Genomic DNA, 57,671 nt, shown 5'->3' on the forward strand with positions numbered 1-57,671 from the left:
GCCTCACTTGGTTTATACAGTGTGGCTTCCCAAGTCGCTTCCCTTGCAACTTCTGGCAAGTCAACTGCCTTTGCAGCTTCATTTGCTGGGACAACTGCTTTAGGTAAGTTAGATGCTGCTATCAAGAAAGTTTCTGACCAACGTGCTCAATTAGGTGCTGCTCAAAACGGTTTATCTCATACGGTAAACAGCTTGGAAGCAACAACTACTAACTTATCAGCCGCTAACTCACGGATTAAAGACGTTGACATGGCACAAGAAATGACTAGCTACACAAGTTCAAACATCTTGTTGCAAGCTGCAACATCAATGCTTTCACAAGCAAACTCAATGCCACAATCAGTATTGACATTGTTACAAAACATCGGCTAATTATTAGCTTAAAACTTATCGAGAGGCTTAACTCAAAACGGTTAAGCCTTTTTTAATAATAGTGGAAAATTTGTTTTTGTCGTGCTTTGTTTCACTAGGAAACTGGACTATTTAAAAATCTCAAAAATAATTAAAAAAAGGGCTTTAAGATTTTTCTTTTCAACCGATATATATACATGTAAGGAGTTAAGACTTCTAGCTAACAACAAACAAACTCATTAGGAGGCAATTATTATGCGGATTAACACAAATACTGCTGCAATGAATACTTACACAAAGTACTCAGCAGCCGCTAATGCCAAGGCAAGCGCCTTAGAAAAATTATCATCTGGTTCACGGATTAACACAGCTGCAGACGATGCTGCTGGTTTAGCAATCTCAAACAAGATGACTGCTCAAATCAGTGGGATGAAGCAAGCACGCTCAAACGCTCAAGATGGGATTTCCCTTCTTCAAACAGCAGAAGGTGCGCTTGAAGAAACTCAAAAGATGTTAAACCGGATGCGTGACCTTTCCCTTCAAGCATCAAACGGAACATTACAATCAGAAGACCGTCAAGAAATCGCTTTGGAAATGAATACCTTAGCTTCTAACATTGACGCTATTAGCAAGAACACTAAGTTCAACGGCTTAGGTCTCTTTGGAAAAGATGGTGCAGCTTCAGGTACAGCTGCTACAACTACTAGTTTCCAATTCCAAGTAGGGGCTAACTCAGGTGAAACAACTTCAGTTACAATCCAATCAATGGATTCAACCTCACTTGGTCTTGCTACTTTAGTAAAACAAGTTGGTTCATTGGCTAAGGGTACTCAAGCTTCATTCGCAGCTTCATTTGCTGGGACAACTGCACTTGGTGACTTAGATAAAGCTATCAAGGCTGTTTCAGACCAACGCGCTCAATTAGGTGCTGCTCAAAACGGTTTATCCCATACAGTTAACAGCTTGGAAGCAACAACTACTAACTTGTCAGCCGCTAACTCACGGATTAAAGACGTTGACATGGCGCAAGAAATGACTAGCTACACAAGTTCAAACATCTTGTTACAAGCTGCAACATCAATGCTTTCACAAGCAAACTCAATGCCACAATCAGTATTGACATTGTTACAAAACATCGGCTAATTAAAAGGCTAACTTGTCCTTTGGGGCATAATGACTTGTTAATTACAACTAGGGACAGGGAATTTTTCCTGTCCCTTTTTATATCAAAGTTTAATGAAAGGAACAGAGTTCATGGAAACAGACTTACTGGCGGTATCGGCTTGTATCATTACTAGAAACGAGGCGGAAAAGTTGAGGCGCTGTTTAGCTTGTCTAAGCAAGTTGGTGGCTGATATTGTTGTGATAGACACGGGCTCGCAAGATGAAACGGCAGCCGTGGTGGCTGGAGTTGAAGTCGCCCGCTATTTTTATTATGAATGGCCGGATGATTTTTCCCTGGCGCGAAATTACGCCCTAAAGCAGGCTAAGTATGATCAAATCCTAGTGATTGATAGCGATGAGTGGTTTGCGAGCGCTAAGCTTGAACAAGTTAGGACTCAAATTGCGGATTTCTTTGCCAAGGCAGATTTGAGGACGGCGGTGGGCTCCTTTGTCCGGCTTAATCAGACCGAAAGTGGTTGGCAAGCTAGCCAATACTTGGTGACCCGGCTTTTTTCTAAAAAGTACTTCCGCTACCAAGGTAAGCTGCATGAACGACCAATGCCTTTGGCAGGAGAAAAGAAGCGTAAGGAAGTTAAGCTTGAACTGGAGCTCTTGCACGATGGTTACCTTAAGCCAGAAGTGTTTGAGCAAAAGGCTAAAAGAAACTTGCTTCTCTTGTTAAAAGAGCAGGGCTTACCGGCTGAAGCGGCTAAAAATCCTTACGTCTTATACCAGGTGGCTCAAACTTACCGCCAAACCGGGCGTAAGCAGATGGCCTTAGTCTATTTTCGCTGGTGGCTGTTGGCGGAAACTAACGTCGGCCAAAGCTATTTTCAAGCCGGCTTGGCAACTTACTTGGAGTTACTTTTAGAGTGCGAACAAGTTGAGTTTGCTTCCCAGTTACTGACGGCCTTTGGCGATTTGCAACTGGACGCCGATAATTCCTACTTGGCCGGGGTAATTTATAGTCAGGTGCATGACTTTGACAAAGCGGTTGCCCACTACCGACAAGCGCTGGCCTTAGGTAATGCTAAGCAAGCGGACCGCTCCGGGCAACTAGGCCAGTTGATGTTGGCTAACGCCTTGGAGTTAAGTGGTAAACCTAACGAGGCGGTGGTGCATTACTTTGCGGCCAGGTTAAACGGCCTAAGTGACCTCAAGCGCCTAAAGGAACGGCAGTTTGTGGCCGACTACTACTTGGCTTTGGATTTAGGGCAAAGTCACCTTAAGTTGGGCTTGTTTGATGAGGAAGGAAACTTAGTTGCTTCTCGAATCGAAGCGGTACAACTTAAAAATTACCAGCAAGTTGAAGCCACCGTAATGACCATCATTGCTAATTACCAGTTTCTTATCAGCGGAGTTGGCATTGCCCTGTTTGGCCGGGTTAATACGCAAAAAGGCACGATTGGCTTGGTAACGCCACTAGGCTATGAACAGCCCTTAGTTGAGCGTTTAGAAGCTAAATTTAACTTACCAGTAGTGGTAATTAATGATGCCAAGGCCGCGTTGTTAGCCGAGCAGACTATGGGGAGCCTAAAAGCAGTCTCTGATGGGGCCTTAGTTACCTTAGGGACTAGTATTGGGGGCGGAGTTATTTTGGCTAACCGCATCCACGAAGGCCGCCACCAGCTAGCCGGAGAGTTTTCCTACCTGGTACAAAATAAGCGCTTCTTATCCGAGTCCGCTTCGGCTGTCAAATTAATGACCGCTTTGCGGGATTTGCTAGGGGCAGCTAAGGAGATGACGGACCACCAGGTCTTTTTGGCCGCCCTAGAAAATCCCCTGGCTAAGGAACTGATTCAGACTTATAGTTATAACTTAGCCACCGTCTTGGTCAACCTGCAGGTCAGCTTTGACTTAGAACGGATTGCCATCGGGGGTGGCTTAGGCCAGGAAGAAAAGTTAATCACACTACTTAACCAGTCCTTCCTGGAAATTATGGGCAGCTTGCCAAACAATCCACTTTACCGGCCTGAATTAGTAGCTGCTAAGCTGGGTAATCAGGCTGGTTTGTATGGGGCTTATCAACTACTAACAGAGAGGATGAAACGATGAGGGTATCAGTTTGTGTTATTACTAAGGATGAAAGTAAAAAATTAGCTCGGTGTTTAGAGTCCCTTAAAAGCTTGCAGGGGCTTGTGGCAGAAGTCTTGGTCTTAGATACCGGCTCTAGCGATGACAGCATTCAGGTAGCAGAAAGGTTCGGGGCGAAGGTCTACCAACAGGCGTGGCGAGGCGACTTTGCCTGGGCGAGAAATTACCTGGCCAGCCAGGCTAAGTGCGACCTGGTCTTATTTTTGGATACCGATGAGTGGGTGGCCGGGGTAGACATTCCCGCTTTAGAAGCGCTCTTGGGCCAGGTCGATTTGCGGCAAACGGTCGGGCGAATCGTGCGCCTAAATCTAAATCAGACCAGTCAGACCCAGTCGTTAGAACCTAGGTTATACTTAAAAAGTTACTTTAACTTTGAAAGGAAAATCCACGAACAAGTCAACAGGCAGGATGGGGGTCCTGTCTACTACCAAGATATTCCCTTGGTTATCAAGCACGATGGTTATGCCAGCCAGGAGTTGTTGTTAGCTAAGGCCCAACGGAATTTAGACTTACTCTTAACGGAATTGGCCAAGCATCCCCAGGATTCCTACCTGCTTTTCCAGATAGGTAAGTCCTACTACAGCCAAAAGAATTTGGAGCTAGCCCAAAAGTATTTTGAAGCTAGTTTAAAGTTAAAACCAGCTTATAGTTTAGGTTATGTTTTTAACTGTTTAGAATGTTTGGTTTTAATCTTACTAGCCACTGAGCAGGTAAGTGCAGCGCAGCGGTGGCTGGCTACTTACCCAGAATACGAACATGACGGCGATTACATTTATTTACAGGCCCTAAGTTTTTTTGTAGAAAAAAACTATGATTTTGCTAAGAAATACTTTAATTTAGCCCTTAAACAGCCGATAGTAAAAGTAGCGGGTCGAAATAATTTTTTAGCTCACTATTACCTAGGGTTGGTTTACAAAGAGGAAGGCGCCCTGGGGTTAGCTAAGCAGCATTTAAGCTTAGCTGCAGATAAATTTTCACCTGCAAAAGAGGAATTGTTGCAATTATTGCAATAGGAGGAATTATTGTGGCACACAAAGGATATCGGTATACGCTTGATGAAAAGCTCCGTTATATTAAGTTGGTCAAAAAGGGTGCCACTACCATTGCAGTTGAAAAAGAATATGGAGTTGACCACCATAATCTTAACCGGTGGTTAGAGCGCTATGACGAACACGGAGTGGATGGGCTCTTACCCCGGCCTGTAAAGAGGTATTCGACTGAGTTTAAAATGTTAGTGGTAAAAAAACATCTGGAGGGCGCTTCGCTAGGCCAACTCCGCCAAGATTATGATATTTCCAATGAAGGGGTAATCCAGCGGTGGGTTAACCTTTATTCGGACGGTAAGCGCTTAAAAAACAAGGGGAATAAGAAGGCCAAGGGCAAGCAATCGCGTAAGACGACTTTAGCCGAACGCTTAGAGATTGTTAACTGGACGATTGATAACCATTATAACTATAATTTGGCGGTGGAGCACTTTAACGTTTCTTACACCCAGGTTTACTCTTGGGTCCGGAAGTTTAGCGACGGGGGCAAGACCGCCTTGGTTGATCGGCGTGGTAAGCGTAAGAATGGCTAGCCAAACTAAAAGAAAAAAAGATGTCAGTGTGATAGCTGGCATCTTTTTTAGTTAAGGAAAGAGGCTGGGAGAAGTCTAAAATTTAAAAACCGTTAGAAATCACATTACTAAAATGTTAATTTCTAGCGGCTTTTAATTTATTTAGGGGCGTAATAGGTTTGGTTATTAGCCTTAATGGTCTTGACGCTAGCTGGCTTAGTCCACTGCTTATTAACCTGACCTTGGGCAAGGTAGGTCATAATATCTTGGTAGAACTTTTGGGCAATCTTGCTGTCAGCTTCTGAAAGGTAGTGACCTGATTCGTAAGGCTTATCATAACCGGTCCACACTGAGATGGAGTAGTTTCTGCTATAACCATTGAACCAGGAATCCATTAAAGCATTATCGGGGAAGCTGGCTGGTTTTAAGTCGCTAGGGTAAGCGTTAGTCCCGGTTTTACCAGCTTGGTATAAACCATAGACGGCCGCATCATGGCCAGTTCCGCTTGGAGAGCTAATGACCTGTTCGAGCATCTTGGTTACAATATAAGCAGTAGAAGCTTTCATAACCCGCTTAGGCTTAGTCTTAAAGCTCTTAGTTTGGCCATTAGGTAATTCGATGCTGGTGATGTAGCTTGGTTGGTAGTAATAACCACCGTTAGCAAAGCAAGCGTAGGCAGCGGCATTTTGGAGGCTAGAAGATGGCAGGCCAATTCCGTTTTGCAATTCGAGCTTGTGCTTGTAAGTAAAGCCTAACTGCTCAATAAAGCTTTGGGCCCGCTTCATACCTACCGCCTGCAAGGCCCGGATGGCAGGGACGTTTCGGGATTGGACCAGGGCTTCTTGCATGGTCATCTTCCCGAGGTAAGTACCGTCAAAGTCGTGAAGAACCTTATTGGTGTCTGGGTAGACGAACTTGCTGTCGTCTAGTTCGTGCTGGCTAGACCAACCTAAGTATTCGATGGCAGGTGCGTAATCTAACAGGGGTTTGGCGGTGGAAGCGTTAGACCTGGTGGCTTGAACGGCCCGGTTCAAGCCAAAGGTTAGCTCGCCTTGCTTTCTGCCCCCAATCATGGCCACAACCGCCCCGGATTTAGGGTTGATGACGCTAGCCGCTACTTGCATTTGGTCGTTAGGATATTTTAGCTGGTCGGAGTTAGCTAGCTGGTAGAGCCGGTGTTGGGCAGCGGTGTCGAGGTTGGTGTAGACCTTTAAAGCCTTTTCGTAAGGATCATAGCCCTTAGCCCGTAAGTCGGCCACGACCTCTTTGAGGTAGGCATCTGCCCACAGGGCGTGTTTATGACTAGTTTGGTTTCTTTGGCTGTCATAAGCTAATAAGCCGGCAGTGATTGGCGTTGCCACCGCTTTTTGGTAGGCACTGTTAGAAATCTTGTTAGTTTGTAACATGGCCTTTAAGACCTGATTTCTTCTTTGGGTCGCTAAGGTTTGGTTAGCGTACGGGTTATAAGAAGAAGGGGCATTAGGAATTCCGGCTAACAGGGCGGTCTGAGCCAGGCTCAAGTCCTTGAGTGGCTTGCCATAGTAATACTTAGCCGCCGTTTGCATCCCATAAATTCCATTACCCATGAAGACCTTGTTGGCATAGAGGGCGAGGATTTCTTTTTTAGAGTAAATCCGGTCTAACTCAACTGCTAGCCAAGCTTCTTGAATTTTTCGTTCCAAAGTCTGGTCGGATTTCTTGGTTGAAAAATAGGAAAGCTTGATTAACTGCTGGTCTAAAGTACTACCACCTTGGAGGCTATTATCGCTTGCTTTAAAGTTAGCTAGGGCCGCGCCCAAAATTCTGATAACATCGAGGCCATGGTGGTTGTAAAAGCGGCGGTCCTCAATTGAGGTAATCGCCGCACTAGTTTGACTTGGTAGCTGGTTAGGCTTGATGACTTCGCGGTCGTCTACCCCTAAGGAGAGGAGCTTTTTACCTTGACTATCATAAATGGTAGAAGATGCGGTGCTGGTAACGTAAGCGCTGGTCAGTTTCGGTGCCTTTAAAATATAGTAACCACATAAACTTATCCCGCAGATAAGCAGTAGTAAGCAGATGACTGCCAGGCTATACCCAACTTTTTTTAAAAGTGAGGTCGGTGTGTGTTCTTTTGTCATAACTTTACCCCTTTGAAACAACTTTTTCAGTTATTACTTTAGCATAAGATGGAGATTTAGGGAAATTGCTATTTAAGGCTTAACACGGTATAATTATAACTTAAGAATAATTTAAAAAAGGGGCATTGCTATGCCGATTTATATTTGTTTAAGTCTAGCCGTGGTCCTCTTAGATCAGTTGATTAAGTATTTTGTCGCCACGACTTTACCACTAAATACTAGCCAACCAGTGATTTCTGGTTTGGTCTCGATTGCCCACATTAGAAATTATGGGGCGGCCTGGAGCATGCTAATCGGGCAACGGTGGTTTTTCATCATCATTTCACTGGTGGCTGTGGCGGTAATTGGTTACTACCTAAAGAAAAAGTGGACTAAATGGGGGTATGGCTTAGGGCTAGCCCTCTTATTAGGAGGAACTTTAGGTAACTTTATCGATCGCCTGCGTTTGGGTTACGTTGTCGATATGATTCAGCTAGACTTCATAAACTTTCCAATTTTTAACGTCGCTGACTGTGCCTTGACTTTAGGGGTAATAGTCTTAATTTTGACGATGATAAAGGATGAACAACTCAATGATTGAAGCAGTAGTAGAAAACGAAAGCGGGCGCTTAGATAAGGTGGCCAGCCAGCTTTTTGGCAACTTTTCTCGCTCGCAGCTTAAGGAACTCTTGGCAAGTGGTAACTTGTTGGTTAACGGCCAGCAAAAAAAGCCTAAGTATCAGGTTAAGCCAGGAGATAAGCTAACCTTAGTGGAACCCGAGGTTAAGCAGTTAGATTTAGTAGCTGAAAAGATGGATTTGGACATTGTTTACGAAGACGATGATGTCTTGGTGGTTAACAAGCCCCAGGGGATGGTAGTTCACCCTTCGCCGGGCCATGAAAGCCACACTTTAGTGAACGCCTTATTGTACCACTGCCCACTTTCGACCATTAACGGTACCTTTAGGCCGGGGATTGTCCACCGAATTGATAAGGATACCTCTGGCTTATTGATGGTCGCAAAAAACGACTTGGCTCACCAGTCACTGGCAGCCCAGCTAAAAAATAAGACCAACACCCGGGAGTACTTGGCCTTGGTTCACGGTAACATCAAGGAAGCTGAGGGCACGATTGATGCGCCACTAGGTCGTTCGCCTAAAGACCGTAAAAAACAGGCCGTAGTCGCGGATGGCCGCCCGGCAATTACCCACTTTAAGGTTTTAGACCGCTTTGGTGATTACACCCTAGTGGCCTGTCGGCTTGAAACAGGACGCACCCACCAGATTCGGGTGCACATGAAATATATTGGCCACCCCTTGGCAGGTGATCCGCTCTATGGACCTAAAAAGACCTTGCCAGGAGCCGGGCAGTATTTACACGCAGCCAAGTTAGGCTTCAAGCACCCGGTTACGGGAGAAGAGCTCTTATTTGAAGCGCCGCTACCGCCTTATTTTGCAGAAATGCTAAAAAAACTTGACAAGCGCCGTAAAATAAATTAACATGAGTACAACAAAAGAAGTAATCCTTTAAAATTAGTCCCGTGAGGCTAAGAAGGCAGAGTCTTATATGAGTACGGAAATACAAGGCATACGTCTAGGCACCTTAGTCACACACTGATATTGTTGGCTAAGGTGCTTTTTTTAAGGATTGAGGTCTAAAGGAGGAAACATAATGGCTAAGGAAATCTATGATTCAATGGCAATGAAACGGGCGTTAACCCGGATGACCTATGAAATCATTGAAAAAAATAAGGGGATTGATAACCTCGTTTTGGTGGGGATTAAGACCCGGGGAATTTACTTGGCAAAAAGAATTGCTGCCCGCCTAAAACAACTTGAAGGGGCAGACGTTGCAGTGGGTGAACTTGATATTTCTTTATACCGTGATGATCGCCACGTCGCTACTACTGACCAACCAGTTGTTAAAGACGCTAAGTTAGCAGTTGATATTACCGACAAGCATGTCATTTTGGTCGATGACGTTTTATTTACTGGCCGGACCATTCGTGCGGCTTTAGATGCCTTGATGGACAAGGGTCGTCCTAAGAAGATTAACCTAGCCGTGTTGGTTGACCGGGGCCACCGGGAATTACCAATTCGGGCTGACTTCGTTGGTAAGAACATCCCCACTTCCTTAAATGAACAAGTTGCCGTATACGTTGAAGAAGTCGATGGTAAAGATGGCATTGATTTAAAAGATTTAACTGAATAACTAACCGTTTAATTGACTCCAGAGAGAGCAAAAGGGTTACTACCTTAACTACGTTAGGGTAATTTTGTGCAAACCTGGGTCAAAAGTAATTGATCTAGGTTTTTTTATTAAGCAAATGAAGGGAAGAATTAGTTTTTATGACCAAGAATAATACAGAATTTAGAAACGACGAGGCAATCTTGGATGTGCAAGATAAGCCGAGCTTCCAACACTGGTTGGTTTTATCCATCCAACACTTATTTACCATGTTCGGGTCAACCGTTTTGGTGCCCTTACTAATCGGTTTAAATCCAAGCATCGCCTTATTTAGTTCAGGTTGCGGGACCTTAGTTTATATCCTTTGTACCAAGGCCAAGATTCCAGCTTACCTAGGTTCAAGCTTTGCCTTTATCGCCACCATGCAATTATTAATGAAAGATTATGGCTACCCAGCCGTTGGTCAAGGGGCAATCGCAGCCGGTTTGGTTTACGTAATCGTCGCCTTAGTTATCTCAAAGTTTGGCTCAAATTGGGTTGATAAGATTCTCCCCCCAGTGGTAGTCGGGCCGATCGTAATTGTGATTGGTTTGTCACTTGCTACTACAGCCGCTAACGACGCCATGCTTCACAACTCCAACTATGATTTGAAGTACTTCGCGGTGGCCCTCTTTACCTTGGCGGTCACCATCATCTTCAACATGTTCTTGGGTGGGTTCGCTAGCATGATTCCGGTCCTTTTAGGGATTATCTGCGGCTACATCCTAGCCGTCCTAGTCGGCATTGTCGATTTTTCAAGCGTCGCGCAAGCTAAGTGGTTCTCACTTCCAGCCTTTGACGTGCTCGGGGTTAACTACCACTTCAAATGGTACCCAGCCGCCATCATTACCATGGCGCCCATCGCCTTCGTGACCATGACCGAGCACATGGGACACGTGATGGTTTTAAACAAATTGACTAAGCGGAACTTCTTTAAGAAACCAGGTTTACACAGAACCTTGCTAGGGGACGGGCTTTCCAGCGTCTTGGCCGGGTTTGTCGGGGGTCCGCCAACTACATCTTACGGTGAAAACATCGGGGTGTTAGCCATGACCAAGGTTCACTCAGTTTGGGTCTTAGGTGGGGCAGCCTTGTTTGCAATCATCTTCAGTTTTGTCGGCAAGATTTCCGCCTTGATTCAATCAATCCCAACCCCAGTTATCGGGGGAATCTCCTTCCTTTTATTTGGGATGATTGCTTCTAACGGGATGCGCATCTTAGTTGATAATAAGGTTAACTTCGAATTAAAGCGCAACTTAGTTATCACCTCAGTGATCTTAGTTGTCGGAATTGGTGGAACTTACCTCAAGTTAGGCGATTTCCAATTAACCAGCATTGCTTTATCAACCTTATTTGGAATCATCTTAAACTTAGTCTTACCACAACAAGCAGTTAGTGAACGCAAAAATTAAGGAGCGATAATCGTGGTCAGTTTAAAACATTTTGTTAGTGTTGAAAACCTAGGCGAAACGGAGGTAATGGCTCTCCTAAAGCGGGCGCAGGAATTTAAAGCCGGCAAGCAACTTGAGTTAAGTCAGCCGGTCTATGCGGTCAACATGTTTTTTGAAAATTCAACCCGGACCCACACTAGCTTTGAAATGGCAGAAAGTAAGCTAGGACTTAAGGAGTTGGCCTTTAACCCGGCCCAATCCTCAGTCAATAAGGGGGAAAGTTTATACGATACCCTCTTAACGATGGATGCTTTGGGGGTGGATTTAGCAGTAATCAGGCACTCAAAGGATAATTACTACCAGGAACTAATCGACCTTAAGGCAGACCAATACTTAAATCTCGGTATAATTAACGCTGGGGATGGCAGTGGCCAACACCCCTCCCAAAGCTTACTCGATATGCTGACGATTTACGAAGAATTTGGACACTTTGCTGGCCTAAAGGTAGCCATCATCGGCGACATTACTAATTCGCGGGTGGCTAAGAGCAACATGCAACTTTTGACCAGGTTAGGGGCAAAAGTGTACTTCTCGGGGCCGAAGTATTGGTATAGCCATGAATTTGATAGCTACGGCCAGTATCTAGATGTTGACGAACTTTTACCCCGTATGGATGTCGTGATGTTGTTGCGGGTCCAACACGAACGCCACGCTGGTGATCAAAATGAAGCCGGCTTTTCCGCGGCTGCTTACCACGAAAAATACGGACTTAACCAAGCGCGCTACGCCAAGTTGAAACCACAGGCAATTATCATGCACCCCGGTCCGATTAACCGGGACGTTGAGTGGGCCAGCGAACTGGTCGAAGCGGACAAATCTCGCTTTTACCAGCAGATGCAAAACGGGGTCTTTATCCGGATGGCAATGATTGAAGCGGTAATGCGCGGCAGAAAGTTAGGGGGGCTTAACTAATGAAGACTTTATTACAAAACGGCTTAGTTTACCATGACGGCCAACTTACTAACCAAGATGTATTAATTGAAGGAGATAAGATAGTAGCTTTGGGCCAAAATTTAGGTCAACTAGCACCCGACGCCAAGGTGCTTGACGTCAGTGGCAAGTTGGTGAGCCCGGGCTTAGTCGATGTGCACGTCCACTACCGGGAACCGGGCTTTACCCACAAGGAAACGATTAAAACCGGTTCGGCTGCGGCAGCTCACGGAGGCTACACAACAGTTTGTGCGATGCCAAACCTAAATCCGGTCCCTGATCAACCTGAGTTACTAAGCCAGTTAGTTGAAAAGAACCAAGCTGACGGCAAGGTGCATATTAACCAATACAGTGCCATTACCAAGGGTTTGAAAAGCGAAGAGTTAGTCGACTTTAAGGCGATGAAAGAAGCCGGGGCATTTGCCTTTAGTAACGACGGGTGCGGGGTACAAACCGCTGGCGTGATGTACCAAGCGATGAAGCAAGCGGCTGCATTAGACATGGCAATTGTTGCCCACGTTGAAGATAACTCCCTCCTTTTCGGTGGGGTAATGCACGCCGGCAAGCGGGCCGAAGAATTAGGCTTACCAGGTATCTTAGGCATCAGCGAGTCATCACAAATTGCCCGTGACTTGCTGCTAGCCAAGGAAACAGGAGTCCATTACCATGTTTGCCACGTTTCTACCAAGGAAAGCGTAGAGTTAGTTCGCTTGGCTAAGGCGCACGGAATTAACGTGACCTGTGAAGTAGCTCCCCACCACTTACTATTAGCCGACGAAGATATTCCTGCCAACGACGGTTACTACAAGATGAATCCCCCATTGCGGGCTAAGGAAGACCAGGCGGCGTTAGTGGCCGGCCTATTAGACGGGACGATTGACATGATTGCTACTGACCATGCCCCTCACAGCATTAACGAAAAGACCGGTGACATGAAGCAAGCGGCCTTTGGAATTACCGGTAGCGAAACAGCCTTTGCCTTACTTTACACCAAGTTTGTCAAGCCAGGCATCTTCAAGCTCGAACAACTATTAGATTGGATGAGCCTAAAGCCTGCGCAAGCCTTTAAGCTAGCAGCCGGCAGCCTACTACCAGGGAGCTTGGCTGACATCGCCGTGTTTCAATTAGACCAGGCATCAGAAATTAAGGAAAGTGATTACCTCTCAATGGGGGTTAACACTCCGTTTACAGGTCAAACAGTTTATGCCAACACTTATTTAACCTTAGTGGCAGGGCAAGTTGCTTATCAAAGGGAGGCTAGATAAAAATGGAACGTTATTTAATTTTAGACGACGGGACGGTCTTTAAGGGCGAAGGCTTTGGTGCCAAGAATACTACCACCGGGGAAGTAGTTTTTACTACCGGGATGACCGGTTACCAAGAAGCGGTCACGGATCAATCTTACGCCAACCAAATTTTAGTATTTACTAACCCCTTGATTGGTAACTACGGGGTTAACCTAGATGACTATGAATCCTTAGAACCTGACTGTAAGGGGGTTATTTGTCGCGAGGTGGCGCGGGTTTCGACTAACTGGCGCAAGCAAGACAGTTTCCCCCATTTCTTAGAGCAAATGAACATCCCCGGCATCAGTGGGATTGATACGCGGGCCTTAACTAAGAAGTTACGCGAACACGGGACCATGAAGGGCAGCATCATTGATGCGACCGATAACTTAGAACATGCCTTTGACCAACTGCATGCGACCGTTTTATCTGACCGCCTAGTTGCCCAGGTTTCAACCACTAAGCCTTACCCTAATCCAGGCAATAAGCACAACATCGTGCTCGTGGACTACGGCAGCAAGCACAGTATCTTACGCGAATTAGCGGCCCGGGATTGCAACACCATCGTGCTGCCATATACAGCCACGGCCGAAGATATTTTGCGCTTAAAGCCAGACGGCGTGTTACTTTCAAACGGCCCGGGGGACCCAGAGGTTATGAAGGACGCCGTTGAAATGATTAAGGAAGTCGAAAAGCACCTGCCAGTCTTTGGGATTTGCTTAGGGCACCAATTATTAGCCCTAGCTAACGGGGCCAAGACCTTTAAGATGAAGTTTGGTCACCGGGGCTTTAACCACCCGGTAAGAGAAATTGCCACCGGCCGGATTACCTTTACCTCCCAAAACCATGGCTACGCGGTCGATCCTGCCTCAATTGACAATACCCAATTGATTGTGACCCACAAAGAAATCAACGACGGGACGGTGGAAGGAATTAGACACAAGTATTACCCTGCCTTTTCCGTTCAATTCCACCCAGACGCAGCACCAGGCCCATCCGATGCGGTTGATATTTTCGATGACTTTATGCACATGATTGACATTAAGAAAGGGGAAAAGACGAATGCCTAAGCGGACAGATATTCATAAGATTATGGTGATTGGCTCAGGTCCAATCATTATCGGCCAAGCGGCTGAATTTGATTATTCAGGAACGCAAGCTTGTATGGCCTTACGTGAAGAAGGCTATGAAGTAGTCTTGGTTAACTCTAACCCCGCTACCATCATGACCGATACCGAAATTGCAGACCGGGTTTACATTGAACCACTAACAGTCGAATCAGTTTCTAGAATCATGCGCCAAGAATTTCCGGACGCACTCTTACCAACCTTAGGGGGCCAGATTGGTTTAAACCTCGCGATTGCCCTTGCTAAGACCGGGATTTTAGACGAGTTAGGCATTCAGTTACTAGGAACGAAGCTTGCTGCTATTGATCAAGCCGAAGACCGGGAAAAGTTCAAGCAACTGATGCAAGACTTAAACGAACCAGTTCCTCCTTCTAAAACGGTGGGCACGGTGGCTGAAGCCCTTGAGTTCGCTAAGGAATGCGGCTACCCCGTAATCGTGCGGCCTGCCTTTACCATGGGGGGCACCGGTGGTGGTTTGTGCGACAACGAAGCCCAGTTAAAAGAAATTGTGGCTAACGGTTTAGACCTATCCCCAGCTACCCAATGTTTGATTGAAAAATCAATTGCTGGTTTCAAAGAAATCGAATACGAAGTAATGCGGGATAGCGCCAACAACGCGATGGTTGTTTGTTCGATGGAAAACTTCGACCCAGTTGGGATTCACACCGGGGATTCAATCGTGTTGGCTCCGACCCAAACCTTATCAGACCGGGAATACCAAATGTTGCGCGACTGTTCGCTAAAATTAATCCGGGCCCTAAAGATTGAAGGGGGCTGTAACGTTCAGCTAGCCTTAGACCCTAATAGTTTTGACTACTATGTCATCGAAGTTAACCCCCGGGTTTCCCGTTCGTCTGCCTTAGCTTCCAAGGCAACTGGTTATCCCATCGCCAAGATGGCGGCTAAGATTGCGGTGGGCTTGACGCTAGATGAAATCATCAACCCGGTTACAGGTACAACTTACGCCGAATTTGAACCAGCCTTAGACTACGTGGTGGCTAAGATTCCACGCTGGCCATTCGATAAGTTTGCCAAGGCTAACCGGAGATTAGGGACCCAAATGAAGGCGACCGGTGAAGTCATGGCTATCGGGCGTAACGCCGAAGAAGCCATCCAAAAGGCCGTCCGCTCCCTAGAAATCGACGAAAAGGACCTCTTAGCCGACTACGTTCGCGCTGCCAGCGATGACACTTTGGAAGAAAAGATTGTGCACGCTCAAGACGACCGAATCTTTTACCTAACCGAAGCCTTTAGACGGGGCTACTCCTTGGAGGAAATTCATGAGTTAACTAAGATTAACCTTTACTTCCTAGATATCTTGAAGCACATTACCGAACTAGAAGTTGAGATTTGCAAGCACCCTCATGATGCCCGGACCCTCAAGCAAGCTAAGCGTTACGGCTTTAGCGACTACACCATCGCTAAGTTGTGGAATGTTAGCCCAGCAGAAGTCCGGGCCTTCAGAAAGGCTAAGCAAATTCTGCCAGTTTACAAGATGGTTGATACTTGTGCGGCTGAGTTTGAATCCCACACCCCTTACTTCTACAGTTCCTATGACCAGGAAAATGAAAGCCAAGTCAGCGACCGTAAATCGGTGATCGTAATCGGTTCTGGCCCAATCAGAATTGGTCAGGGGGTCGAATTTGACTACGCTACCGTGCACAGTGTTAAGGCCCTCCAAAAATTAGGCTACGAAGCAATCGTTATTAACTCTAACCCAGAAACGGTCTCAACCGACTTCTCTGTTTCAGACAAGCTCTACTTTGAACCCCTTACCTTAGAAGATGTCCTAAACGTTATCGACTTAGAACAGCCTGAAGGGGTAATCGTTCAATTTGGGGGGCAAACGGCCATCAATTTGGCTGAAGGCTTAGAGCAAAATGGGGTCAAAGTCTTAGGGACAACCGTTGAGGACTTAGACCGGGCCGAAGACCGCGAGTTGTTTGACCAAGTAATCAATGAACTTGGTTTGAAGCAACCAATTGGTAAGACCGCAACGACTCACGAAGACGTTTTGAAGTCCGCCCAAGAAATTGGTTACCCAGTCTTAGTGCGGCCAAGTTATGTTTTAGGTGGCCGGGCAATGGAAATCGTCTATAACGAAACCGAGTTAGAAGAATACTTGGCCCAAAATGCTCCGGCTGAAATTGAACACCCAATCTTGGTCGACGCTTACCTGGAAGGACTAGAAGGCGAAGTGGATGCCATCTGCGATGGTAAGGACGTCTTGTTACCAGGGATTATGGAACACATTGAACACGCCGGGGTTCACTCCGGGGATTCGATGGCGGTTTACCCACCACAAAGCTTTAGCCAGGCGGTTAAAGATCAAATCGTAGACGCAACTAAGAAGTTAGCGGTGGCCTTGAAGTGTGTCGGGATTATGAACATCCAATTTATCATCCACAAGGGCGAAGCTTACGTCTTAGAAGTTAACCCACGTGCTAGTCGAACCGTACCATTTTTAAGTAAGATTACTGGGGTGGAGATGGCGCAAGTTGCAACCCGGGTCATTTTAGGTCAAAGCTTGCAGGAACAAGGCTTTGAAAGCGGACTTTACCCTGAAAGCGACACAATTCACGTCAAAGCCCCTGTCTTCTCCTTTAGCAAGTTAGCCGACGTTGACAGCTTCTTAGGCCCTGAAATGAAGTCGACTGGGGAAGTAATGGGTAGTGATCACACCTTTGAAAAGGCCCTTTACAAAGCCTTTAGTGGGGCGAAGATGACCTTGCCAGATAACGGGACCATCCTACTTACAATCGAAGACCAAGATAAAGATGAAGTCTTGCCACTAGCCAAGCGCTTTAGTAAGATTGGCTACCGGATCTTGGCAACCAGCGGGACCGCAAGCTTCTTGCGCGAAAAGGGCTTGCACGTCCTAACCGTAAGCAAGATTGACCAAGCAGATGCAGACCACGAAGGTATTTTAGAAGTACTGATGGCCGGCAAAGTCGATTTAGTAATCAACACCATGGGCCATGACCAAGAAGTTGCTTCCGACGGCTTTGTCATTAGACAGACTGCTATCGAACACAACGTGCCGTTAGTAACATCGCTTAACACGGCCGATGCCTTGCTTAAGGCCTTAGAAAACCGTTCATTTGCAACAGATGCACTTTAAGGAGGAAATATCATGCGTTTAGCCGTAAACTTACCAGGATTAAATTTGAAAAACCCAATTATGCCAGCTAGCGGGACCTTCGGGTTTGGGGACATCCCTAGTGCCAAGAAGTTTGACCTCAACCAACTAGGGGCCTTGGTAATCAAAACCGCCACGGTTGAACCCCGGGTCGGTAACCCTGACCCTAAGATTGCCGTAATCGATAACGGGGTCCTAAATGCGGTGGGCTTGCAAAATCCTGGGATTAAAGCGGTGGTCAATGAAAAATTACCTGCTTTAAAAGCTAAGTACCCGGACTTGCCAATCATTGGTAGTATTGGGGGCTCCACTGTTGCCGACTACGTACAAGTAGCTAAGGAATTGTCGGACTCACAGATGGTATCCGCCTTGGAACTAAACATCTCTTGTCCTAACGTTCACGAAGGGGGGATGGCCTTTGGAACCAGTCCAGAGGTGGCCCGGGAGTTGACGGAAAAGGTTAAGGCCGTAGCGACCGTGCCGGTTTATGTTAAACTTTCTCCAAACGTGACAGATATTGTGGCAATCGCCAAGGCCGTTGAAGCCGGTGGGGCCGATGGGTTGAGCATGATTAACACGGTCTTAGGGATGCACATCGACGTTAAGACTAGAAAGCCGGTCTTAGGCAACGTAATGGGTGGTTTTTCGGGTCACTCAATTAAACCAATCGCTATTCGGATGATTTACCAAGTGGCTCAAGCCGTCGATATTCCTATTATTGGGATGGGGGGCGTCCGTTCCTGTGACGACATCATCGAAATGTACTTGGCCGGAGCGTCAGCCGTTGAAATCGGGACGGCCCACTTCTACGATCCGCTAATTTGTCCACACCTAATTGAAAAATTACCTGCTAAGTTAGACGAACTTGGCATTAGTAGTTTAGAGGAATTACGGGCCCAAGTAAGAAAGGAACTGAAAAATGAAAATTAAGCGACCATTAATTGCCTTAGATTTTCCAGATGGCCAGGCAGCCTTGACTTTCTTAAAGCAATTTCCTAAAGACGAACAGCTCTTTGTTAAGGTTGGGATGGAACTGTTTTACAGTGCCGGTAGTGACTTGGTGTTACAACTTAAGGATTTAGGCCACGATGTCTTTTTGGATTTGAAGTGCCACGACATTCCCCATACGGTTGAAAGTGCGATGCGGGTTTTAGGTAAGCTGCATGTCGACTTGACTGACGTTCACGCTGCCGGTGGCTTGCAGATGATGCGGGCAGCCAAGGAAGGGCTATTAGATGGGGCCGCTGGCTACAAGGTGCCTAAGTTAATTGCAATTACCCAGCTAACTTCTAGTGACGAAACCCTAGTGAAAAATGAACAGCTCTCAGCGGTTAGTTTGAACGAAAGCGTCCTAAACTACGCCCGGTTAACTAAGAAGGCCGGCTTAGACGGGGTAGTTTGTTCGGCCCACGAGGCAGCCGCCATCAAAGCGGCTACTAGTCCCGATTTCTTACGGGTAACCCCGGGAATTAGACTGGCGGATAATAGTAAGGACGATCAAAAGCGGGTCATGACCCCTGACCAAGCCGCTAATAACGACGCTAGCGCAATCGTGGTTGGGCGCGCCATTACTAAGGCCGCCGACCCCGTAGCTGCTTATGACTTGGTTAAGAAATTATGGGAAGGTGAACAATAGTGGAGACAATTGCAAAGGATTTACTAGACATTAAGGCGGTTAAACTCTCTCCGCAAGCTCCGTTTACTTGGGCTAGTGGCATCAAGAGTCCCATTTATTGTGATAACCGCTTAACCATCAGCTATCCAGCCATCAGAAAGGCGATTGCTAAAGGGATTGCGGCCTTGATTAAGGAAAAGTGGCCGCAAGCAGAAGTGATTGCGGGGACGGCGACCGCTGGCATTCCCCACGCTGCTTGGATTGCAGCCGAGTTAGACCTACCTATGGTTTACGTCCGCTCTAAGCCTAAGGACCATGGGCGCGGCAAGCAAATTGAAGGGGTCTTACCTGCGGGCGCTAAGACCATTTTGATTGACGATTTAATCTCAACTGGTGGCAGCGTCTTAAAGGCGGTAGCGGCAGCCCGCAACGAAGGTGCCGATGTAATCGGGGTTGCAGGTATCTTTAGTTACCAATTGGCAGCAGTCACAGAAAACTTTGCCAAGGAAAAATTAGAATTTGTAACCTTAACCAATTACGGTGAACTATTAGACGCAGCCATTAAGGCCGACTATGTTTCAGCTGATCAACGTAGCGTCTTAGAACAATGGCGGCAAGATCCAGCTCACTGGACCGGTGCCTAAGTAGCAAAAAAGAGCTCAAAAATGAGCTCTTTTTTAGTTTGCCTAAGTTAAAGTAAAGCTGGTAACCAGCTAAGAGTGACTAGATTAGCCAAGACTCGGATAAATTCATGCTCTAATTTTGGCTGTGGTTTAGTAATCACGCATAGCAAGTAAAAACTGGGCACGAACATCCTTCGTACCCAGTGAGTCTAGTAAGGTTAAACTTGTTGATTGTCACCGATGGCGTCGATTTTATTTTGAGCTAGACTCTCAATGATTAGCGTCGCTGTTTCCTCAATCGACTTGTGGGCAACGTTAATCTGTAAGCAGCCCAACTTGCGGTATAAGTCGGTAGCAAAGTCTAATTCAGCCTTGATGTTATCGACGCTTGAGTAGGCGGTATCGGGATTCAATCCGTATGAAATCATCCGGGCCCGGCGGATGTCATTTAAGACCTCCACGTCGTTGGTGAGTCCAAAGATGCGGTTCTTATCCACTTGATAGATTTCGTCTGGAATCTTGGTCTTAGGCACCAAAGGTAAGTTGGCTACCTTATAACCCCGGTTGGCTAAATAAAGGGACAGGGGAGTCTTAGAGGTTCTAGAAATTCCCAGTAAGACGATGTCAGCCTTGGTGAAGCCACTAGGATCCTTACCGTCATCGTAGTTAACCGCAAATTCAATCGCTTCAATGCGGTTAAAGTATTCTGTATCGGTATTATGATTGATACCCGCTTTATGAAGAGGTTCTAGTCCGGTTAAATTCGCCATGGTATTTACCAAGCCGGAAATAGCGTCGATGCAAGCCAGGTTATTTTCCTTACAAAAATCGTTGGCTAAAGCGGACAGCTCTGGTTCTACAAAGGTATGAACAATAAAGGCTTGGTTGCGCTTAGCCTTGTTCAAAATCCCTTGCAAAATTGAGCTGGTTCTGATTAGGGGGAACTTTTCTACTTGGAACTTAGCGTCAGGAAATTGGACTAAAGCCGCTTGGGCTAGGTTAAAGGCAGTCTCCCCTAAGGAATCGGAAATGATATAAAGATTTACTTCTTTTTGGGTCATGAAATCACTCTTTCTTTCTGTAATAAAGCGCTTTTACAATAATAATTATACAATAGGAGTAAATAAAAGCATAGTAAGAAACGAAAAATCTAGGTTAGCGAGCAGAAAAATGATTGTAAGTCTATGCGTAAAATTTTTCTCGGTGAATAAAATACCTGCTAATGATTGAATAGCTGCTGCAACCAATACGCCGGCCAACAATTCAGAAACGGTATCAACTAAGCGGGTTGATAAGTCAGCTGTAACGTTGACTACTACTGATGAAACAGGGATTACTAGTAGTTCGATAACTAATGACAAAATTCAAACTTTGAGGCGAGTTTCATAATGAACTTAGCCACTAGTTGTTAAATTAGAGTTTTTTATTTGAAATCTTTTTCAATCTATTATTGACGTTAAAACTATGTTTAGATATAATAGAAAAGAACTGTTGAAGTTTGTGTACTTATACAATTTAAGACGGTTACATTTAAGCTCGGAGGGAGGGAAACAACCATGTCAAAAACAGTCGTTCGTAAAAACGAATCTCTTGATGACGCTCTTCGTCGCTTCAAACGTTCCGTTTCAAAAACAGGTACTTTGCAAGAATATCGGAAACGTGAATTTTACGAGAAGCCAAGTGTAAAACGTAAGAAAAAGTCCGAAGCAGCTCGGAAGCGTAAAAACAAGCGTCGTTTCTAGTTTCTAGAGGAGGCAGAAGTGATGAGTCTATTAGAGTCATTACAAAAGGATATGGTCGCTGCTATGAAGGCTAAGGACAAGGCTAAGTTAAGCACTGTCCGGATGCTTAAGGCAGCGGTAACTAACGAACAAATTAACGTTGGCCATGATTTAACTTCTGATGAAGAAGTTAGCGTCTTATCTCGTGAGTTGAAGCAACGTAAGGATTCTCTTGAAGAATTCAAGGCTGCCGGACGTGACCAAGCAGTTGCTGATTTAGAAGCAGAAATTGCGGTCGTTGAAAGTTATTTGCCAGAACAATTGAGCGTTGATGAAGTAAAGGCCGTTGTTGAAGAAACGATTAAGGCGGTTGGAGCAACATCGAAAGCTGATTTTGGTAAAGTAATGGGCGTCTTGATGCCTAAGCTCAAAGGTAAAGCTGACGGTAAGTTAGTTAATGCTACTGTCAAAGAATTATTGCAATAATTTGACACGGGAGGTTGGAAGAAATTCCAGCCTTTTTCTTTTGCTTTTGTCACCCTTATTAATGTGTTAAAATAAGCCTATAAGTACGGTTTTTAAAGAGGAGACGTTTTTTTGACAGTAGAGAAACTAACGGAAAAAGAATTTCAACTAGCTAATCCTAACTTGCAACTAGGCTTGTTTGGGATTAATGATAGTAACCTCAGGCTTTTAGAAGAGGGAAACGACGTCTTAATTAAGCCTTTCGGTGATCGCATCAAGATTGAGGGTAAGGCCGATGACGTTGCCACTGTAATTGAAATTATGCGCCAGCTTGAGGCCTTGTTAATGCAGGGAATTCATTTAAGCGCCGCCGACATTGTTTCCGCCCAGAAGATGGCGGAGCGGGGAACCTTAGAGTATTTCCAAGACCTGTACACCGATACCTTGCTTAAGGATAACTGGGGGCGGGCAATTCGGGTTAAGAATTATGGCCAGCGCCAATATATCCAAATGATTAAAAATAATGACTTGACCTTCGGAATTGGGCCAGCCGGAACCGGGAAAACCTATTTAGCGGTGGTGATGGCGGTGGCTGCTTTGAAGCGCCACGAAGTGGACCGCTTAATCCTAACCCGGCCTGCGGTTGAAGCCGGCGAATCACTAGGTTTTTTACCAGGAGACTTAAAGGAAAAGGTTGACCCATACTTGCGGCCCATCTATGATGCCCTCAACTCAATTTTAGGGACTGAGCATACCGAGCGCTTGATTGAACGCGGGGTAATTGAAATTGCCCCCCTAGCTTACATGCGGGGCCGGACCTTAGACAAGGCCTTTGTAATTTTGGATGAAGCGCAAAATACCACCCGCGCTCAGATGAAGATGTTTTTAACCAGGTTAGGCTTTGGCTCAAAGATGGTCGTTAACGGCGATAAGACGCAAATCGACTTACCTAAAGGCCATAGCCAGTCAGGCTTAGTTGACGCTGAAAAGACCCTCCAAGGAATAAATCACATTGGCTTTGTTCACTTTGACGCGGCCGACGTGGTTAGACACCCCGTGGTTTCAGCAATCATTAACGCCTACGAACAGCAAAAACAAGTTGACGAAAAGAAAGGGTAAGGTTAGATGGATTTAGAAGTATACGATGAAACGCAAAAGGTTAGTCCAGAGATGATTCAATTGATTAAGGACGTTTTAGATTTTGCGGGTAACTACATTTCTTTACCTGCTAATACCGAAATGTCCGTAACGTTGATGGACAACGAGCGCATTCATGAAATTAATAAGGAATACCGGGGGGTTGATAAGCCAACCGATGTGATTAGTTTTGCGATTGAAGAAGAAGATCCAGACGAATTACCAATCATCTTACCGGAAGATAGTGACTTTGAGATTCCTAAAAACATTGGGGATATTATGGTTTCTATGGATAAAGTTTACGAACAAGCCGACTACCTAGGCCACTCACCCGAGCGTGAACTGGGCTTTTTGGTAGTCCATGGCTTCTTACACCTCAACGGCTACGACCATATGAAGGCTGAAGACGAAAAGGTAATGTTTGGCCTCCAAAGGGAAATCCTAGACGCTTATGGCCTCAAACGGTAGTCCTAATAATTGGAAAAATCGCCACTTCTATCAGGCGTTAAAGTTTGCCTTGGTCGGATTGGTGACCGCTTATCAAGAAGAACGTAACGTCCGCTTCCATACACTAGCTGTCATCTTGGTCGGGGTGTTAGGCTGGTATTTTAAGGTGAGCGGCAGCGAGTGGCTCTGGTTAGTCCTAGCGGTTTTTGCGGTTTTATCAAGTGAGATTTGGAATTCAGCCTTAGAAAATGTCGTTGATTTGACAACGGGAGGTAAGCGCGACCCGCTCGCCAAAAAAGCCAAAGATATGGCAGCGGGGGCAGTTTTACTGGCGGCTATTTTTGCCTTAATTGTCGCCGCGGTTATCTTCCTACCTAAAGTAATGATGTTATTTTATTAATTGAGAAGGGGTTTTTTTGTGACAGATACATTTCACTCAGGTTTTGTTGCGATTTTAGGTCGGCCTAATGTAGGTAAGTCGACTTTTTTGAACCAAGTTATTGGTCAAAAGATTGCCATTATGAGCGACAAAGCCCAAACAACGAGAAATAAGATTCAAGGAATTTACACTGATGACCAGGCCCAAATTGTCTTTATTGACACACCTGGGATTCATAAGCCGCATTCCCGCCTAGGAGACTTCATGGTGGAATCGGCTCTGTCAACTTTAAATGAGGTCGACGCCATTTTATTTATGGTCAACGCTACCCAAAAGCGGGGCCGGGGTGATGACTTTATTATCGAACGGTTAAAGAATGTTAAAAAGCCAATTTATTTGGTGATTAATAAAATTGACCAAATTCACCCAGACAAGTTACTCGAAATCATGGATGATTACCGGCAAACCCTCGACTACGCAGAGGTCTTCCCAATTTCTGCTTTACAGGGGAATAATTGTCCCGAATTGGTGGCCTCTTTAATTGAGACCCTCCCGGTCGGGCCCCAATTCTATCCAGCCGACATGGTCACCGACCATCCGGAAAGATTCATTGCCGGGGAGTTGATTAGAGAAAAGGTCCTGGAGCTAACGCGTGAAGAAGTACCCCACTCTGTGGCAGTAGTAGTTGACCGCATTAGTAGGTCAGACGAAGAAAAGGTTCAAGTTCAAGCCACCATCATCGTTGAACGGAATAGCCAAAAGGGTATCATCATCGGTAAGGGTGGTAAGATGCTCAAAAACATCGGGGTCAAGGCCCGCAAGGATATTGAACTAATGTTAGGTGACAAGGTGTACCTGGAATTATGGGTAAAGGTCATGCCTAACTGGAAGGACCGGCAAATCGACTTACGTTCACTAGGTTATAAGCAAGACGACTATTAATTGCGGGTGATAACATGGCCTTACACCAAGGAGAAGAATTTCGGGGAATCGTTGTTTCCCGTAAAAACTACCGTGAGCGTGACATGCTGGTGAAAATCTTGACCGACCGCTTTGGTTTTAAAACCTTCTTTGTCCGCGGGGTTGCTAAGCGGGGGTTTAGCATGGGGGCAGCTATCTTGCCCTACGCTTACGGAACTTACTTAGGTTCAATTAGCGACGAAGGCCTGTCCTTTATCACCAACCCCAAGGAAGTCGAGCAGTTTAAGCAACTCAGTCAAGATATTGAACTCAACGCTTACGCTGCTTACATTTTAGGGCTAGCGGAGCAAGCCTTTATGGGGCAATATAACCCCAGCTGGTATCTAAATGTCTACCAGGCTTTAAGTCTGATTGACCAGGGCTTTGACCCCGCGGTAATTACCAACATTATGGAGGTCCAGTTTTTAGCCTGCTTTGGGGTGATGCCTAACTTGCGGACCTGTGTAATCTGCCAGCAAGCCGCCGGCTCCTTTGATTACTCTGAAAGTTATGGGGGGCTCTTGTGTGAAAAGCACTGGTATTTAGATCCCCACCGGCTCCACTTGGACCAGCGGACGATTTACTTTTTACGCCTTTTTTCAGCAGTTGATTTGAGTAAAATTAATTCAATTGAATTAGAAGCCAAAACAAAGGTCAATTTGCGCAAGACCTTAGATGAAATTTATCGTCAACAAGTGGGTGTTTACGTAAAGGCTAAACGTTTCTTAGATCAAATGGCCAAATGGCACTTATAAATTGCAATTCATCTTTCTTTATCTGAATCCCTAAAAGCGGTAAAATAAGGGTGACAGATTGAGGAAGGTGATTTTTTATGAATAATGAGCAATTAACTCAGGCAGTTCAAGACGCGCTTGCCCAAGCTCAAGGAATTGCCCAAGTCAGAAAGCATCAAGAGATAGACATTGCTCATCTCTTTAAGTTTTTAATCCAACCAGGGGAGATGGCCCGTGATATTTATCATGAAGCTGGAGTAGACGTGGCTAAACTGGAAACCGAAATTGATCGCCAGTTGGATCAAATTGCGGTGGTTGAAGGTAACGTTAGCTACGGCCAAAACCTTAGCAGTAACCTGTATGCGCTACTACAGGCGGCAGAAAAACTGCGCCAAGAGTTTGGTGACGATTTCATTGCCATTGACACCTTATTGGTGGCGTTAATGACTTTGAAGTATCAACCATTGAGTCAATACTTGCAAAAGCAAGGGCTGGATTTGGCCAAAATTAAGGCGCTAGTTTTGAAATTACGTGGGGGTGAGAAAGTGACTTCAAAGAATCAAGAGGAAGGTTACAAAGCCTTAGAAAAATATGGAGTTGATTTAGTAAAACAAGTGCGGTCTGGTAAACAAGACCCAATCATTGGCCGGGATAGTGAAATCCGGGATGTTATTCGGATCTTATCTCGTAAAACCAAGAACAATCCGGTTTTAATCGGTGAACCCGGGGTCGGGAAAACCGCGATTGTCGAAGGGTTAGCCCAACGAATCGTTAGAAAAGACGTCCCAGAAAATTTACGGGACAAGACCATCTTTTCCTTGGACATGGGTTCACTGATTGCCGGGGCTAAGTACCGGGGTGAATTTGAAGAACGTTTGAAGGCCGTGTTAAAAGAGGTAAGTAAGAGTCAAGGTCAGATTATCCTCTTCATCGATGAAATTCATAACATCGTTGGGGCTGGCAAAACCGAAGGTAGTATGGATGCCGGCAACCTCTTAAAGCCAATGCTAGCCCGGGGCGAGTTGCACTTGATTGGGGCAACTACCCTCGATGAATACCGGCAGTATGTCGAAAAGGATAAGGCCTTAGAGCGGCGCTTCCAAAAGGTAATCGTCCAAGAACCAAGCGTGGAAGATACGATTTCCATCCTGCGGGGCTTAAAGGAACGCTACGAAATTCACCACGGGGTTAAGATTCACGATAACGCCTTGGTGGCCGCTGCTACCTTAGCCAACCGTTATATCACCGACCGCTTCTTGCCTGATAAGGCTATCGACTTAGTCGATGAAGCCTGTGCCGAAATTAGGGTTGAAATGAACTCGGTCCCTAATGAATTGGACCAGGCTAACCGTCACTTATTGCGGCTGCAAGTCGAAGAAAGTGCCCTTAAAAAAGAAGACGACCCAGCGTCTAAAAAGCGCTTGGAGGAAATGCAGGCTGAATTAGCTCAGACCAAAGAGGAAGTCCAAAAGCTGAAGTTACGCTGGGAGACTGAAAAGAAGGATATCCAAGCAATTTCTGACAAGAAAGAAGAATTGGACAAGGCCCACCATGACCTAGAAGCCGCTACTAACGAGGCAGATTACGAAGAAGTGGCCCGCCTCCAAAATGCGGTCATCCCGGCTTTACAAAAGGAGTTACAGACTTTAGAAACTGCTAACCAGGCTGAAGGCAAGTTGGTCGAAGAATCTGTTACCCAAAACGAAATTGCCAGCGTCATTTCCCGCTTAACCGGGATTCCAGTGGCTAAGTTAGTCGAAAGCGAGCGCTCCAAGTTACTTAACTTGCCAGCAAGCCTTCACCAACGGGTGATTGGTCAAGATGAAGCGGTTGACGCGGTAGCAAACGCTGTCTTGCGGGCCCGCGCCGGCCTTCAAGACCCAAGCAAACCACTAGGTTCCTTCATGTTCCTTGGCCCAACCGGGGTAGGGAAGACCGAGTTAGCCAAGGCTTTGGCTGAAAACCTCTTTGATTCAGAAAAGCACATGGTCAGAATCGACATGAGTGAGTACATGGAGAAATACTCCGTTTCCCGCTTGGTCGGGGCTGCTCCCGGCTACGTTGGCTATGAAGAAGGGGGCCAGTTGACCGAAGCAGTGCGGCGTAATCCTTATACAATTGTCCTTTTAGACGAGGTTGAAAAGGCTCACCCAGATGTCTTCAACATCCTACTCCAAGTCTTGGATGACGGTCGCTTAACCGACAGCCAAGGCCGGACGGTTGACTTTAAGAACACCATCTTAATTATGACCTCTAACCTTGGTTCAGACATTCTCTTGGACCGGGCTAATGATGAGGCTAAGGTTGATGACCAAACCAAGCAAGCGGTCATGCAGCTGGCCCGGCAACACTTTAAGCCGGAATTTCTGAACAGAATTGATGACATTATCATGTTCACCCCGCTAGGACTTAATGCGATTGAAGCGATTGTCGAAAAATTCATTACCCAATTGTCTAAGCGCTTGGCCAACCAAGATATTAGCCTAGAAATTAGTGACCCAGCAAAGTTGTGGATTGCTAAGACAGGCTACGATCCAGCCTATGGGGCCCGGCCACTAGAACGGTTCATCACTAACCACGTCGAAACCCCACTAGCTAAGGAAATCATTGCCGGTAAGGTCATGCCGCACTCAAAGGTAACTATTACTTTAGGTCAAGATAATAACTTAATTTTTGCGACGGAAACAACCGAATAAGGATTAATATAATAAGGCTCTGAGGAAGCTTATTTCTTCCTTAGAGCCTTATTTTAGTATATTTAATGTGTATATTTGATTTACATTTTTGTGTTAGGTCGGTGCAACGCTAGATTTAACGTTTTTTTATTTCTATAACAGTTATAAATCAAAAGTTACTTTAACTTAAAAAATAAAAACCAAAAACAAAACAAGGAATTTTTGATTTTTGCTGTGGGGCATCATTTTCAAAAGATTCTAAGAAACCAACGAGTTTTTCTTAGAGTCCTTTTTAATAAAGCTTGATTCAGAAATCTTTTATCGCAATTTATTTTTTAGGGAATCTCACATAGGAAATGAAAAAACTCCAGGTGCAAAAACGTTCACACCCAGAGTTTTGTGGAGACACAGTTGTTTTTGCTTGGTTGGCTAGTAAAAGAAAAGCGTATCTTTAAATAGGAACAGAATATACAGTTGTTCGACAATCTGATGGCAGCATTCTTTATCAACCTAAAGATGGTTATGATATTTGGGCTGATAGTAGTTTAGATAATTTTGATTATGCAACTGAGTTGCAAAGAGAGTATCTCGATTTAGGATATAATCCACGAGAGGTTAAACCGGTCGGGAGGGAAAAATTCAATGATGGAAGTTCATCAAGGCGATATTATTGTGGTTGATGCAGAATCCCATGCCGGTCGAGAAATGGGTGGTCATAATGTGGTTGAAGGTAATATCAGACGACATTTTTTGGTAGTTAGTCGTTATGAGTACAATAGACGCTCAAATTTAGTTTGTGGTTTAGCAATAACACATAAGTATGATGATTCACCTTTTAGGTTTCCGATTGCTGATTTTGAAAGTGGGACTAATGGGGATGCGTTATTATTGCAATTATTGACATATGATTTTGTAGCTAGAAATGGCAAAATTATTGGTCATATTCATGATGAAGGTCAACTTAATCGTATTATTAAGCAAGTAAGTAATATTTTTTCAAAAGAAATAGGCTAGTTTATAAATTGACACAAAAGCCCTAACCATAAAAATTGGTTAGGGCTTTTGTGCATTTACTTATACTTGAATACTAGTCAAAGATAGCTGAGGCTTGATTGCGGCTTTGCTTAGGACTGACGTGGTAGTAAGCTAGGTACTTCTTGTAAAAAAACGACCGGTTACTAATTCCCACCTGTTCAATAATTGTATTAACCGGCAAGTTAGTCTTGGTTAGCAGTTTGTGCGCTTGCATCAACCTTTGCTCAGTTAAGACGGCGGAAAAAGTTTGCCCAATTTCGGCTTTAAAGAGGTTACTGAGGTAGTTGCGGTTATAAGAATAGCGCTTGGCTAGCTGGGTTAGTGAGATTGTTTGGTAGTCGCTAGCGATGTCAGCCAAAAGCTGTAAGGCCAACTTTTTTTGCGCACTTTCCTTAGGGCTAGGTTTGATACTTAAGCTTCTAATTAACTGGCTGATGAGAATGTTGAGGTAGGATTTGATAACTAGTTCGCTAAACTCAGCTTGCTCATAATACTCAGTAATGATTTCATCTAGGAGCTGACTAGTTTTAGGATTAGCTTGGTGGGAAAAGACAATATAATCCGGTTTACTGCTAGCCTTAGCAAGTAAGAAATTAACCAGGACGTTATGTTGGCCCTTGAGTTCCTTTAAGAGGTCAACACTTAGGTTATTATTTTGAAATAAGATGTTGATTAACAAATCGTTTTCTCCTAGAGCTTGGATGGAATGAGAGGTGCCGATATCTAGAAGAATTAGGTCACCTTGATTTAAAGTAACCATTTTGCTGGCAATCACTTCCTTAGCCTGGCCTTGCAAAACGTAATTTATCTCAAAGAAAGTGTGTTTGTGGTTAGGGTAAGCCGCAAAGCGATTGTGCTTACTGAGGTAAATATCTTGATTTTTGAAAAAGTAGTTGGTTAAAGTCCGACTACTTTTTTCTTTGGAGTCAAAAGCGGCTTGGGGTAAGTCTTCGATAAAGGTTTGGTTTCTACGTTGCTGCTCCTCTAAGGGCGTAAGTGCTAGGAGCTGGTTTAAAAGTTTATTATTAAGCATAAGTCACCTGTAAATTTGTTACTTTTTTAGTGGATATATGTCATTGTAGCACCTTTTTGTAGCGGTTACAATTAACTTGTAAAATGATAACGGAACTTAAAGAAGGTGTACTGATGTGAATAAACACTATATTGCTGTTGATATTGGTGCTTCCAGTGGTCGCTTAATGTTGGCCAACTTGGAAAATGGAAAAATGACACTAACAGAAATTCACCGCTTCAAAAACGGCTTTAAACAGGTGGCTGGTCACGACCGCTGGGATATTGATCATCTGGGAGCTGAAATTATTGCCGGTTTAGCTAAGGTCAAACAAGCCGGCATTGACGAGGTAACCCTGGGAATTGATACCTGGGCCGTCGATTATGTCTTGGTCGATGAAGCGGGGCGTAAGTTGGCGGACCCGATTTCCTACCGGGATTGCCGGACCAAGGATGCGATTAGCGAGCTGACGGCTAAGATCTCTAAGGAAGAGATTTACCGCAAAACCGGCATTCAGTTTCAAGAGTTCAACACCCTTTACCAATTATATCGTGAAGACCAAGCCCTCTTGAAACAGGCGGCCAAGATTATGTTGGTCCCTGATTACCTAGGCTACATACTTACTGGCAAGGCCGTTACGGAGGTGACGAACGCCTCTACCACGCAAATGCTAAATCTACGGGCGGGCTTATTTGATAGTCAGCTGCTAAGCGAGTTGGGCTTACAAGCAGATAAGTTTGCCCCCTTAGTTGATGCGGGGACCTACCTTGGCCCCATTAAAGCCGAGTTAAGAAGCAAATATGACTTACCGCAAGTTAGGGTTGTTACGGTTGCCAGTCACGATACGGCTAGTGCGGTGGTAGGCACGCCGGCTGTGGGTGATAACTGGGCCTTCTTATCTTCTGGAACCTGGTCGCTACTGGGCACTGAACTTAAGGTATCCGAAAATGGGCCGCAAGCTTACCAGGCAAACTACACTAACGAGTGGGGGGCTTACGGGACCTACCGTTTCTTGAAAAACATTATGGGGATGTGGATGGTGCAATGCATTGCTAAAGAGTACCAGGGTCGTTATTCTTTCTCACAGTTGGCGCAGCTAGCTAGCCAGGTCGAACCCTGCCAGCAATTTATCGATGTCAACGACGACCGGTTTTTGAACCCACCTAGTATGATTGAAGCTCTCCAAGCCTATTGTCATGAACATGGTCAAAAAGTCCCCCAAAGCCCGGGCGAACTGGTCATGGCCGTTTACTCTAACCTAGCCCTTTATTATGCCGACCAGCTAAGTCAGCTAGGACAAATCTTAGGGAAGCAACTGACTACCTTAAATATCGTGGGGGGAGGCTCTAACGTCGCCTTATTAAACCAGTTGACCGCCGACTTAGCCGGAATTAAAGTCATTGCCGGCCCGAGTGAGGCGACCGCAGTCGGTAATATCTTAGTTGCCATGATTACTGACGGGGAGTTAGCCGACTTGCCAGCAGCTAGGAAGTTAGTGAGGGATTCATTTGCTTTAAAGACCTATCAACCTAAACACGATTACGCCCAAGCTTTAGTTGGGTATCAACATTTCAAGGAGGAATTACGATGACAAATGAACAAGCAATCCACCAAGCCTATGAGTTAGCCAAAGAAAGGTACCAAGAACTGGGAGTCGACACCGAGGAAGTATTAGCTAAGTTAGCTCAACTGTCCCTTTCCATCCATTGTTGGCAAGGCGATGACGTCCACGGCTTTATCAACCCCGAAACTGATCTAAAGGACGGGTTAACGGTTTCCGGCTCTTATCCTGGCCGGGCTAAAACGCCAGCTCAGTTAACCGCCGATTTAAAGCAAGCGCTAGCCCTAATTCCTGGGCCAAAGAAAAAAGTAGCCCTGCATACCATTTACGCCGTAACTGACCGCAAAAAGGACCTGGATGAAATTGGTCCCGAAGACTTCAAGTATTGGGTCGATTGGGCTAAAGAACAAGGGGTTGGCCTCGACATGAACGGGACCTTTTTCTCCCACCAAATGGTTAAGAATAACTTCACCTTAGCCTCGCCAGATAAAGCTGTTCGCGACTTTTGGATTAAGGTTGGTAAACAGTCGCGTCAGATTGCTAATTACTTTGGGAAGGAGTTAGGAGTTCAAGCCGTTAACAACTTCTGGATTCCCGATGGCTTTAAGGATAACCCTATTGACAAGCTCAGCCCAAGAAAACGGTTAATGGAATCCCTGGATGAAATCTTAGCCGAAGAATTACCGGAAGCAAACACGATCGAAGCGTACGAAGGCAAATTATTTGGGACGGGAATCGAGTCATATACCGTCGGCTCCCATGAATTTTATGCTAACTACGCCTTAACTAGAAACAAGCTATGGACGATTGACGCCGGGCACTTCCACCCAACGGAAGATGTCTCAGATAAGTTCTCCAGCTTCTTATTATTCGGCAAGGGCTTGCAGTTGCACGTATCCCGGCCGGTTCGCTGGGACTCAGACCACGTGGTGATTTTAGACGACGCTTTAGTCCGGATTGCCCGTTCCCTAGTAAGGGATGACTTACTAGCTAAAACCAACGTTGGCTTGGACTTCTTTGATGCCACCATTAACCGAGTAGCTGCGTGGGTAATCGGCGCCCGGGCCACACAAAAAGCCTTCTTGCAAGCAATGTTAGCCCCAATTGCCGACTTAAAGCAAGCGGAACTAGCCTTTGACTTTACCAAGCGTTTGGCCTTAACCGAAGAATTGAAGACCTACCCAGTTGGCGCCGTTTGGGATGAATTCTGCCTCCGCCATGACGTTCCGGTTGGAAGCACCTGGTTAAAAGTTATCAAAAACTATGAAGATACTGTGTTAGCTAAAAGAAATTAGGAAAGAAGAGATTGATAATGACCAAATTTGCCGATTCAAAGTATGTGAAAGCTTTATGTGACATCACCTTTAGGTCCTATGACCACGGGTGGGATGAAAGAAACGGTGGTAACGTCAGTTTACGCTTAACTGCCGCAGAGTTAGCCGAATTTGATGACTTAACTGAAGTTAAGCGGACTTATGACTTAGGGTTTGACGCTAGCGAACTAGCCGGCCAGTACTTCTTAGTAACAGGTTCCGGCCGCTACTTTAGAAATGTGATTAAGCGCCCTGAACTCGACAGTGGCTTAGTTAAGATTACGGCGGACGGCTCACAGGCTGAATTATACTGGGGCTTTGAAGACGGGGCCAAGCCAACCTCGGAATTTCCAACCCACTTGATGTCACACATTGCCCGCCTAAAAGTTGACCCTAACCAACGGGTGGTCATGCACTGCCATCCAACTAATTTTATCGCCTTATCCTTTACCCAAGCTTTAGACGAACGCAAGCTCAGTCGGCTCTTATGGCAAATGCAGGCCGAATCCTTAGTGGTCTTTCCAGAAGGGGTCGGCATTATCCCCTACATGACCCCTGGTACCAACGAGATTGGCGCAAAGACTGCGGCTAAAATGACAGACTACCGGGTGGTAATGTGGCCCCACCACGGCATCTTTGCAGTCGGAGCTGACCTAGACGAAACCTTTGGTTTAATCGAAACCGTTGAAAAGGCCGCCTTAATCTACAGCCAAATTATGGCGCAAGGCGGGCAAATCAAGCAAAGAATTACGGATGACCAGCTAAAAGAATTAGCCCAGGCCTTCGGCGTTGAAGCTAACCCTAAATTCTTAGCCTAAAAAAATCAAATTAACACCATCCCCCTGCTCGTTGATAAGGTGCGGGGGATGGTGTTTGTATTCAAGCATGACTACAGTAGTTACTAACTTTACTAAGTTTTGGAGTCATCTCTGGCTACACAGGTTAGTAAGGTTAGGAAATCGTGTGCACACTGGTAGATACATTTTTCCTAAGGTGTTTAATTACATACTTTAGAGACTTTTATGGCATAATCTAAGTGGAGGTGCGAGTTTATGGTAACTAAAAAGCAAGATCAAAGCACGGCTGATAAACAGTCGGTTCAAGTAGACGAACAGGCTCAGTTACAAGCAAACTTTTTAAAAGCAGTCGCAAAACTACCTACCGTAGTAGTTGACACTGAGGAAAAAGCACGGGCTTTCTTCGAAGATGACGGTGGCTACTGATAGAATGGAAAAAACGGCTCTGATTAAAACTTTGGGTGTATCATTTTCAAAGGATTCTAAGAAAGCAACGTGATTTTTGGGCTAAGCATCTTTGTTAAATTGAGTGATGGGTTCCGATAATTCTACAGTGTATACTAAAGATATACAAGGAGGGATTGACATGACTATTAAAGTTCGTAGAGTAGGTAATTCAGTGACGTTAACCATTCCTAAGTCGTTCAACATTTCTCCAGGTGCTAAGTTTAAGGCCGAGCTTAAGGACGATAGTTCAATTGTTTATCGTCCGAAACATAAAAATCCCTTTGAAGGGCACTGGTTTAAGGAAGACTTGCATCAAAAAGATGTGCTGAATGATTGTGAGGTACTGGATAGTGAGTGGAGTTAGAACGGATTATCTTCCTCATAAAGGTGATATTGTTACCATTGATTTTAATCCCAGTTCGGGAAGTGAGATTCGTAAGCGCCGGCCCGCTTTAGTGATTAGCAATTCACAGTACTCATCTTTAACGAGATTAGCGGTAGTTTGTCTCATCACTCATGCGCCAAATAATCGTTTAAGGCAAACTGGGCTGTTCGTAGAAGTTAAGAACGATCATGTTGATGGAGTATTCAATCCATTGTAATTCTATACTTTTGACTATCAAACCCACTCAATGAGATACCTAACAAAAATTGATAATATTGCACTAGGTTAGGTCCCACAAGTTGTGCGTGATGTGATTAATGCTAAAGAGGAGTAGCTTAGATAAATCCATTCTGTGCTTACAAATGGACCCTATCCATGGGTGCATCATTTTCAAAGGATTCTAAGAAAGCCCCGTGATTTTTCTTAGAGTTCTTTTTTAAGCTTGGCTTCAGAAGTCTGTTACCCCCATTTATTTTTTTAGAAAATCTCTCATAAAAAATGAAAAGACTCAGGGTGCAAAACCGTTCACACCCAGAGTTTTTTTTGCTATTGATTTTTGGGGATGGTTAACCTAAATAGCAGCGGGAAAATCAGCCCAACTAAAATTAAACTGGATAAGAAGGCTAACCCATAACTGTGGGTAGCGTCTAAAATTTTGCCTCAGATAAGGCCTTAAAAATTTTCGCCCGTTCTTGGTCTGCTGGTAATAGTTCAATAGTCATAGAACTATGGTATTTAGTGTGGGATGATTTGTTAAATGGTGGGGAGGTTATTAGGTAATAACCCTGATGGGGATTTGCGTAGGATATAAAGTATGGGGTAAAATTATCTGTATAAGGTCGATGATGAAAACCAAGCCAATTTTGAGTACTTAAAATTCTAAAATGCTTTTATATAGACATTTTTTAGTCCCTCCCTACAAGTGAGGGCAATCCTGGGTTTTCAATTAGAATAAAAGATTAAACGCTATTCACCACATAGGTGGGGGTGTATTTAATTTCAGATAGTTCTTCGATTAGTAACATTGTTTCATATAAGGTGGAAAAGGAGGGTTATGATGAATTTATCTAATGCTGCAAAGGTCTTATGGGGTAAGAAAAAAACAGATAATGGTCAACAGCTTTGGTTACCGCTGGTAGCACATCTAATTGATACTAAAAATGTCATTAACTGGCTTTTTAACCATTGGATTTCCGATGGACAAAGAGAAGTTATTTGCGGAAATTTGTCGGAAGAAAAAGCACAACAATTAGTAAACTTTCTCGGCTATAGCCATGACCTGGGTAAGGCAACGCCAGCTTTTCAAATAAAGGAATCATATAATCAAGATAAATCGTTAGACAAAGAAGTAGTTGAAAAGCTAATAAGAAATGGTTTTGACGGATTAGATTCCCTTGTTTTAGCTAGTGCTAAGGAGTCACCGCATAATAGGGCGGGGGAGGCATTATTAGAAGAGTTCGGTCTAAATAAGAGTGTTGGGGCAATTATTGGCGGTCACCATGGGAAGCCGGAAAATATAGCGCCGAGAAACCAAATAAGAGATTATTGTTCCAATTACCGGCAAACAACTAATGAATCTGAAGCACAGAAACATTGGCAAAAAGTTCAAAAAGAGTTAGTAGACTATGGACTAAGGTTAATAGGGTTTACTGATTTAAAAGAGGTTCCAAAAGTTAATCAGCAACAAGCAGTTTTATTAACCGGCTTATTGATTATGGCCGATTGGATAGCATCTAGTGAGTATTTAAATGATGATATGAGTAAGCCGATGTTTCCAACAATTGACATCAACCAGTCGTTTGATGATTTAGACATGAACGCTAGGTATCGGCGAGCAATTAAAACTTGGAAAGCCCATGAAGATACTTGGGAGCCTGAACGGGTTACAGATATACCAGGTCACTATCAGAAGAGATGGGGATTTTATCCAAGACCTGTTCAAGAAAAAATATCAGAAATTATTGGAGAGGCGACTGATCCAGGAATAGTTGTTATCGAGGCGCCGATGGGAATTGGAAAAACAGAGATTGCTTTAACAGCTGCTGAACAATTGGCATTTTATAGCGGTCGAACAGGTCTTTATATGGGCTTACCAACACAGGCAACAAGCAACGCTATGTTTACACGTATCAAGAATTGGCTTGAAAGTGTAGGAAATGAAGAAGGTAAAAAATTATCCATCAAGTTAATGCATGGCAAAGCTCAGTTTAATAAAGAGTATACAAATCTGATTAAGGCAGAAAACATAGCTTCCGATGGTGATAGTTCTGAATCAGTCGTTATAAATTCTTGGTTTTCGGGGAAAAAGTCTGTGTTAGATGAGTTTACAGTTGGCACCGTTGATAACCTCTTATTAATGGGCTTGAAGCAAAAACACTTGTTTTTAAAACATCTTGGCTTTAGTAATAAAGTTGTTGTAATCGACGAAGTACACGCATATGATGCTTATATGTCTTCGTATTTGGATAAGGTATTAGAGTGGTTGGGAGCGTATCACGTTCCAGTTGTGATTCTGTCAGCAACTTTACCTAAAAAGCGGCGCAATGAGCTATTACAGGCATATTCGCTAGGTAAATTTGGAACAAAGAAATTTGAAGCAGCAAGTAATTGGCAGGAAAATCAAACATACCCATTGATGAGTATGCTTGATAACAAGAATTTGGTGCAAGTCTCGGATTTTGAAAAACAGGAAGTCAAAGATATTGATGTTTTTAGGATGACTGACGACGAGCAAGAAGTGATTAATTTTGCCGTGTCTAAAATCGAAGATGGCGGTATAGCAGGGATAATCGTTAATACAGTTAAAAGAGCCCAGGCTTTGGTAGAGCTTGTACCAGATGGTATTCAAACGATGCTTTTGCATTCTGCATTTTTGGCACCTGATAGATCTGCATTGGAAGATGAGTTGCAAGGAAAAATCGGTAAAAGAGGTAGTCGTCCGGAAAAGCTGATAGTCATAGGGACGCAGGTGTTAGAGCAATCATTGGACATTGATTTTGATGTGATGTTCACCGATATTGCACCTATGGATTTGATTTTACAAAGGGTTGGTCGTTTACATCGCCATAATATTGAGCGGCCTAAAAAGCTTGAAGTTCCACAGCTTTATGTTATGGGAGCGACAGAGTATGGTTCGTACAGCAGTGCCAATGAAGCCATTTACGCAAGATACCTTTTATTAAAAACTGACCATTTTCTAAGTGATAAAATCACACTGCCGGATGACATTTCACCGCTTGTTCAAAGTGTGTATGATAAAAATACTGATTATCAAGATGATGAACTTGCAAAAGCTAGAAGCGTTTTTGATGCTGATAAGGAAAAATCCGAAGAGAAGGCCGGAAAGTTTCAAATTGAGGACCCTAAATCTAGGAGAATTATCCATGGTTGGCTTGGTATGGCTCAACTTGGTATAGATAAAGATGAAGTAAGAGCTCAAGCAACAGTTCGTGACATTAAAGAAACCATTGAGGTGATTTTACTTCAGAAAAGAAAAGATGGGTACTATTTGTTAGATGGGCGCAAAGTATCTGACTTGGAAGAAAAAAATAGGGATAAGATTATCGCTCAACAAGTGATTAGACTGCCAGTAGTGGTCACCCCAAATATAGGTAAGTCTATTAATTATCTAGAAGGCATTACAATAGATAAGTTTAGAGCTTGGCAGCAAAGTATTTGGCTAAAAGGTGCACTAGCTTTAGTATTAGATGAACAACAAAAGACAGATTTTAACGGCTGGAATCTTTCTTACTCACCTAAGTTAGGTTTGCGTTATGAAAAGCAAGATAATGGCTGCTAATTTTGTTAATTGTGTATGGGGCTGAGAGTGATTGCGTGATTTTATCTGAAGGCTTATATATGTAGTTATACTAGCCATTTCCCCACACTGGTGGGGGTAATCCAATTTACAGTGGCAATTAAGGTGGAAACAAACATTTTCCCCACATCGGTGGGGGGCAAAAAATACTTGCGCGATTTAATTCAAAGGGTTAATATATGTTTGTAACCGTTTTTAAATAATATTTATAGTGGTAATTATATTTAAAAATGAGTCAACACAGACATAGTTAAGTTCTAACTTTCTCACATACTGAAGAAAGGGGATGAGAGTTGTGATTAAACCAGATTTTAACTTGGTCACTGATCCTTGGATAAAAGTCACGGATAGTCAAAGTAATAAGGAAAAGCTAGTATCTATGGCGGACCTATTTAAAAATGCGCAGAACTATCGAGCTTTAGCTGGCGAAATGCATGCACAAGACCTTGCTATTCTAAGAGCACCTTTGCTGGCTATTTTAACAACTGTGTTTAGTCGTTTTGACGCAGCGGGTGAAGCTTATGACTGGTTAAACGTTGATGAAGAGACGTGGACGGCATCTTTAGCAGATGATGAAGTCGATATCGATGATGTACAAGAAATCTTACTAGAAACCTGGGAAAATATCTATCAAGACGGTAAATTTCCAGATAAAGTAGTTGAATATCTTGATAAATATAAAGAAGGCTTTAATCTCTTTGGTGAAAATGCTTTTTATCAAGTTTCAAGTGATGTTTATGATCGTATGGTTCCGACCAAAAACAAACTATCAACCGGAACGGGTAAGGTGGCTGTTAGACAGATTAACCGATTAATTTCGGAAAGCGGAAATTCACCTTCCATTTTCTCGCCAAAAACATCCTTAGCCAAGGATGAAATAACGTTGCCCGAATTTGTTCGGTGGCTGATAACCTACCAAAACTTTGCAGAAGTTGGTGGTAACGTGCCTAAGATTAAAAAGTCCGGTTCCGGGGACAGTGGCTGGCTATACAACATTGATCCAGTGATAGTTAAAGGGGAAAACCTTTTTGAAACGTTGATGTTTAATCTGGTTCTAAGACCTGAAGATGAGGATGAGATTTTACAGCACCCTTATTGGGAAGCAGATAAAATAACTTACTTTTCTAAGAGAGTTGATAACCTGCCACCAAATAATATTGCAGAATTATATACCAATGTGGCTAAGATGATGTATATTGATTGGAAAGATGGTAAGCCAACGATTTACGTTGCTAAACTGACCAAACCAGATACAACTAATGCCTTTATTGAGCCGATGACCACCTGGAATTATAACCAAAAAGAAGGTAGCTATTATCCAAGAGTTAAGCAAAAAGAGCGCTTAAGCAGGAGAATGTGGCGTAACTTCGGTTTTTATATAAAGAGTTCAAACGACGGTGACCACGAACCTGGAATAGTTAGATGGATAGATAAACTGAAAGAAAACGATATCTTGCCAGAAGACATGTTGGTAAACTTAGAAACCATTAACTTTGTAAAGGCGGATACCAAAAATCAAGCTCCATACTTTGAAGTGTACGATAATATGAGCATCAATGTGGGCGTGCTGTTTGATAGAAATCAAGCAACGTTTTGGCCTAAAAAGATTGAAGATACAGTGATAATGACTCAAAAAGTTGGCGATGATTTTTGGAGATTTGCACGTAATTTAGGTGAATTAAGAGGGTTGAAGGATGCACCCCTTACAGACTTTACCAATAAACTGAGCGCAGAATTTTATGATCAGCTCAATAAACCATTCAATAATTGGTTAGCAAGTCTACGTATTGGACAGGAGCCAGATGATAAGATTATGGAGTGGAAGCAAATTCTAAAAAAGGAAGTGGCAAAAGCTGGCAGTCGTGTCTTGCAATCAGCGACACCTAAGGATATTGTTGGTCGTAGAAATCAAGAAACCAAAGAAGTAACAAACATTTTCGTCCTATATAATCGAATGCAATACTTTGTTAGAAAAGACCTTGAATAATAATTTAAGGAAGTGAAATAGATGGCAAATGAAATCGCTACAACAACAGCTCGAATTATTAACAAATTGTATGGCAATGGTGAACAAGATAAAGCAGTGTTGGCTAGTTTACGCGCAGCTGATACGATTGACAGCAAGCGTGCACAAGCTGTTTGGCCAGTGATGTTTTCAGAAATGTCTGAAAAAGATATAAGTAATGACCCAACAGGCAGACCAACTTACGCTGAAACAGCAATTTATGCGGTACTACGGTGCTATGCAATTCATCAACAAGCGGTGGAAGAGAGTGTCTATGCTCAATCATTTAGTAAAGATAAAACTAAAAATCCTGAGGGAGTAACATTCTTTAATGCATTGGCTGGATTAAGAACTAACGATGAAACTAGAGTGGCGCTTGATAGAAGAGTACAAGCCCTTTTAGCAAGTAGAAATCTCGCCAACACAGTCAAGTCAATTACTCAATTAACACGTATTTTAAAATCAAGTAATCGAGAGTTAAAGGTTGACTATGCCCAGTTAGCACAAGACTTATTTCTCTTTGAGACCAGTTTTGAAATGGCTAACAGGATATGTCTAAAGTGGGGCCAACAATATTATTGGCAACCTTCTAAAGAAGCAAGTAACAGTGAAGATAAGAATTAGTGAGGTAGAAAAATGATTAATGACAATTTATATGTAGAAGCTCATGTTCTCCAACCTGTACCGTCATCAAATCTTAATCGTGATGACAGTGGCTCACCCAAGACAGCTATTTACGGTGGGGTACTTCGCTCACGTGTTTCATCTCAAAGTTGGAAACGTGCTACTCGGATGGATTTCCGAGTAAACAGTGAAGGCGCTGACTGGCTTGAAAGCCACAGAACCAAGAGGGTCGCCCATGTTTTGGCTGCCAAGCTATCAGAAAAGGATCCTTCCTTAGATGAAGATATGGCATTATCCAAAGCTGTTGATGTTTTAAAAACAGCAGGGGTTAAAACTACTAAGGACAAGAAGTCAGGTGAATATTTGACAAGCGCTTTGTTTTTAATCAGTAATGGTGAATTGGAAAAATTAGCAGAATACGCTACTAATAATGAAAAGGATGATTGGGACAAGAAGGAACTTAAGCAAGTTATTAATAGAAACCAATCATTGGATTTGGCTTTATTTGGTCGGATGATGGCAGATAACCCAGAACTTGGTGTAGATGCTTCAGCTCAGGTTGCACACGCTATTTCAACTCATGAAATTGTACCTGAATTTGATTATTATACAGCCCTTGATGATGACCAGGCGGAAAATCAATCAGGTTCAGCTATGATTGGAACTTTAGAATACAATTCAGCAACGCTTTATCGCTACGCAAATATTAATGTTAATGAGTTGGCGCAAAACCTGGGCAGTGAATTAGCTGTTAAAGGTGTTAAACAATTTATCAAGAGTTTTATTACTTCAATGCCTACAGGTAAGCAAAACACATTTGCGAACAAGACCTTACCTCAATATGTTATGGTAACTGTTAGAAAGGATACACCTGTTAACTTAGTGTCTGCCTTCGAAGAACCGGTTAAGTCACGTAATGGATATGTAGAACCATCTATCGAGCATTTAGAAAATGAATTCAATGATTCGTTACAATTTGTTGAAGAACCATTGCTGACAGCAATTGTAACTAAGAAGCAAAATAAAATTGATAAAAAAGTCGCCAACTTAAACGAACTTCTTGAAAAGGTATCTGAGGTATTGAGAAAAGAGGTTGCGGATGAAAGTAATAACAATTAGATTAACCGCACCATTTCAGTCTTATGGTAATCAAGCAACTTTTAATGTGCGATCGACCAACTTGTTTCCAACTAAAAGTGCGGTTGTTGGGATGGTTGCCGCTGCGCTTGGTTATCGTAGAGAGGATACCAGAATTTCTGGTTTAAATGACTTGGCTTTTGCGGTAAGAATTGACCAAGTAGGGTCAACAACAACTGATTTTCAAATTGCGAAATATGATGCCAAGAAACCTGGAAAACTTACTTACCGAGACAATTTGCAGGATTATGTTTACGTAGTTGCCTTAGGCAGTGAAGAGATAGACTTAATTGATGAAATCAATTTTTCATTACATCATCCCAAATTCCAATTGTTTTTAGGTCGTCGCTCTAATCCGCCGGCAGGTGTTCTTAGGACTGAAACTTTTGAAGCAACCACAACAATAGAGGTTTTAAAAGACAAATTGCCTTGGCAAGCCTCAAAGTGGTATCAGAAGAAATATAGTGCACCAAATTTTGAAGCGGAATTGTATGCAGATGCTAATCTTTTACCTGGAAATCCGAATTTTATGATGCAGGATATTGCGGAATCTTTTAATCCACGTAATCGACGCTTTAGCTATCGCAGTGTCGCAAAAGCTAGGGTGACTTTAGTTAATCCGCAATCACATGAGCATGATGCCTGGGAAGCTATGTAGAGGAGTGATAATATGTATTTATCTAGAGTAGAGATTGATACTCTTAATCGGCGAAAGATTAAAGATTTATATCATCTAGGTGCGTACCATAATTGGGTTGAAACGAGCTTTCCCAGTGAGATTGAAAATAGTGAGAGGTTACGGCACTTGTGGCGGATTGACCATTTGCGCGGCAAGGATTACCTGCTTGTCGTAAGTCCAGAAAAGCCAGATTTAGGTATACTAAGTAGGTATGGTGTTGACGGTACGGCTCAAACCAAAGATTATAGCCCCTTCCTAGAAAAACTAAGAGAGGGGCAGAAATTAAGATTTAAGTTGGTGGTAAATCCTGTATACCGGATGTTTGTTCCTGAAAAAAATACAGTCGGTAAACTCCGTACAGTAGCACCAAGCAAGCAAAAAGAATGGCTGTCAGAAAAGGCTAAAAAATTAGGATTTTCGCTTGAGAATAATAGTTTTGATGTTACAGGTCGCGAGTCATTAGCTTTGTACAAGAAAAATAATCGCCGTGTTAATTTAAGCAAGGCAACCTTTGAAGGTGTACTTACTGTTACAGATTTAGAAGCATTCAAAAAGACGCTTACCCGAGGCATTGGTCGCGAAAAGGCATACGGTATGGGAATGTTAACGGTAATTCCTTTTGGTTAAAGATTAGTTTTCGTACGAAGGCGGTGATAAGATGCTGAAAAAAGCGGAACTACAAGAATTAGGGCGAGTAGGGGATAGAATCAGTTTCTTATACCTTGAACATGCAGTTATAAATCGGCAGGATAGCGCGATTAAAGTTATGGATAGTCGAGGAACTGTATTTATTCCTGCGGCCCTGGTAAACGTATTGTTGCTGGGACCAGGAGTAGATGTGACACACAGAGCTATGGAGCTAATGGGTGATTGTGGCTTATCGGTTGTATGGGTAGGAGAACACGGCGTTCGGCAGTACGCACATGGTAGAGCTTTGAATCACTCTTCATTATTGCTAGAGAAGCAGGCAAAGCTAGTATCAAATAAGCGTTCACGGTTGGCAGTTGCTCGTAAGATGTATCAAATGAGATTTCCGGATGAGGATGTATCTAAGTTAACCATGGAATCTTTACGTGGCAAGGAAGGATCCAGGGTGCGCAAAGCGTATAGAGAGGAATCTAAAAGAACTGGCGTTGCTTGGAGTCACCGTGAATATAGAATTGATAATTTTGAGTCAGGAACTCCTATTAATAAAGCTTTAACTGCTGGTCACCAAGCTTTATATGGACTATGCTATAGCGTAATCTCTGCTTTGGGTGTTTCCCCAGGGTTAGGCTTTATTCATACAGGTAATGATTTATCATTTGTTTACGATTTTGCGGACCTTTATAAAGCACAATATTCAATTCCCATCGCCTTTGATATAGTTGCTAAATATGGCAATGATAAAGATATCTCAACATATACAAGACTCGCAATGAGGGACGTATTTAAGAAGAATAAGCTAGTTGTTAAGATGGTAGCTGATTTAAAGTATTTGTTAGATGCCGAAGATGATGTAGCGGACGGAAAGGTGATGAGCCTTTGGGATGATAAAGAAGGGCTAGTGGACTTTGGTGTACAGTATCATGAGTATAAAGATGAGGGTAAGGATGAGGAAGAATGATTGTTATTACCTTATCTAAGGTACCAAAAGCACTACGTGGAGATTTAACTAAATGGTGTCAAGAAATCCAAACTGGTGTCTATGTTGGACGATTTAGTGCACGTATTAGGGAACAACTGTGGATGCGTATTGAAAAAAATATAGGCAACGGAGAAGCTACCATGGTTTATAGCACTAATAATGAGTTGGGATATAACTTTAGGACAACTGTTTCTACCAAAAAAGTCGTTGACTTTGATGGAATTCCCTTGTTGATGCAGGTGACACCTAAGAATGAAGCTGTTAAGCATGGATTTAGCAATGCAGCTAAAATCCACCGTGCTAAGAAGGCACAAGAGAAATTGATGGTTAAAAAATCAGTAACAAGGGCGGTATATCCAGACATTGTAGCAATAGATATAGAAACAACTGGTTTAGATTGTACGCAGAATAGCATTATTTCAATCAGTGCCGTACGTAAAGTTAGTAAAGAGTATAAAACTTTTAATCGGTACATAAAAATCAGTACATCTATACCTGAAAATATTGTAAAATTAACGGGTATTACAGATACATTATTAGTCAACGAAGGTGTTGAACTGATAGATGGACTTAAGGATTTAATAAGTTTTTTAAGAAAATCAATTGTTGTGGGCTACAATGTTAGATTTGATTTTGATTTTTTACATGCTGCGTGCAAGCAAGTAGGCTTAGACTTACCTGCTAATCGAGTGGTTGACTTGGCAATGCTCGTAAAAAAGGATAATGAATTTTTAGATAACTATCGCTTTGCAACGGTTTTAAAAGAATATGAGATTGATAATACTCAACCGCATAATTCTCTGTCTGATTCTATGGCGACTTACGAACTTGCAATCAAACTGATTGAAAATGGTTGTTTACGAATTTAAAAATACCGGTTTATCAACGTTTTTTTAGTCTTCTCCCCACACTAGTGGGGGTAATCCTCGTGTATTGCCACTCGATTGAGTTTTCCAAGACTTCTCCCCACACTAGTGGGGGTAATCCTCATGGTAATGTCTTTTAATTCATCTATTTCTTCTTCTCCCCACACTAGTGGGGGTAATCCAATCTCAACTAAGGGTGGGGCAGAATTGATTGACTTCTCCCCACACTAGTGGGGGTAATCCTTATCTTCGTCCCCCGACCTGACGATGGGATGTCTTCTCCCCACACTAGTGGGGGTAATCCTCTGATGTCGCAGCTCTTGGCTAAGAATCAGACCTTCTCCCCACACTAGTGGGGGTAATCCCAAGAAAACCTATTCTAGGAGGGGTAAACATGACTTCTCCCCACACTAGTGGGGGTAATCCTACGGCTAGCGCAAAGGTATCACAGCTAAATCACTTCTCCCCACACTAGTGGGGGTAATCCTTATCACAGACGAGACACACCACTCGTTGGCTAACTTCTCCCCACACTAGTGGGGGTAATCCTCATACTTAGTCCCCCAGTTCGTAAGTGATAACCTTCTCCCCACACTAGTGGGGGTAATCCTTATCGAAAATAAAAAAGGAGCAAGCCTAGTTGCTTCTCCCCACACTAGTGGGGGTAATCCTCGCGAATACCCAGTTACACTAGAAGGACGTGAACTTCTCCCCACACTAGTGGGGGTAATCCTTACTCATTCAGTGTCCATGATGTCATAGACCGCTTCTCCCCACACTAGTGGGGGTAATCCCTACGCCCTCAAAATCAATGCCTTCACGGAAATGCTTCTCCCCACACTAGTGGGGGTAATCCTAATTTAATTGTTGCCCGGGGTAAATCAAGTTACTTCTCCCCACACTAGTGGGGGTAATCCCTAATCGTTGCTGTTTACTCGTCAGACCAAGCACTTCTCCCCACACTAGTGGGGGTAATCCTATCCTTCCAAGTCAAGGCCATTACTTCGCCAACTTCTCCCCACACTAGTGGGGGTAATCCTAAAAGAACGACCATCCGGGAATTGCACTAATTCTTCTCCCCACACTAGTGGGGGTAATCCTTTATAACTGTGGGTGACGTCATCGACGGAGTTCTTCTCCCCACACTAGTGGGGGTAATCCTTAAAATAACGCCAATAATAGCGACAACAACAGCTTCTCCCCACACTAGTGGGGGTAATCCTTGTTTGTCATCAACAGATTTAAAGATGAGATTCTTCTCCCCACACTAGTGGGGGTAATCCTCTTAGCCTTAACCTGGGACGACATTAACTTTGCTTCTCCCCACACTAGTGGGGGTAATCCCTGGAATCTACACAGGTATGCGGATAGGTGAAACTTCTCCCCACACTAGTGGGGGTAATCCTGAGCGTTGACGGCGCAAGCATACCTAGTGATGCTTCTCCCCACACTAGTGGGGGTAATCCTTAAAGCTAGTAAACAAGCTAGCAACAGCACAACTTCTCCCCACACTAGTGGGGGTAATCCTTGGGCGAATATGAAATTATTGAATACCAAGCTCTTCTCCCCACACTAGTGGGGGTAATCCTAAATCTGTAAGTTCAAATGTTGTCGCCGAAGGCTTCTCCCCACACTAGTGGGGGTAATCCTTATAAAGAACCAATGAATGAGCGTAAGGTTGCCTTCTCCCCACACTAGTGGGGGTAATCCTTTTTACAGCTCGTTAATTCTGTAAACGAACTACTTCTCCCCACACTAGTGGGGGTAATCCTGAATGTGTAGCATACCAAATTTTACCCACATTCTTCTCCCCACACTAGTGGGGGTAATCCTTACTTTGTGATTAAATCAAGCGTGCCTAATCTCTTCTCCCCACACTAGTGGGGGTAATCCTTACTAGTTCGTTCATTCCTCATCCCTCCTAAGGCTTCTCCCCACACTAGTGGGGGTAATCCTAATAAGTCAGCGTAAAATTGTGCTCACCTACACTTCTCCCCACACTAGTGGGGGTAATCCTGCTTTGTCCCCCATAATCAAAACTAGTGCCGACTTCTCCCCACACTAGTGGGGGTAATCCTCCACCTGCCTATATTTTGTGGATTTCCACTGTCTTTTCCCCACACTAGTGGGGGTAATCCTGTAGTGCTTGAGGAAATCGAGCGTTACGCCAACTTTTCCCCACACTAGTGGGGGTAATCCTTACTTTTCGCAGACCTGTACCCATATGTTACCGCATAGGCTCTTTATCCCATGCTTCACTATGTTTCCATAGTGTTCAGACTATCTTTTCATCCCTAAAAATGTGTACAAAAAAAGCGGGCCTATTAGCTCGCTTTCTAAAATTTCCTTGCAATACGTATTATTACAATAATCGGACTAAGTATAACAACTATCACTATAGTAAACTCAATAAACTTATGAAGTATCTCATCTAGTAGTGAGGGGTAAAAGATTCCACCAATGAATCCTAATATCGCACCAATAATTATGCAAACCGTTGTTATTCCATCACCCTTTTTCCACTTATAAGGTTTCATGGCTATTTCCTCCGTTATCTATTTAGGTACACTTACTTTAGGGAGTTTTGCCTTCGTGGGAATTTCAGCATGAATAAACTCTTATTTTTAGCCTACTTTTCCTAGTCGTTACACCTTCCTAACGTTTCCGCTAGGCTTGGCTCGGGATCAACATGTTATAATAATCAATTTACTAGCAGTACTTTTCATGCTCATTATATCATAATTTAGCCTTCCCCGAATTAACAAAATAATTTTTCAAAGCGATTACTCGCTAAGCGGCCAGTTTTACCAAAGCCTTGTCTGCTTCTAAACCTGCGTTACTTAAGACACCCATCGCACTTGCTGTTTCTGCTAGAGTAAATCCCGCTTGGTGAGCTGTTGAAGATACATAGGACATCCCTACACCTAGGGATTGGAAAGAAGTAGAGGTAACATCAGCTGAATATGCTAGTGTATTGACAGCCTTCTTCGTTTGTTCTGTCATTTCTTTAGCAGATGATAATTGCTTACCATTCTTATCAACCGTCATACCAAAGCCTTCCAAGGTTTGCGAGGCAACTTCAACTACATCCGAAAATTCATCACCTGATGCAATCGAACCTTGCAGCTCAGTGTTCATCGCCCCTATTGCTTGTTGACTAGTATAACCACGTTTTACCAATTCTAAATATGCATCTGCAATTTCTTTTTGGGACTTCCCATACCTGAGAGAATATTTCTCACCATCGGCTTGCATTCTAGCAATCGCTCTTGTTGCCTCAGCAACACTTTCACCACCAGTTACCAAATTATTTTTGATAACATTATACTGGCTATTTAATTCTGATGCCTTGTTGGCACCCTTTATTAGCACACTTTTCCCCACACTGGTGGGGGTAATCCTCGCCGTAACCCTTGAGGCTGTAAGGTTTATAGGGTATAATAATTTTAGAAAATGAATTTTTTCTACTATTATAAATATAAGGAAAAATGGTAAGGGAAAACGAATGTTTGATAGCAAAAATAGAGTTCGTGAATTACGATTAAATTACAAGATGACCCAAGATGATTTAGCAAATATTTTAAACGTTAAAAGGAATCAAGTTTCAAGGATTGAAACAGGTCAAAGGGCTTTAACCCTAGAAAACATGTGGGTTTTAGCTGATTACTTTCATGTAAGCATTGATTATTTAGTTGGTAGGGATGATTATATATAACTTATAGATAAACCATAACTATAACTTATATCTTCTCCCCACAGTGGAGGGGGTAATCCTTATGGTAGTAGTTATTATGACCTTGCGCTGGTACTGGTGGTAGCTTGATTGGCAAATGATATAATAATCTTATCAATGACCCAGTAGGAATGGAAATTTTACGCAGAAAAGGAATCGCACCTACTCTAAGTGTTATTACCTACACACCAAGAAATTATTGGTATGTGGCAGAAGAAAAAAACAGAAAGAGCTTTCACATTTCTGTTATTCAATATGGCAATCCGTGGTATGAATGGGATTGCGATTCAATGTGATTCGTTAACTAGACAAGCTAAGCATACCTACTTTGTACGCAATGATACGGATAATGCACTAGCGTTAAACATTTCCGAATGGGTCGATGATTTTGATTTAGACTAAAAAGAATTTTTGGGAGGGTTCGGGTATGGGTTATGACAAAAAGAAAAATAACTTACGTAAATTACGAACAGAGCGTGGTTTAACGCAACAGCAATTAGCAGACAGGATAGGTATGAGTCGGGTGCAAGTTGCAGACATGGAACGAGGACATAAAAGCATCACAAGCGAAATGGCATGGAAATTAGCTGACTATTTTATGGTAAGTATTGATTATTTGCTAGGCAGAGCTGAATACAAGGAGATTAACTATGGCGAGAATTGAAACAAATTTATCTTTATTAATTATGATACTATAAAATCACTACTTCCCGCCAAATAACAGCGCTTAGACCAGCAACTCTAGTCTGCAAAAATTTACTATTTGCGACAACAGTAACCGGGACAAAAGCTAACGCAATCTGGGACAGCTTAGTCCAAACAGCTAAGTCGAATGGACTAAATGTCTATAAGTATCTCAACTACATCTTTTCGTTACTAGAACAGCAAGAAGTTGATATTGAGGATTATTCGCCATGGAATTTTAAAGTTAAAGAAAAGTGTGCAAACTAAAAGGCCGTAAATTCACATTTTACCTGTGATTTTACGGCCTTTTTTGGCTCTGCCCAAAACTTTGTGTGCATCATTTTCAAAGGATTCTGAGAAACAAACGAATTTTTCTTAGAGTCCTTTTTATTAAACCTTGATGCAAAAGTCTTTTACAACAATTTGTTTTTCAGAGAATTTCTCATAGGAAATGAAAAGACTCTAGGTGCGAAAACGTTCACACCCAGAGCTTTGTGGAGACCCACTTTTTTCACCAGTGATGTCGATTACTTAGAATCTAAAGCTTAGCAAAGGATTCTAAGAAACCTATACACTAGTTTTTCCAATCTTTTAAAAATAGTATTTTGGAGAAGGTTGGCTAGATTCTTCATCAAGTATATACAGGTCCTAAGGGATACAGTAAAATAACAACGTATAGAAATAATGAATGGTGAGTTGAGAAATGATTAGCTTTAAAAAGCATGTGAAAAATGATAGTTCCTGGTACTTCCCAGGGGGAAAAGATTTACAAATGGAATCTGGTTCTAATGCCAGTTTAGAGATGTTTAAGGATAATCCGTTGGATTCGTTAGCCAGAGAAATTTGTCAAAATTCTTTGGATGCTGCGCTTGAGGGAAGTAGTAAGCCAGTTCGAGTAGAATTCAAACTCTTTGAAGTTGCAGCTGAGCAGATTCCAGGCTATTTAGAATTACGCTATGAAATTATAGCTAAGGCAATGAAACAATGGCCTAACGAGCAAAAAACAATGATGATGCTCCGAAAAATGAAGAAGCTTTTACAGGATGAACGAATTAGTATTTTAAAAATTAGTGACTACAATACAACTGGCTTACGCAAAGAAAATTGGCAGTCACTGATAGAACAGGTCGGTTCGTCCGTGAAAAGCGACGATTCTTCTGCTGGTTCTTTTGGAATTGGTAAAGGGGCTCCGTTTGCCGTTAGTGATTTGCGGATGGTCTTATATAGTACGTTAGCTAATGAAGGCATCCAATCGATTGGGGTAATGAAGTTTGTATCATACGAAGATGGTGTAGGTAATGATAAAGTAATTACGCAAGGAATTGGTTATTATGGAGAGCATGGAAGTAAGAAGCCGTTTGCTAAAAAGTTTAGTCTAGAATCCGAAGTAGCCCGTAAAGATACCGGAACGGATATCTATATCGTTGGTTTTAATAAAGACTTGCTAGCTAATTGGACCAAGGAAATAACTTATTCCTTAGCGAATAACTTTTTATTTTCATTTTACATGAATAAACTTGAAGTGGTTATTGATAATAGCATCTTGCTCAATTATGACACTGTTGGCAAGGTGATAGAAGAGATTCGCGCTGACAAGAAGTTACTTAAAAAATATGAATACCTTCCTGGCTATTACGATGTTTTACAGGATGAGGAACGTAAGGAATTTAAGTTAACGGGGTTTGAAGAGTATGAGATTAAGGATGGTGAAGCCACTTTATATACCTCTAATAAGGGTGATGATATTAACCGGCGGGTCTTAATGACTAGAAATGCGGGCATGAAGATTAAAGATTTAAATCGGATTAGCTCGGTTCTTAAATTTTCTGGGATATTCTACGCTCACGGCGCTAATATTAACCGCATCCTTAAACAACTAGAAAACCCCAACCATAATGACTGGTCAAAGGATAGAGCAGCTAAGCCTAAAGAGGCAGCAAAATTCTTAAAGGCTATGAACCGGTTCATAAAGGAGACCATTAAACAGACCTACACAGAAAAGGTTGCCGATGAAGTTGATGCTTATGGGGTGAGTGACTTTTTACCCGAGGATATTAATTCAATTAGATTAAACAAGAATGGCAGTAAAGTTAAGCATGGTGCAGTAAACGTAGAACTTGGCGAAGTCCGAAAAAAGGCGGATACCGCTGTAGTTCGAGAATATTCAAGCTCTGGTGGTGATGGTGTAACTAAAGGAGCCGTTGGCGAGGGTAACAGCTATGGGACCGCCTATGATGGCCTTGGAAATAAAGGGGGCCTAGGACTAGGAAATGACTTTGGTTATGGAAACAGACCGGGTACCAATGGCCCAGCTGCTGGTAACGATATGTTTATCAAAAATGGTAATCGTCGTCGCAAAATCACCACGGTAAAATATCGTTGTATAGAAATTGATTATACCAAAGGGTTGTATCGAATCTTGATAAAACCGGAGCAAGTATTAGAAAATATCAAAATTGTTGTTGATAGTGTTGGAGATTCGGGTTCTAAAGATATGGTCCAACTAAAAGAAGCTAGTTATCATACTAGCAATTTGCCAATAAAAGCATCAAGTTTATATATTGAGTCACTAAAAGCAAATCTTTGGCAAACTATTACAATCAAGCTAAATCGCAATACGCGTTTGAAATTAGAGGTGGAAATCTATGCAAATCGTTAACAGTATTTATCCTTACCCCGTGCTGTCGCTTGACGATGACGATTATATCGCGAGCTCTAGTTTTGAAGTAGAATTTTCACTTACATCAGCAACAAGTTTTAAAAATGCCAACGTTCACTGTAAATTTAAGTTGCATGACCAATCACTAGAAGACTTAATTAAGCGGGGGTTAGCTGGTTTTTATCTGCACGTTGAAAATAGTCGGGCATCCTACCGAAAATTGTATGCCATTGAAATTGGAACAAATACTTTTGACTTAGAGATTGATCCCAAATTGATGAGACAAAAAGTCGAACTGTCAGGCTTTTTATTGGCTAAACAAGAAATTAAGTATCATCAAAGTGAATCCATCAATAGCGAACTTTACGGAACAAACTATGTTTTTCCAACTTTAAATGTGGGGGACCCACTGGCAGTAGCTTTTACTACTAACGTAAATATCGATGATACTGATAGCTTTAAGAGTGTAACATCCATTATTAAGGTCGCTAAGTCTAAGTCAGATTGCATGCTAGTCGATCCAGATGGTGAAATTGTATATGTTTATCTTCCAGAAAAGCAGTATGAACAGTATGTGAAATATCAAGGGATGCAGGAAGTAATTTTAACCATGGTAATTCTTCCTGCCTTAACCCAGCTCTTAAATTACATGGTAATATTCAGAAATGGCGATATAGACGGGCAAAAGTGGTATCAGGTAATTGAAAGAAAAATTAAGAGCCTAGATTTAGATTTACAGGATTTAATGAAGCAAAATGTTTCAGCCTTAGAATTAGCACAAAAAATCTTAGACAATCCACTGGAACGAGCTTTTATGGAGGTACAAGGGGTTATTGAAAGTGAAGATTAAAACATGTGACGAAGTTTTTTTAGAAGAAGTAAAGCGAAATTTTGATATTGAGTATATTGATTTATACCGTAATTTGGACAAAGCAGGGATTCAAAAGTTATTTGCCAATGAATTTGTTTACGAAACACCTTATGAATTTGAGTATCGAGAGTTAACTGACAATTTACCTTATAATGAACTGTACATCTACAATATTAAAGCGACATATGAACCAATGAAGTTTTTATCTCCTGTACAAGCAACAAGGGAAGAAATGTGGTTTACCATGATAAATACTGTTTATCTTGATTATTTATTGGATTATTTGCAAACCGTAACCCAGTATAAGAACTTTGATGACAAAATTAAAAATGCCATTTTTTATAATGGTTCAAATATTAGAAATCAGCTAATTCAAAGAATTTCCCGTTACTGGTGGATGGGTTATCGAACCTATGATGACCAAAATAAGCAAAATCCATATTGGTTGACGGAATTCTTCTTTGATAGCGATGGTGCAGGTAAATCTATCGCTTTTTTTGCTAGTAAGTTGACCAATAATAAGGAAATTGCCCTAGGTATCATCGAGGGAATCTATTTTTCTCAAGATAAGGTTCGTAATAGAAAGGAAATATATGCAGCTGTTAATAAACACTTAAATGCGATGGGTGGCGTTAGGATTTTAGATATTATGTCGCGAGCAGAAATTAAGCACGAAACGCTTAAATACATTGACTATATCGTAGCTAATCCGGAACTTACCCCTGTTAAAGACCGTAAGCGGATTTTCAAGAAAGATTAGCTGGTTTGTAGAACTAGATTTATCGTAAGAGAAAATAAGCTAGTTGCTGAATAATATATTGATAGTTTTGCTTATATAAGTGTATTATTTCATAAATTCCACCTGCCTATTAAAGTGTTTTAGTAGGAAGGTGGTTTTTATTAAAATAAGATGGGGTCAGGGATGGCTCTTAATAATTGTTGGTCGGTGGGGAATTTGCTAAAATAAAGATAAATAATTGTTCTTTTAAAAGCAGTTAGGAGGAAAAATAGATGGATAGTGTAAAGTATCAACCAAGCCGGCATATTATGGATTTTCATTTGGCAGGTTTTGCTTACTGTGATGGGTTAGATGTAATTGAGGAATTAAAGTTAGGGCAAACTGTCCAATTGGTCCGGGAAGAAGGTAATCCGCATGATCCTGACGCGGTGGCTGTCCTTTACAAGGATACTAAGATTGGTTATGTTCCCGCTCAGTATAACGGTCTATTTAGCACTTTGTTGTACTATGGCCACGGCGATATTTTAGAAGCTCGGATTCAGATGGTGAACTTAGAAAGCCATCCCGAACGCCAATTCCGGGTGGTGGTTAAGGTGACGGATGCTAGAAAGTAACGTGGCGGTTAATTGGAACAATCCAATATTTTTGCTAGAAATTTAGGAGAACCAGATGAAGAAGATAACAGGGTTGTATCATGAGTATTTGCCTAATATCAGTGGAATGGCAGGCTGGTATTATGATTACGACACTAACCTTTTAGATAGCAAGTCTAAAGCAGCACCATTCGCTAAGAAGTTACTATTATTTCACGCAGAGACCCAAGAAATTTTTACAGTGTATGAAGCAAGTGAGCAGCAGGTAATTTCTAATTTTGCGGTCCTGGAGTACTATCAAGGTAACCTTTATTTTTTAGTCTTAGAAAAAGTAACTGAGCAAATCCTAATAATGAGTTATGAATTTGTTAGTCGGCAGGTAACAGAAGTAGCTCGGATTGCGGCTGCGGGAATTAACTTTGCACGCCTAGCGTTTTATGTTGCTCCGGTTCTTTTAGCCGTTCAAGATGATTTAAATCACCGCGTAGAGATTTATTATCCGCAACGATTGAGTTTACCACTGGCAGAGGACGAGTGTTTTGAATGTCAAGAGGGCGAAAAATTTTACTTTTCCAAATGGTTAGCTGATGAGTCACTTGCGCGCCGCAATGCTTACCTGGTGAAAGATGCGCAGGGAAAAACCATTGCAGAAGGAAGCGGCCGGATTACTCGCTTTGAAAATGGAGAATTTATGATGATTTGATAGTTGCTGGCTGTACTAGCGTTTTACGTGAGGTGTTGAAATGGATAACCTAGCAAGGGTTCTTGAAGATGATGAAAAGTTTATATCCCTGCTAAAGATAATTCAGTCTTTTGAGCTTAAGGATTGTTGGCTTTGTGCGGGAACTATTCGAAATTATATTTGGAATGTTCTTAGCGGAAAAGAGGGCTTTAGTGACGCTCACTTTTCAGATGTAGACGTTATTTTCTTTGATAAGAAGCTATCATATGAACAAACCCTTGCACTAGAGGCCCGGGTCAAGAGATTATACCCCGAGTACAGGTGGGAAATCAAAAATCAATATTATATGCATATCCATAGTCCTAATACGGAGAAGTACACCAGCTCTAGGGATGCTGTTTCGAAGTTTCCAGAAAAGTGTACTGCCATAGCGGTTAGACTGAATTCCAATCATAATTTGGAACTATACGCACCGTATGGAGTGGGGGATTTAGTCAATTTTAAAGTAACGCCTACTCCTTATTATGCTAGTGACGCAGAAAGAAGCTTAGTTTATAACAACAGGGTTAAAAAGAAAGCGTGACGTAAGTTTTGGCCGCAACTGGTTGTAGAGCTTATCTAATATTTATCTTTAGAAAAGCTAAAACTAAAATCTAGATGGTGTAAAGACCATATAAAAAGTGCTACCATTATCTTAGGTGCTAGTTAGATAAATTAGCGTCTTAAAGTAAACAACAACCTAGATTTTTAAACACTGGAGGAGTTATTTTGGAAGAACTACTATCAAATCCGTTAACATATACTATTGTGGGGATGGTTATTCAACATGCACTAACTCCCAAGATTAAATGGCGCTATGGAATTGCCGTATTACCGGTTATAGTAGCTATATTTGGTATGTATTCTGCTTTAAGTCAGAGAACTTCTTTCTTAGGGCTTTTGGGCTACTTTGCCATCGCTGTTATTTTCTTTCTCATGGCATACACATCTAGAGAGAAATTACGGCAGAAAAACAAATCCAAGTAGTTGCTTACCTACTATAATTGTTAATTGTAAATACATATCTTTACGGAAGAATCCTAAGAAACGATTACGGTTTGCTTAGGATTCTTTTTTACCCTAAATGCTTTCGTCTCGATTTGCTTTCTCAATGGCGAAATTACTTGTAAGTTTAATGGTTGAATGGTTTAATTAATTGACCAATATAACAGAGGTGACTTGAGATGGATAAAGACAAGCAGTTAGCCGCATTAAAACAAGGCTTTGATGAGTTGGCGGACTTATTCGTAGCTCTAGGTGATGAGACCAGACAACACTTAATAATGACCCTATTTGACCTTCCTTGTAAGCAGCAAGGCGGAGCGCGGGTAGGAGAAATTACCGCCAAGACGCACCTGAGCCGGCCGGCCGTTTCGCATCATTTGAAAATTTTGCGCTTAGCTGGGGTGGTTGGGATGCGTAAGGAAGGAACGAAGAACTATTACTACCTGGAAACAGAGGGAACCCGGTGGCAACAGTTAGCTAGCCTAAGTACCGATTTAGTTGAATTACTCAAATACTTGAACGAAGGGAAAGTGAAATAAAGTGAACAAGGTCTTAGTGATTTTAACAAACGTAGCTCAGTATGGGACCAGTGCCGAGCAAACAGGCCTTTGGTTAGCCGAGGCCACCGATTTTGTAGCCAAGGTTCAAGCAGCCGGCTTTCAGGTTGACTATGCGAGTGCTAAGGGCGGCGCAGTCCCCCTCGATCCCCGCAGCTTGAAAAAAATTTACCGCTCACAGGAAGTAGATGCTATTTATCAGTCGAATGATTTTCAAATGCGCGCTTTGCGGGTAAGTTTGCCGATTGCTAAAGTCAATCCGAAAGACTACCGGGGAATTTATTTCACAGGCGGAAACGGGGTCTTATGGGACTTTCCTAATAATGCCGACTTTGAAGCAGCGACTAGACAAATTTACCAACAAGGTGGGTATGTGATGTCAGTCTGCCACGGCTTAGTGGGACTAATCTTTCAACGGGACGCTAAGGGCCAACCACTCATAGCGGGTAAGAAAGTAACTGGTTTTACAAGCACAGAGGAAGTTTTAAGCGGTAAGTTATTCAAAGTTCCCTTTATGACAGAAAGGGCAGCCAAAAAAGCGGGAGCTCATTTTAGCCAACGGCTACCGTTTACAAGTTATGTAGTTTAAGACGGCCGCCTGATAACGGGCCAAAACCCAATGTCGG

At 42.8% G+C, this 57,671-nt stretch carries 55 protein-coding genes, 1 pseudogene and 1 CRISPR repeat array (1 of these 57 running past the window's edge); of the genes and pseudogenes, 52 read left to right on the top strand and 4 right to left on the bottom strand.

Features of this window, described 5'->3' with window-relative positions:
* The 5 genes from FC14_RS10995 to FC14_RS10050 form a co-directional block, all read left to right on the top strand.
* The coding region (locus FC14_RS10995; protein ID WP_268872187.1) for a flagellin at window positions 1–372 on the top strand (372 nt) is incomplete at its 5' end.
* A gap of 234 nt (window positions 373–606) precedes the next feature.
* Window positions 607–1,494, top strand: coding sequence for a flagellin N-terminal helical domain-containing protein (locus FC14_RS10035; protein ID WP_056977890.1), 888 nt, complete (start codon window positions 607–609; stop codon window positions 1,492–1,494).
* Between the two features lie 111 nt (window positions 1,495–1,605).
* Window positions 1,606–3,570, top strand: coding sequence for an ROK family protein (locus FC14_RS10040; protein WP_056977892.1), 1,965 nt, complete (start codon window positions 1,606–1,608; stop codon window positions 3,568–3,570).
* The gene (locus FC14_RS10045) at window positions 3,567–4,622 is read left to right on the top strand and encodes a tetratricopeptide repeat-containing glycosyltransferase family 2 protein (protein ID WP_056977894.1); all 1,056 of its coding nucleotides are present in this window, start codon (window positions 3,567–3,569) and stop codon (window positions 4,620–4,622) included. The genes FC14_RS10040 and FC14_RS10045 overlap by 4 nt, the downstream gene beginning before the upstream one ends.
* 11 nt (window positions 4,623–4,633) lie before the next feature.
* Window positions 4,634–5,185, top strand: a complete 552-nt coding sequence (locus FC14_RS10050; RefSeq protein WP_056977896.1) for a helix-turn-helix domain-containing protein — start codon at window positions 4,634–4,636, stop codon at window positions 5,183–5,185.
* A gap of 137 nt (window positions 5,186–5,322) precedes the next feature.
* On the opposite strand, the gene FC14_RS10055 is transcribed toward FC14_RS10050, so the two are convergent.
* Window positions 5,323–7,284, bottom strand: a complete 1,962-nt coding sequence (locus FC14_RS10055) for a transglycosylase domain-containing protein (protein ID WP_056977897.1) — start codon at window positions 7,282–7,284, stop codon at window positions 5,323–5,325.
* A gap of 130 nt (window positions 7,285–7,414) precedes the next feature.
* Between FC14_RS10055 and lspA the strand changes: the two genes are divergently transcribed.
* The 11 genes from lspA (at window position 7,415) to pyrE (ending at window position 19,681) form a co-directional block, all read left to right on the top strand.
* The gene (gene lspA, locus FC14_RS10060) at window positions 7,415–7,864 is read left to right on the top strand and encodes a signal peptidase II (RefSeq protein WP_056977899.1); all 450 of its coding nucleotides are present in this window, start codon (window positions 7,415–7,417) and stop codon (window positions 7,862–7,864) included.
* A complete protein-coding gene (locus FC14_RS10065; protein WP_056977901.1) occupies window positions 7,857–8,762 on the top strand; it encodes an RluA family pseudouridine synthase in 906 nt (301 codons plus the stop codon). The genes lspA and FC14_RS10065 overlap by 8 nt, the downstream gene beginning before the upstream one ends.
* 172 nt (window positions 8,763–8,934) lie before the next feature.
* Window positions 8,935–9,474, top strand: a complete 540-nt coding sequence (gene pyrR, locus FC14_RS10070) for a bifunctional pyr operon transcriptional regulator/uracil phosphoribosyltransferase PyrR (RefSeq protein ID WP_050612151.1) — start codon at window positions 8,935–8,937, stop codon at window positions 9,472–9,474.
* A 137-nt stretch (window positions 9,475–9,611) separates the two neighbouring features.
* Entirely contained in the window at window positions 9,612–10,901 is a 1,290-nt protein-coding gene (locus FC14_RS10075) for a solute carrier family 23 protein (protein ID WP_056977903.1), read from the top strand.
* A 6-nt stretch (window positions 10,902–10,907) separates the two neighbouring features.
* Window positions 10,908–11,852: an aspartate carbamoyltransferase catalytic subunit gene (locus FC14_RS10080; protein ID WP_056977905.1), complete on the top strand. Its 945-nt coding sequence runs from the start codon at window positions 10,908–10,910 to the stop codon at window positions 11,850–11,852.
* On the top strand, window positions 11,852–13,135 hold the full coding sequence (locus FC14_RS10085; protein WP_056977907.1) for a dihydroorotase: 1,284 nt from the start codon (window positions 11,852–11,854) through the stop codon (window positions 13,133–13,135). The genes FC14_RS10080 and FC14_RS10085 overlap by 1 nt, the downstream gene beginning before the upstream one ends.
* A 2-nt stretch (window positions 13,136–13,137) precedes the next feature.
* A complete protein-coding gene (locus FC14_RS10090) occupies window positions 13,138–14,226 on the top strand; it encodes a carbamoyl phosphate synthase small subunit (protein ID WP_056977909.1) in 1,089 nt (362 codons plus the stop codon).
* A complete protein-coding gene (gene carB, locus FC14_RS10095; protein WP_056977911.1) occupies window positions 14,219–17,404 on the top strand; it encodes a carbamoyl-phosphate synthase large subunit in 3,186 nt (1,061 codons plus the stop codon). The genes FC14_RS10090 and carB overlap by 8 nt, the downstream gene beginning before the upstream one ends.
* Window positions 17,405–17,416: 12 nt before the next feature.
* A complete protein-coding gene (locus FC14_RS10100) occupies window positions 17,417–18,352 on the top strand; it encodes a dihydroorotate dehydrogenase (protein ID WP_056977914.1) in 936 nt (311 codons plus the stop codon).
* The gene (pyrF, locus tag FC14_RS10105) at window positions 18,342–19,058 is read left to right on the top strand and encodes an orotidine-5'-phosphate decarboxylase (protein ID WP_056977916.1); all 717 of its coding nucleotides are present in this window, start codon (window positions 18,342–18,344) and stop codon (window positions 19,056–19,058) included. The genes FC14_RS10100 and pyrF overlap by 11 nt, the downstream gene beginning before the upstream one ends.
* Complete coding sequence (gene pyrE / locus FC14_RS10110; RefSeq protein WP_056977918.1) at window positions 19,058–19,681, top strand: orotate phosphoribosyltransferase; 624 nt, start codon at window positions 19,058–19,060, stop codon at window positions 19,679–19,681. Before pyrF ends, pyrE begins: the two co-directional genes overlap by 1 nt.
* A 197-nt stretch (window positions 19,682–19,878) precedes the next feature.
* On the opposite strand, the gene FC14_RS10115 is transcribed toward pyrE, so the two are convergent.
* Entirely contained in the window at window positions 19,879–20,721 is an 843-nt protein-coding gene (locus FC14_RS10115; RefSeq protein WP_056977920.1) for a pyruvate, water dikinase regulatory protein, read from the bottom strand.
* 495 nt (window positions 20,722–21,216) lie between these two features.
* Here FC14_RS10115 and rpsU point away from each other — a divergent pair, with 495 nt between their 5' ends.
* From rpsU to FC14_RS10160, 9 genes are all read left to right on the top strand, one after another.
* Complete coding sequence (gene rpsU, locus FC14_RS10120) at window positions 21,217–21,402, top strand: 30S ribosomal protein S21 (RefSeq protein WP_003694124.1); 186 nt, start codon at window positions 21,217–21,219, stop codon at window positions 21,400–21,402.
* Between the two features lie 21 nt (window positions 21,403–21,423).
* Complete coding sequence (locus FC14_RS10125; protein WP_050612162.1) at window positions 21,424–21,867, top strand: GatB/YqeY domain-containing protein; 444 nt, start codon at window positions 21,424–21,426, stop codon at window positions 21,865–21,867.
* Between the two features lie 111 nt (window positions 21,868–21,978).
* On the top strand, window positions 21,979–22,965 hold the full coding sequence (locus FC14_RS10130) for a PhoH family protein (RefSeq protein WP_056977922.1): 987 nt from the start codon (window positions 21,979–21,981) through the stop codon (window positions 22,963–22,965).
* Window positions 22,966–22,971: 6 nt separating this feature from the next.
* Window positions 22,972–23,451, top strand: coding sequence for an rRNA maturation RNase YbeY (ybeY, locus tag FC14_RS10135; RefSeq protein ID WP_056977924.1), 480 nt, complete (start codon window positions 22,972–22,974; stop codon window positions 23,449–23,451).
* Window positions 23,435–23,830: a diacylglycerol kinase family protein gene (locus FC14_RS10140; RefSeq protein WP_056977926.1), complete on the top strand. Its 396-nt coding sequence runs from the start codon at window positions 23,435–23,437 to the stop codon at window positions 23,828–23,830. The genes ybeY and FC14_RS10140 overlap by 17 nt, the downstream gene beginning before the upstream one ends.
* An 18-nt stretch (window positions 23,831–23,848) precedes the next feature.
* Window positions 23,849–24,751, top strand: a complete 903-nt coding sequence (gene era / locus FC14_RS10145; protein ID WP_050612166.1) for a GTPase Era — start codon at window positions 23,849–23,851, stop codon at window positions 24,749–24,751.
* Window positions 24,752–24,765: 14 nt separating this feature from the next.
* Entirely contained in the window at window positions 24,766–25,524 is a 759-nt protein-coding gene (recO, locus tag FC14_RS10150; RefSeq protein WP_056977929.1) for a DNA repair protein RecO, read from the top strand.
* A 77-nt stretch (window positions 25,525–25,601) separates the two neighbouring features.
* Complete coding sequence (clpB, locus tag FC14_RS10155) at window positions 25,602–28,199, top strand: ATP-dependent chaperone ClpB (protein ID WP_056977931.1); 2,598 nt, start codon at window positions 25,602–25,604, stop codon at window positions 28,197–28,199.
* Window positions 28,200–28,820: 621 nt separating this feature from the next.
* Entirely contained in the window at window positions 28,821–29,192 is a 372-nt protein-coding gene (locus FC14_RS10160) for a type II toxin-antitoxin system PemK/MazF family toxin (RefSeq protein WP_082618746.1), read from the top strand.
* Window positions 29,193–29,265: 73 nt separating this feature from the next.
* Here the strand turns inward: FC14_RS10160 and FC14_RS10165 are convergent, their stop codons facing one another.
* Window positions 29,266–30,246, bottom strand: coding sequence for an AraC family transcriptional regulator (locus FC14_RS10165; protein WP_056977933.1), 981 nt, complete (start codon window positions 30,244–30,246; stop codon window positions 29,266–29,268).
* 115 nt (window positions 30,247–30,361) lie between these two features.
* Here FC14_RS10165 and rhaB point away from each other — a divergent pair, with 115 nt between their 5' ends.
* The 14 genes from rhaB (at window position 30,362) to cas2e (ending at window position 45,486) form a co-directional block, all read left to right on the top strand.
* Window positions 30,362–31,816, top strand: a complete 1,455-nt coding sequence (gene rhaB / locus FC14_RS10170; protein ID WP_082618747.1) for a rhamnulokinase — start codon at window positions 30,362–30,364, stop codon at window positions 31,814–31,816.
* Entirely contained in the window at window positions 31,813–33,081 is a 1,269-nt protein-coding gene (locus FC14_RS10175) for an L-rhamnose isomerase (RefSeq protein WP_056977934.1), read from the top strand. Before rhaB ends, FC14_RS10175 begins: the two co-directional genes overlap by 4 nt.
* Window positions 33,082–33,098: 17 nt before the next feature.
* Complete coding sequence (gene rhaD, locus FC14_RS10180; protein WP_056977936.1) at window positions 33,099–33,917, top strand: rhamnulose-1-phosphate aldolase; 819 nt, start codon at window positions 33,099–33,101, stop codon at window positions 33,915–33,917.
* A 234-nt stretch (window positions 33,918–34,151) separates the two neighbouring features.
* Window positions 34,152–34,322 carry a hypothetical protein gene (locus tag FC14_RS10670; RefSeq protein WP_156655811.1) on the top strand — a complete coding sequence of 57 codons (171 nt, stop codon included), beginning with the start codon at window positions 34,152–34,154 and terminating at the stop codon, window positions 34,320–34,322.
* Between the two features lie 160 nt (window positions 34,323–34,482).
* Entirely contained in the window at window positions 34,483–34,707 is a 225-nt protein-coding gene (gene mazE / locus FC14_RS10185; protein ID WP_082618748.1) for a type II toxin-antitoxin system PemI/MazE family antitoxin, read from the top strand.
* Window positions 34,673–34,945, top strand: coding sequence for a type II toxin-antitoxin system PemK/MazF family toxin (locus tag FC14_RS10470; RefSeq protein ID WP_156655812.1), 273 nt, complete (start codon window positions 34,673–34,675; stop codon window positions 34,943–34,945). Before mazE ends, FC14_RS10470 begins: the two co-directional genes overlap by 35 nt.
* An 837-nt stretch (window positions 34,946–35,782) precedes the next feature.
* Window positions 35,783–38,527, top strand: a complete 2,745-nt coding sequence (locus FC14_RS10190) for a CRISPR-associated helicase/endonuclease Cas3 (RefSeq protein WP_056977938.1) — start codon at window positions 35,783–35,785, stop codon at window positions 38,525–38,527.
* A gap of 313 nt (window positions 38,528–38,840) precedes the next feature.
* A complete protein-coding gene (locus tag FC14_RS10195; RefSeq protein WP_056977939.1) occupies window positions 38,841–40,532 on the top strand; it encodes a type I-E CRISPR-associated protein Cse1/CasA in 1,692 nt (563 codons plus the stop codon).
* Window positions 40,533–40,553: 21 nt separating this feature from the next.
* Window positions 40,554–41,174 carry a type I-E CRISPR-associated protein Cse2/CasB gene (gene casB, locus FC14_RS10200; RefSeq protein WP_056977941.1) on the top strand — a complete coding sequence of 207 codons (621 nt, stop codon included), beginning with the start codon at window positions 40,554–40,556 and terminating at the stop codon, window positions 41,172–41,174.
* 15 nt (window positions 41,175–41,189) lie between these two features.
* Complete coding sequence (gene cas7e, locus FC14_RS10205) at window positions 41,190–42,293, top strand: type I-E CRISPR-associated protein Cas7/Cse4/CasC (RefSeq protein WP_191979960.1); 1,104 nt, start codon at window positions 41,190–41,192, stop codon at window positions 42,291–42,293.
* Window positions 42,274–42,969, top strand: a complete 696-nt coding sequence (gene cas5e / locus FC14_RS10210) for a type I-E CRISPR-associated protein Cas5/CasD (RefSeq protein ID WP_056977945.1) — start codon at window positions 42,274–42,276, stop codon at window positions 42,967–42,969. The genes cas7e and cas5e overlap by 20 nt, the downstream gene beginning before the upstream one ends.
* Before the next feature lie 12 nt (window positions 42,970–42,981).
* The gene (cas6e, locus tag FC14_RS10215; protein WP_056977947.1) at window positions 42,982–43,617 is read left to right on the top strand and encodes a type I-E CRISPR-associated protein Cas6/Cse3/CasE; all 636 of its coding nucleotides are present in this window, start codon (window positions 42,982–42,984) and stop codon (window positions 43,615–43,617) included.
* 31 nt (window positions 43,618–43,648) lie between these two features.
* Window positions 43,649–44,596 carry a type I-E CRISPR-associated endonuclease Cas1e gene (gene cas1e / locus FC14_RS10220; RefSeq protein ID WP_056977950.1) on the top strand — a complete coding sequence of 316 codons (948 nt, stop codon included), beginning with the start codon at window positions 43,649–43,651 and terminating at the stop codon, window positions 44,594–44,596.
* Complete coding sequence (cas2e, locus tag FC14_RS10225; protein WP_056977952.1) at window positions 44,593–45,486, top strand: type I-E CRISPR-associated endoribonuclease Cas2e; 894 nt, start codon at window positions 44,593–44,595, stop codon at window positions 45,484–45,486. Before cas1e ends, cas2e begins: the two co-directional genes overlap by 4 nt.
* A 29-nt stretch (window positions 45,487–45,515) precedes the next feature.
* Window positions 45,516–47,683: direct repeats of the CRISPR family, unit length 29 nt; unit sequence CTTCTCCCCACACTAGTGGGGGTAATCCT.
* 590 nt (window positions 47,684–48,273) lie between these two features.
* Here the strand turns inward: cas2e and FC14_RS10235 are convergent.
* The gene (locus FC14_RS10235) at window positions 48,274–48,855 is read right to left on the bottom strand and encodes a phage tail tape measure protein (protein ID WP_056977956.1); all 582 of its coding nucleotides are present in this window, start codon (window positions 48,853–48,855) and stop codon (window positions 48,274–48,276) included.
* Window positions 48,856–48,988: 133 nt separating this feature from the next.
* Here FC14_RS10235 and FC14_RS10240 point away from each other — a divergent pair, with 133 nt between their 5' ends.
* From FC14_RS10240 to FC14_RS10295, 13 genes and pseudogenes are all read left to right on the top strand, one after another.
* Window positions 48,989–49,198 (top strand): helix-turn-helix domain-containing protein, encoded by a 210-nt coding sequence (locus FC14_RS10240; protein WP_056977958.1) that lies wholly within the window; start codon window positions 48,989–48,991, stop codon window positions 49,196–49,198.
* A 222-nt stretch (window positions 49,199–49,420) separates the two neighbouring features.
* Window positions 49,421–49,618, top strand: coding sequence for a hypothetical protein (locus tag FC14_RS10675; protein ID WP_162258667.1), 198 nt, complete (start codon window positions 49,421–49,423; stop codon window positions 49,616–49,618).
* Between the two features lie 25 nt (window positions 49,619–49,643).
* Entirely contained in the window at window positions 49,644–49,880 is a 237-nt protein-coding gene (locus FC14_RS10250) for a helix-turn-helix domain-containing protein (RefSeq protein WP_056977962.1), read from the top strand.
* Between the two features lie 134 nt (window positions 49,881–50,014).
* Window positions 50,015–50,167, top strand: a complete 153-nt coding sequence (locus tag FC14_RS11170; protein WP_420890267.1) for a transposase domain-containing protein — start codon at window positions 50,015–50,017, stop codon at window positions 50,165–50,167.
* A gap of 436 nt (window positions 50,168–50,603) precedes the next feature.
* On the top strand, window positions 50,604–52,559 hold the full coding sequence (locus FC14_RS10255; protein ID WP_056977964.1) for an enkurin domain-containing protein: 1,956 nt from the start codon (window positions 50,604–50,606) through the stop codon (window positions 52,557–52,559).
* Window positions 52,546–53,409: a hypothetical protein gene (locus tag FC14_RS10260; RefSeq protein WP_056977966.1), complete on the top strand. Its 864-nt coding sequence runs from the start codon at window positions 52,546–52,548 to the stop codon at window positions 53,407–53,409. The genes FC14_RS10255 and FC14_RS10260 overlap by 14 nt, the downstream gene beginning before the upstream one ends.
* Window positions 53,399–54,190: a DUF6339 family protein gene (locus FC14_RS10265; protein ID WP_235804543.1), complete on the top strand. Its 792-nt coding sequence runs from the start codon at window positions 53,399–53,401 to the stop codon at window positions 54,188–54,190. Before FC14_RS10260 ends, FC14_RS10265 begins: the two co-directional genes overlap by 11 nt.
* Window positions 54,191–54,441: 251 nt before the next feature.
* The gene (locus FC14_RS10270) at window positions 54,442–54,783 is read left to right on the top strand and encodes an HIRAN domain-containing protein (protein WP_056977968.1); all 342 of its coding nucleotides are present in this window, start codon (window positions 54,442–54,444) and stop codon (window positions 54,781–54,783) included.
* A gap of 55 nt (window positions 54,784–54,838) precedes the next feature.
* Window positions 54,839–55,465: a hypothetical protein gene (locus FC14_RS10275; protein WP_056977970.1), complete on the top strand. Its 627-nt coding sequence runs from the start codon at window positions 54,839–54,841 to the stop codon at window positions 55,463–55,465.
* A gap of 40 nt (window positions 55,466–55,505) precedes the next feature.
* Complete coding sequence (locus FC14_RS10280) at window positions 55,506–56,027, top strand: nucleotidyltransferase family protein (protein WP_056977972.1); 522 nt, start codon at window positions 55,506–55,508, stop codon at window positions 56,025–56,027.
* 185 nt (window positions 56,028–56,212) lie between these two features.
* Window positions 56,213–56,470: a hypothetical protein gene (locus FC14_RS10285; RefSeq protein ID WP_056977974.1), complete on the top strand. Its 258-nt coding sequence runs from the start codon at window positions 56,213–56,215 to the stop codon at window positions 56,468–56,470.
* A gap of 197 nt (window positions 56,471–56,667) precedes the next feature.
* Complete coding sequence (locus tag FC14_RS10290; protein WP_056977976.1) at window positions 56,668–57,027, top strand: ArsR/SmtB family transcription factor; 360 nt, start codon at window positions 56,668–56,670, stop codon at window positions 57,025–57,027.
* A gap of 1 nt (window position 57,028) precedes the next feature.
* Window positions 57,029–57,671: pseudogene (locus FC14_RS10295) on the top strand (type 1 glutamine amidotransferase domain-containing protein); it runs 47 nt beyond the window's last position.

It is taken from the genome of Ligilactobacillus agilis DSM 20509, assembly GCF_001436215.1.
Lineage (GTDB): Bacteria > Bacillota > Bacilli > Lactobacillales > Lactobacillaceae > Ligilactobacillus > Ligilactobacillus agilis.

What these genes read in the sequence shown, in the direction of transcription:
- FC14_RS10035 (WP_056977890.1), top strand. Translation starts at nt 607, where the DNA reads ATGCGGATTAACACAAATACTGCTGCAATGAATACTTACACAAAGTAC.
- FC14_RS10040 (WP_056977892.1), top strand. Translation starts at nt 1,606, where the DNA reads ATGGAAACAGACTTACTGGCGGTATCGGCTTGTATCATTACTAGAAAC.
- FC14_RS10045 (WP_056977894.1), top strand. Translation starts at nt 3,567, where the DNA reads ATGAGGGTATCAGTTTGTGTTATTACTAAGGATGAAAGTAAAAAATTA.
- FC14_RS10055 (WP_056977897.1), bottom strand. Translation starts at nt 7,284, where the DNA reads ATGACAAAAGAACACACACCGACCTCACTTTTAAAAAAAGTTGGGTAT.
- lspA (WP_056977899.1), top strand. Translation starts at nt 7,415, where the DNA reads ATGCCGATTTATATTTGTTTAAGTCTAGCCGTGGTCCTCTTAGATCAG.
- FC14_RS10065 (WP_056977901.1), top strand. Translation starts at nt 7,857, where the DNA reads ATGATTGAAGCAGTAGTAGAAAACGAAAGCGGGCGCTTAGATAAGGTG.
- pyrR (WP_050612151.1), top strand. Translation starts at nt 8,935, where the DNA reads ATGGCTAAGGAAATCTATGATTCAATGGCAATGAAACGGGCGTTAACC.
- FC14_RS10075 (WP_056977903.1), top strand. Translation starts at nt 9,612, where the DNA reads ATGACCAAGAATAATACAGAATTTAGAAACGACGAGGCAATCTTGGAT.
- FC14_RS10085 (WP_056977907.1), top strand. Translation starts at nt 11,852, where the DNA reads ATGAAGACTTTATTACAAAACGGCTTAGTTTACCATGACGGCCAACTT.
- FC14_RS10090 (WP_056977909.1), top strand. Translation starts at nt 13,138, where the DNA reads ATGGAACGTTATTTAATTTTAGACGACGGGACGGTCTTTAAGGGCGAA.
- carB (WP_056977911.1), top strand. Translation starts at nt 14,219, where the DNA reads ATGCCTAAGCGGACAGATATTCATAAGATTATGGTGATTGGCTCAGGT.
- FC14_RS10100 (WP_056977914.1), top strand. Translation starts at nt 17,417, where the DNA reads ATGCGTTTAGCCGTAAACTTACCAGGATTAAATTTGAAAAACCCAATT.
- pyrF (WP_056977916.1), top strand. Translation starts at nt 18,342, where the DNA reads ATGAAAATTAAGCGACCATTAATTGCCTTAGATTTTCCAGATGGCCAG.
- FC14_RS10115 (WP_056977920.1), bottom strand. Translation starts at nt 20,721, where the DNA reads ATGACCCAAAAAGAAGTAAATCTTTATATCATTTCCGATTCCTTAGGG.
- rpsU (WP_003694124.1), top strand. Translation starts at nt 21,217, where the DNA reads ATGTCAAAAACAGTCGTTCGTAAAAACGAATCTCTTGATGACGCTCTT.
- FC14_RS10125 (WP_050612162.1), top strand. Translation starts at nt 21,424, where the DNA reads ATGAGTCTATTAGAGTCATTACAAAAGGATATGGTCGCTGCTATGAAG.
- ybeY (WP_056977924.1), top strand. Translation starts at nt 22,972, where the DNA reads ATGGATTTAGAAGTATACGATGAAACGCAAAAGGTTAGTCCAGAGATG.
- FC14_RS10140 (WP_056977926.1), top strand. Translation starts at nt 23,435, where the DNA reads ATGGCCTCAAACGGTAGTCCTAATAATTGGAAAAATCGCCACTTCTAT.
- recO (WP_056977929.1), top strand. Translation starts at nt 24,766, where the DNA reads ATGGCCTTACACCAAGGAGAAGAATTTCGGGGAATCGTTGTTTCCCGT.
- clpB (WP_056977931.1), top strand. Translation starts at nt 25,602, where the DNA reads ATGAATAATGAGCAATTAACTCAGGCAGTTCAAGACGCGCTTGCCCAA.
- FC14_RS10160 (WP_082618746.1), top strand. Translation starts at nt 28,821, where the DNA reads ATGATGGAAGTTCATCAAGGCGATATTATTGTGGTTGATGCAGAATCC.
- FC14_RS10165 (WP_056977933.1), bottom strand. Translation starts at nt 30,246, where the DNA reads ATGCTTAATAATAAACTTTTAAACCAGCTCCTAGCACTTACGCCCTTA.
- FC14_RS10175 (WP_056977934.1), top strand. Translation starts at nt 31,813, where the DNA reads ATGACAAATGAACAAGCAATCCACCAAGCCTATGAGTTAGCCAAAGAA.
- rhaD (WP_056977936.1), top strand. Translation starts at nt 33,099, where the DNA reads ATGACCAAATTTGCCGATTCAAAGTATGTGAAAGCTTTATGTGACATC.
- FC14_RS10670 (WP_156655811.1), top strand. Translation starts at nt 34,152, where the DNA reads ATGGTAACTAAAAAGCAAGATCAAAGCACGGCTGATAAACAGTCGGTT.
- mazE (WP_082618748.1), top strand. Translation starts at nt 34,483, where the DNA reads ATGACTATTAAAGTTCGTAGAGTAGGTAATTCAGTGACGTTAACCATT.
- FC14_RS10470 (WP_156655812.1), top strand. Translation starts at nt 34,673, where the DNA reads ATGATTGTGAGGTACTGGATAGTGAGTGGAGTTAGAACGGATTATCTT.
- FC14_RS10190 (WP_056977938.1), top strand. Translation starts at nt 35,783, where the DNA reads ATGATGAATTTATCTAATGCTGCAAAGGTCTTATGGGGTAAGAAAAAA.
- casB (WP_056977941.1), top strand. Translation starts at nt 40,554, where the DNA reads ATGGCAAATGAAATCGCTACAACAACAGCTCGAATTATTAACAAATTG.
- cas5e (WP_056977945.1), top strand. Translation starts at nt 42,274, where the DNA reads ATGAAAGTAATAACAATTAGATTAACCGCACCATTTCAGTCTTATGGT.
- cas6e (WP_056977947.1), top strand. Translation starts at nt 42,982, where the DNA reads ATGTATTTATCTAGAGTAGAGATTGATACTCTTAATCGGCGAAAGATT.
- cas1e (WP_056977950.1), top strand. Translation starts at nt 43,649, where the DNA reads ATGCTGAAAAAAGCGGAACTACAAGAATTAGGGCGAGTAGGGGATAGA.
- cas2e (WP_056977952.1), top strand. Translation starts at nt 44,593, where the DNA reads ATGATTGTTATTACCTTATCTAAGGTACCAAAAGCACTACGTGGAGAT.
- FC14_RS10240 (WP_056977958.1), top strand. Translation starts at nt 48,989, where the DNA reads ATGTTTGATAGCAAAAATAGAGTTCGTGAATTACGATTAAATTACAAG.
- FC14_RS10675 (WP_162258667.1), top strand. Translation starts at nt 49,421, where the DNA reads ATGTGGCAGAAGAAAAAAACAGAAAGAGCTTTCACATTTCTGTTATTC.
- FC14_RS10250 (WP_056977962.1), top strand. Translation starts at nt 49,644, where the DNA reads ATGGGTTATGACAAAAAGAAAAATAACTTACGTAAATTACGAACAGAG.
- FC14_RS10255 (WP_056977964.1), top strand. Translation starts at nt 50,604, where the DNA reads ATGATTAGCTTTAAAAAGCATGTGAAAAATGATAGTTCCTGGTACTTC.
- FC14_RS10260 (WP_056977966.1), top strand. Translation starts at nt 52,546, where the DNA reads ATGCAAATCGTTAACAGTATTTATCCTTACCCCGTGCTGTCGCTTGAC.
- FC14_RS10270 (WP_056977968.1), top strand. Translation starts at nt 54,442, where the DNA reads ATGGATAGTGTAAAGTATCAACCAAGCCGGCATATTATGGATTTTCAT.
- FC14_RS10275 (WP_056977970.1), top strand. Translation starts at nt 54,839, where the DNA reads ATGAAGAAGATAACAGGGTTGTATCATGAGTATTTGCCTAATATCAGT.
- FC14_RS10280 (WP_056977972.1), top strand. Translation starts at nt 55,506, where the DNA reads ATGGATAACCTAGCAAGGGTTCTTGAAGATGATGAAAAGTTTATATCC.
- FC14_RS10290 (WP_056977976.1), top strand. Translation starts at nt 56,668, where the DNA reads ATGGATAAAGACAAGCAGTTAGCCGCATTAAAACAAGGCTTTGATGAG.